Consider the following 56,129-nt stretch of genomic DNA (forward strand, 5'->3'; position numbering starts at 1 on the left):
TGTCGTCGACTCCCAGGCGCGGACCAACTGGCCCGACGTGGTTGCGGCAGGCGACTGCACACGACAATTCCACGGGTTGCTGCAGCGCCCGGTCCGGCTCGAATCCCAGCAGAATGCCACCGAGCAGGCGCGCATCGCGGCACGAACCCTGTGCGGCCTGAACACCGAAACTTTCAACGTTCCGACGTTCTGGTCCGATCAGTACGACCACCGTCTGCAGATGGTCGGCCTCCCGTTACCCGACGACGAGCAGGTAGTACGGGGGGATCCGGCTTCCGGCTCGTTCAGCGTGGTGTTCCTGCGCGACGGCAGCCTGGTTGCAGTCCACGCCGTGGGCCGGCCCCGCGATATCGTCGCGGGACGCAAACTGATCCCCGCGCGGACTCGTCTGGGATCACCACAGGACATCGCCGCCGGCCGGCCGCTGGTTGAGCTGGTCACCTAAAGCACAGAAAGGAGTTCCATGCCCACCGCGCGCTATATCGAATCCAACGGCGTCGAACACGCCATCGATGTGCCTGTCGGAGACAACCTCAAGCAGGCTGCTCTGGATAATCTGGTTCCCGGAATCATCGGCGACTGTGGGGGATACGCGACGTGCGGCACCTGCCACGGGTATATCGAGGATTCCTTCCTGTCGAGGCTGGCTCCCCCCACCGAGGACGAAGAGGTCATGCTGGAGGGGATGCTGGCCCCGGTCACGTCCAACAGTCGATTGACCTGCCAGCTCACCATGACCGCCGCTCTCGACGGCATTACCGTCCATTTCCCAGAGGAGCAGGGATGACCCACGCTGAAGACGCGATTGCCACCGCGCGCCGCGCGGTGGCCGACACCGGACGCCGCTTGATTCGCGAGCGCCTGGTCCAGGGAACAGCCGGAAACGTCAGTGTGCGCGTGGGTGACCTGGTGGCAATCTCCCCGTCCTCGACTCCGTATGAGTCGGTCGCTGACGAGGACATCTGCCTGGTGGACCTCGACGGCGGTATCGTCGAGGTGCGCGACGGCATACGCCCGTCGACAGAAACAGCTTTGCACACCCTGGTTTATCGTGAGACCGACGCTCAAGCTGTCGTCCATCACCATGGCCTGGACTCCGTGGCCGTGTCATGCACCGTCGACGAGTTACCGCCGCTGCATTACTACACGGTTCGGCTGGGCGGCGCTCCGCGCGTGGCCGCCTATCACCGCTTCGGTACCCCGGCGCTGGCCCGGGCAGTCGGAGATGCGCTGCGCGGGCGCACCGCAGCGTTGATGCAGAATCACGGCGCGGTGAGCTACGGGGACACTGTGGACGAAGCCTTCGAGCGGGCCGAATTGTTGGAATGGCTTTGCGCACTACATATTCGGGCGAACGCACACGGAAATCCGCGAGCCTTGTCGGATGAGGAGCTCGCTGAGGTGGCTGGAGCGCGCTATGAGGCGGCGCAGCAATGAGCACAAGGGTGGTCTGCATCGGTCCGCACATCCTGGACGTCGCCATCAGGCCGGTCACCGAAATCCCACCGGGGCAGGGCGGAGCGCTGCTGGAAGAGACCCGGATCTGTGCCGCGGGTACCGCGGCGGGCACCGCGGTCGACTTGGCCAAACTCGGCGCGGCGGTCAGCTCCATCGGCGCGGTCGGTGATGATGCCGCGGGACGCATGCTGGCAATGCTGATGGAAAGCCACGGGGTTGACGTCGGACGGCTTGCAGTCAAGAAGGGCCTAGCGACCTCGACCACGGTACTGCCGATCCGGCCCAACGGAGAGCGCCCGACGCTGCACCTTCCGGGCGCCACCGCCGCTCTGTCAGCCGACGACCTGGATTGGGCGCTGATCGATTCGGCGGCCTACGTTCACATCGGCGGGCCGGACGTGCTCGGTGAGTTCGGCACTGAGGTGGTTCCGAAGATCTTGGGTGCGGCGCGTTCCAATGGTGCGGTCACGACAGTTGACCTGCTGCGCACGGCGTTGCCCCCGCAGTTCGTCGACTCGCTGGCCGCCGCATGGCCGCTCGTGGACTACTTCTTACCCAACGACGATCAATTGCGAGCGCTGACGGGGATCGACGACTTGCCGAAAGCCGGCGAAGCAATGGTCGAGCGAGGGGTCGGGACCGTGGCAGTGACCACCGGTTCCAGCGGTTCATTGCTCATCAGCGCCGCAGGCACCGACAGAGTGCCCGCATTCACGTGTTCGGTGGTCGACACGACAGGTTGCGGCGACGCCTACACCGCGGGTTTCCTCATGGGCCTGCAGCGCGGCTGGGTGCCGAGTGTGGCGGCCAGGTTGGGCACAGCTTCGGCGGCACTGGTGGCAAGCGGTCTAGGGTCTGATGCGGGCATCGTCGATCTGGAGAGCACGCTTGACTTCTGGGCCGCGCGTGCCGGGGAAGTGGGTACCGCGCCGCCACGGTGATGGCCGGTCTTCGGGCGGCGACGACGAAGGGCTGGACGGCAACGTGGAACCTGTACGCGGACAACTCCACGCGCTGGCCGCTGCGCTGCGCAATGAGCGGGGCAACGTCAACGCCAGCTTCACAAGTCGGTTCAGGGAACTCGCGCCGGAGTACTACGCCATCGACGCCAGCGATTTCCAGGACGCCGGCTGGATGTCCCTTCCGGCGGTCGTAGAGGGTGCATTGCGGGCTCTCGACACCGGTGAGACCGACGACAGACTGCCACGCGAGCTCATCGACGAGTCGATGACCGCCTACCGCAGTGGTCTGCCGTGGGAGGTACTGGATCGGTCTTACCGATTGACCCACCAGGTGCTCTGGGAACACATCCTGCGAGTGCTCAATGATTTGAACCTGCGGCGCGACGCCCAGGCCCTGCTATTGCGCAGCGCATCGGATCTGCTGTTCGAGTACTTCGACCTGATCTGCACCGCGGCAGGGCAGATCTACGTTCAGGCCGAGCGGGCGGGGCGCCGCGACGAGCGAATGGCGCACTTAATAGGACAGCTCGTCGCCGGCGTCGCGGTTCCGGACACGGCTCTGGGCTACCGGCTCGCGCAAACCCATGTGGCTGTCGTCGCCTGGGGCGCTGATCCCCGTGCTCAGATCGATGCGGCCGTTCGTGATCTGCGGGTCGAGTCTCTGGTGGTGCCTGCCGGTGAGCGGCAAATCTGGGCCTGGGTGGCGCTGAAGGCTGACCGCAGCATCAAAGACGTGCGATCCACCATAGCCGACCGGTCGGGTAATCAGTTCGCCCTAGGGTCCCCGGCCGACGGGCGAGCAGGCTTCGTCACCAGCCACCAACAGGCGAAGCTCGCGGCGTCACTGTGGGCCCGCAAGCTCGTTGCGCCAACCGGATCCACGGTCACCTACAGTGAAACTGCGCTTCTGAGCGTGGCTTTGGAGAACGAGAGCACTGCACGGCTCTTCACCGAGCACCAACTCGGCGTCATACTGGAAGCTGAGGGGCGTGGCCGGGAGCTTCGCGAGACTCTCGTTGCCTATGCGAGTTCAGGTCTCAATGCGCGTACGACCGGCAGGACGCTCGGCGTAGCGGAGCGTACGGTGCGCTACCGGCTGGGCAAGCTGGAGGGGATATTGGGCAACGACTTTCGGCAGCGATTGACGGAACTGGCTGCCGCAGCCGTCGTCGCAGACGCATTGGAGATACAGCAGCAAGCACGAACTCGAGCACGCGGCTGAACCCGTCTGCGGGTCGCGGCTACTTGAGTCTGCTGAGCAACCTGTCAACGAGGTAGGTCTGATGAGAGGCTGTCATGCGATCAGGATTGATGATTGCTTCGACGGACAACGACTCGACAATCGCAAGAATCTCATCGACGATGATCTCGCTGTCTTCGTCTGCGCGTATATCACCGCTGCGCTGCGCGCCGACAACGAACTGAGCCCATAGCAGACGCGAATTGGCGTTGGATGCAGTGCGAATCTCACGAAGGAAGGGGTTTCCCACCGCCTGGCCCAGGAAGCTGACATCGACCTGGGCTTCAAGCAGTCGCTCCGCGTCCAGTGGAAGAGCCTCGAGAATGGCGAGGCGCAAGGCGGTGATCCCGCCAACGCCTTGAGTTGCTTCGAGGATTCGCTGGTGTGCACGCGCGAAGGCCAACTGGTGCGCGGAGACCAGGATGTCTTCCTTGTTGCGAAAGTAATGGGCCAGCACACCATTCGAGCACTTAGCCTCTTGTGCGATCCGACGCAGCGTCAGCGCATCGAGCCCTTCGCTCCCAATGACTCGCCATGTCGCGTCGAGAACCTGGCGCCGGCGCTCATCGTGGTCGACAACCTTTGGCATCGTTCTCCTGACTCTTGGTCCTCGCACAGTAACCGTGGGCGGGCGCCCGTCAGGACCTGACTGGACTCGCGTTTCCAGTGTGTAACGAGTTTCGTCTTACCCCTTACGTGAACCAGGCCACACAAGGTCTAATGATACAGGGCGCCCGAATTAAAAAAATCGTTTCAATCCCGAGGAGTGACTCGTGACGAGAGCCACCGCCAAACCCACGATCGACAACCGCAACGAGCGCGCGTTGCGCGAGCGCGCGGCCAAGGTCATCCCCGCCGGCATGTATGGCCACATGCGGGCGCACACCCCGCACATGCCGCAGTCGTACCCGCAGTTCTGGTCGCGCGGCGAAGGCGTCTACGCATGGGACGTCGACGACAACCGCTTCATCGACTTCATGTGCTCCTTCGGCCCCATGCTGCTCGGGCACCGCAATCCGGTGGTCGAAGCCGCGGCGCAGCAACAGGCCCAACTCGGCGACGCGCTGTCGGGACCCTCGCCGCGGATGGTGGAGCTCGCAGAACTCTTCACCGAGACGGTGGCTCACGCGGATTGGGCGATGTTCGCGAAGAACGGAACCGACGCTACCTCGGCCGCGGTGCGGATTGCCCGGGTGGCATCAGGACGGCGCAAGCTGCTCAAAGCGACAAAGGCCTACCACGGAGCCAATGAGTGGTTCACCCCTATCACGGCAGGTGTCACCGCCGAAGACCGTGCCAATATCGTCGAGTTCGCCTACAACGACATCACAGACCTGCAGCGTGTCGCCGCTGAACATGCGGGGGACATCGCCGCCATCATAGTGACGCCGTTCCGCCACGACTCCTACGCTCCGCAGGAACATGCTGAGGCTCAATTTGCCCGCACTGCGCGCGAATTGGCGACCAGAGAGGGCGCGGCCCTGATCCTCGACGAGGTGCGGGCCGGCTTCCGGCTGCACGTGAAGGGGTCGTGGGAGCCGCTGGCTGTGCGGCCCGATATGACCGCCTTCTCGAAAGCCATTGCCAATGGATACGCACTGTCCGCCCTGGTTGGCGCCGACAGTCTTCGGGAGGCGGCGTCTCAGGTGTATGTGACCGGATCGTTCTGGTTCTCGGCGGTCGCGATGGCGGCCGGTATCGCCACCGTGACACAAGCGGTCGAACTCGACGCCCCAGCAGTGATGGCCGCTTCCGGGGAGCGTTTCAGGCTGGCTCTTGAGGCCCAAGCGGCCGGCGCCGGGCTGCCGCTGGCGGTGACCGGGCCGCCGCAGATGCCGTTGTTGAACTTCGTGGACGACTCCGATCTGCGGAAGGCGTTGGCATTCACCGACGCTGCGGCCCGCCGTGGTGTGCTGCTACACCCGTGGCACAACATGTTCTTGTCCACAGCTCACACCACGGAAGTCATCGACGATGTGCTGGACCGCACCCAAGACGCATTCGCCGAGATCGCGCAGAAGGAGCTGTAGTGGCAAACGATCCAACCTTGTCAAGGAGATCCCCCATGCCCCACCGATTCATGATCCGGTCCGCAGGTCGACGGACGGTCGCCGTCACGATCAGCGCGTTTCTGATCGCCGGGCTCACCGCGTGCGGCGGAGGCAGCCTCACAGTGCGCGAGGACCTCATCATGGGCCGCGATATGGACGTCACCACACTCGACCCCAACCGGTCGCTCTGTGACACCTGTCAGATCTACAACGGTGCGGTCTACGACACCATGATCAAGGCCGAGAACGATGGCAGTTTGACTCCGCTCCTGGCGGAGAGCTGGGAAGCCAACGCCGACAACACCATCTTCACATTCACGTTGCGGCCCGAGGCCCGGTTCGCGGACGGATCGCCGGTCGAGGCCAAGGACGTCAAGTGGTCGTGGGAACGAATCCAACACCTCAAGGGTTCGCCGAGCTATTTCATGGACGGCATCACGACAGTCGAGGCGCCCGACCCGCAAACCGTGGTGGTGACCTCGGAGCAGCCGAACTCTGCATTCTTCAACATCACGACGGCCGGCTACATGGGGATCCTGAACTCCGATCTGGCCGCGCAACACGGTGCGACAGCCGATCCCGATGCCGCAAACACCGACACCGCGGAACAGTGGTTCATGGGCAACTCCGCGGGCGCAGGACAATACGAGCTGGAGTCCTACCAACAGGGCACACAGATCGTGCTCAAGCGCAACGACAACTACTGGGGCACCCCGGCGGCATTCCCGCGAGTGACGATCAAGCAGGTGAAGGACTCGTCCACGCAGTTGCAACAGTTGCAGCAGGGGGACGTCGACGTCGCTCAGCAGCTGAACTTCGACGCAATCGATCAGATTGAATCGGACGCCAACATCAGCTCGACCACCGTGCCGACTTTCAATTTCGTCTACCTGGGCCTCGGGCCTGGCACCGTGGGCGGCGAAGCGCTCAAGGACCGACGCGTCCGTGATGCAGTGCGGAAAGGTATCGATTACGACTCTGTCATCAATGCCACCGTTGCTGGAAAAGGCAAAGGGCAAGCCACCGGAATCCCGGCCGGCTTCCCAGGCGCAGACGGCCTGCCACTGCCCGGGTACGACCCGGAAGGCGCCCGGAAACTGCTTGCCGATGCGGGAGTCGATGGGCTTCGTTTGGAGGCGGTCTACCCGAACTTCACGATATACGGCGTCAACTTCAACACCATGTTCCAGTCGATCCAGCAGAGCCTCAAGACCGCGGGTATCGATCTGACCCTGACCCCGCTGGAGTTCAGCTCCTGGTCGGAACGACTGAAAAGCACGGGCATGCCTGTCACCGCGGTGTACTTCGCGCCTGACCACCCAGACGCCATTCAGTACCTGCAGTACTTCGCGATGATCGACAACTCGGTATGGATGCAGCGGTCGCGTATGCCGGTCAACCCTGCGCAGAACACCTTAACCAGCGAGGCTCTCCGCGAGACAGGTGCCCAGCGCGATGCGACCTACTCCAAACTCGCCCAGATGATGTGGGACGATGCGATCATTCTCCCAATCGTCAACCCAGATGTGATCCTGGCGAATTCACCTGCAGTGACGGGAAACAATTACCACATCACCCGCAACGTCGATCTCAGCGTCATGGGATTCGAGCAGTGAGGTACCGATGACCCGATACCTGTTGAGACGGATCGCGATGATGCCCCTTCTGCTGTGGGGCATCATCACAATCGCCTTCGCCCTTTCCCGATCGGTGTCGAGCAATCCACTCGCCGCCATTGTCGGAGAACGCAACCTCGGTAACCCTGAGATCGTCGCCGCCGCCACGAGCAGGTGGGGTCTGGACAAGAGCTTTCTGGAGCAGTACGTCCTGTATCTCGGAAACCTTGTACGTGGTGACATGGGTACTTCGTTCCGCACAAAAGCTCCTGTGCTGTCGGATATCTCGGAACGTCTTCCGGCGACACTGGAGTTGGCCTTCTGCGCGCTGCTGATTGCGGTCGTCGTCGGCACCGCCTTGGGTGTGCTGGCTGCCCGCACCCGGGGTCGTCTTGCCGACACTGTTATCCGCGTTTTCGCGCTGGCCGGATCGTCACTGCCGGTGTTCTGGATCGGTTTGGTCTTCCTATTCGTCTTCTATGCCTCGTTGGGAGTCGCTCCAGGACCGGGTCGGCTTTCGCCTCGGGTGCAGGCGCCCGATCACGTCACCGGGTTCTACACCGTCGACGCTCTACTGCAAGGCAACGTGCCATTGTTCGTCGACGCCGTGCAGCACTTGATCATGCCCGCCTTCATCATGAGCCTTGCTCTTCTGGGCACTCTGATCAGGCTGGTACGGGCTCAGATGATCGAACAGCAGTCCTCGGACTACGTTCGAACGGCACGGGCCAAGGGGATGACGGTCACCCAGGTGATGAACCGCCATGTCCTCAAGAATGCGACGACGCCGGTGATCACCATCGTCGGTGTATCGGTCGGCATCGTCATCATGGGCGCGGTCCTCATCGAAACGATCTTCTCCTGGAACGGTATCGGCACTTATGCGGTGGAATCATCACGGACGCTGGATTTCCCGGCGATCACGGGTGTCTGCCTGGTTGGCGGCATCATCTTCCTGCTGTCGAACCTCGTTGCAGATCTTGCATACGCGGTCGTCGATCCACGAGTGAGGCTTGCATGACTATCGCACCTGCGAACCCCGACGCTGCCACGCCGGAGACCGTTCCGGGAACCGCGCGCCTGGCGGCATCCAGGAGTTGGCGCCGACGCCTGCGCCCGTTCCTGCGACCACAAATCGTCATCGGTGCCGCGGTCGTCGTTGTCTGGCTGGTGATCATCGCCATGGCCGGCTTCCTGGCGCCCCACGATCCGTTCGCGGCATCGGGCCCGCGCCTGGAAGCGCCTTCGGCCGCACACTTCTTCGGTACCGATGCGCTGGGCCGCGACGTGTTCTCCAGGGTGCTCTACGGAGCACGGCAGTCACTGCCGGTGGCGATGGCGACCATCGCCATCGCCGTAGTCGTCGGCGGACTTGTGGGTGCCGTTGCGGGCTTCTTCGGTGGATTCGTCGACACCGTCCTGATGCGGCTGGCCGATATCACCATGGCTTTCCCGTCGATCCTGCTGGCGATGGCCGTCACCGCGGCGCTGGGACCCGGGTTGACGCACGCGTTCATCGCCATCGTGGTGGTGTGGTGGCCAATCTATGCGCGACTGATTCGCGGACAGATTCTGACCATCAAGGAACAAGATCACGTCATGGCAGCCCAAGCCATCGGGGTGGGACGCTGGCGGACGCTGTTCAAACACGTTCTTCCACATTCGTTGACTCCCGTGGTTGTTGCCGCGACGATGGACCTCGGCACCATCATCATCCTGATCGCTTCGCTGAGCTTCCTCGGTTTGGGCGCGCTTCCGCCGTCACCGGAGTGGGGGGCCATGATCACCGACGGCGCCGCCAACTTCTACCAATGGTGGATCGCCGCGGGCCCCGGCATTGCCATGGTGTCCGTCGTACTCGCCATCAACTTCTTCGGAGATGGCTTGCGCGAGACGCTCGACCTCAAACTTCGTTCGCGCTAGGTCGACGCCATGACCTCGACCACCCCCGTGAAAGGCCCGTTCATCATGAGTACTGAGTACAGACAGTCAGGCGACAACCAGTCGCAGCCGCTTGTCGAGATCTCGGACCTCGTGGTCCAGTTCCGTACCGAGGGAACGACAGTGGATGCGGTCCGCGGCGCCTCCCTGACGGTGGCAGCCGGTGACACGGTCGCGATCGTCGGCGAGTCCGGGTCTGGCAAATCCACACTCACCGCGGCACTGAATCGACTGTTGCCGGCCAACGGGTCGGTGACGTCCGGCTCGGTGCGCTTTGAGGGCCGCGATCTGTTGGCCCTGACCGAACGTGAAATGAGCGCGGTACGCGGCCGGCAGATCGGGCTGGTACCGCAGGACCCGATGTCCAACCTCAACCCGCTGGTGCGGGTGGGAAAGCAGATCGCGGAGATCTTCAAGATCCACGGTGTCACCAAAGGCAAGGACGCCCGAAACCGGGCCATCGAACTCCTGGAGATGGTCGGTATTCCCGAACCGGCGCGCCGTTATTCGGCATATCCGCACGAACTGTCCGGAGGCATGCGACAACGAGTCCTCATCGCGATGGGACTGGCGTGTCGACCACGACTGCTGATCGCCGACGAGCCCACCTCTGCCCTCGATGTCACCGTGCAGAAGGTGATCCTGGATCAGCTTGCGGCGCTGACTGAATCGATGGGCACCGCGGTGCTGCTGGTTACCCACGATCTGGCTCTGGCAGCCGAGCGTGCCGATCACATTGTTGTGATGAACAAGGGCATCATCGTGGAGACGGGGCCGGCGCGCAGAATCCTGACTTCGCCGTCCGACGAATACACCACACGCTTGATCGCCGCCGCTCCCACGTTGTCGGCGACGCCGATGGTGGACCGACCCGGCGAAGACCTTTCCCCGGACACCAGGTCCGTCATCGACGTCATCGATCTGACGAAGACTTACAAGGTGCGTTCCGGCATCCTGACGTCAACCCCGTTCACCGCGGTCGACGAGATCAACGTGAAGGTCCCGAGAGGCACCACCGTCGGTATCGTCGGTGAGAGTGGTTCCGGGAAATCCACCACGGCCAAGATGGTTCTCAAGTTGCAGTCGATCAGTTCTGGTCAGATCCGTTTCGAGGACAAAGACATCACCGACCTTTCCGGCTCGTCGCTCAAGTCCTTCCGCCGTCGTGTCCAACCGGTGTTTCAGAATCCCTACGCGTCCCTCGATCCGCTGTACACCGTCGGGGAGGCGATCCGCGAACCACTGGATGTTCATGACGTCGGCACCCGACAACAACGCACGGAGCGGGTGACCGAGCTCCTCACGCAGGTCAGCCTTGATCCCGAGCTCGCCGCCCGCTACCCGCACGAACTCTCCGGCGGGCAACGCCAGCGAGTGGCCATTGCCCGAGCACTGGCGCTTGATCCGGAGGTGGTGGTGCTTGACGAAGCAGTCTCTGCCCTCGATGTCGTCGTTCAAGCGCAGATCCTCGAGCTGCTGGTATCGCTGCAGCGGCGTCTCGGGCTGACATATCTGTTCATCAGCCATGACCTGGCCGTTGTTCGGATGATCTGCCACTGTGTGTACGTCATGAAGAGCGGAAAAATCGTCGAAAGTGGCTCTCCTAACGACATTTTCGATAATCCTCAATACGAGTACACCAAGACACTGTTGGCGGCCATCCCACACGGGGTTGAACCGGGCGCTGCCGGCGATGTCGTGGATCGAGGGCAGGCCTAATCGATACAGGCGTGCTGTTGCTGGCGATGTTGTACGGACTGCTGGGTGCATTCAGCCTTCATGTTCCTGGGCCATAGTCGGTCGAGGGCTTATGTGACAACATAGTCCAGCGGCCGCTGTCTATGCCCTAAAACAAGCCGGTCCGCGGCGCGGAGAGATACAGTCGGCCGATGACGCCCGGCGCACCCAGGACCACCACGGTGCCCGGCAGTGTCAGCGTCCGCGACGTCGTCGAGCTCAGGCACCTCCAGGCGACTCTGCTTGCCGGCGAGGCCGGGCTCGACCGCCGGGTGTCCTGGGCGCACGTGACCGACGCTTTCGACCCGTGGAACTGGCTTGAGCCGGGTGACCTCGTCCTGACCTGCGGCTACATCGTCCCGACGGAACCGTCGGCACAGGTGCGATTCGTGGAGAACATGGCCGAGGCCGGGCTGAGTGGCATCGTGATCGGCGAGGACGAGCGCCGTCCGCACCTCTCCGACGAGATGCTCGCGGCTGCCGACCGCGTCGGCTTCCCGGTGATCAACGGCGCGCACGCGGTCGGCTTCGCGCAGTATGTGCGGTTCGTCGCGGCCGCCAACGCCCGGGGCGAGGACCAGTCGTTCACCCAGATCGCCCGGGTGAACGGCGAGGTGATGGCGAGCCTGCGGGAGACGCTGGCCGGCACCGAATTCGTGGACCGCCTCAGCCGGGTGGTCAATTGCCGGCTGCACGTCGTCGACCCGGAGATGTGGGAGCCGCTGATCCGCGGCGGCGATATCCCCGGGCGCGCATGGAAGGTCGCCTACGACGCCGAGGTGGGCCGGACTTCCGGCCGCGCGCCGTTTGTGATGACCCTGACGGTCGACGACCGGACCGCGCTCACCATGCCGATCCCCAGCGAGCGTTCGGCCTGCCTGGTCGCTTTCCCTGAGGGTGATTCGAGGCCCCGGCTCGCGGTCCTGCAGCAGATCGCCGCCGCATGCGCGCTGGAGATCGGGCGCGTCGACGCGGCGGTGGAGCGCGCCCGTCGATCGGGCGCCGGGCTGCTGAACGACGCGTTGAACGCCAGGCTCGAGCCGGCGGTCCTGACCGCGCTTTTCCGCGAGCGCCGTCTGCAGGGCGATCTGCGCGCGCTGGCCGTCGACGGTCATCAGGCCGCGATCGACAGGCTCGCCCGCAGATGGCTGATCCGCGGAATCCCGTTCCTGCTCAGTGAGATCGGGCAGGTCTGCGTCGCGGTGATCCGGGTCGGCGACGTTCCGCAGGAAGACTTCGAGGAGCGCACCACACAGGAACGGTGGCGTGCCGGGCTGAGTGACATATTCACCGGGCCCGCCAACGTCGGCGACGCCGTCCGCCAAGCGCGGTGGGCGTTGGAGACCGTCAGCCCCGACGGCTCGGCGCTCGCCCGCTACGGCGACAGCAGTCCGACGTTCCTGCCGCGAACCCTCGCGGAGTCCAAGCTGGCGTCCGACTACGTGCTGGGCCCGCTCCTGGAGTATGACCGTGAGCAGGGCACCGAGCTGATCAAGACTCTGCAGGCGTATCTGGAGTGCGATCGCTCGCCGAGCCGGGCCAGCGAACTGCTCTTCATCCACACCCAGACCGTCAACTACCGGATCGCCCGGATTCAGGAGCTCACGGGCCGCTCGATGCGGTCCACCGGTGACGTCAGCGAGCTCTGGTTCGCGCTGCGGGCGCTGGCGCTCTCGCAGGCCACCTGAATGCGTCGACGGGCGCTTATCTGTCCGTACAACCGGTGAGGTTCGGGTCATTCCGCAGCACAGTGTGCAGCGGCGAATCGGGTTGGCAGACTGCGGACGACAACCAACGAGGAGATGCAGCGATGGGCACGTTCGAAGGTCGCGGTGTGATCGTCACCGGGGTCGCCTCCGGTCTCGGGAGCGCGCTGGCGCGGGAGTTCGCGGCGGAGGGCGCTCGAGTCCTCGGCTGCGATGTCAATGATGAGGCGGGCGCGGCCGTGATGGACGGCATCGGCGCCTACCACCACACCGACGTCTCCAAGGAGGCCGAGGTCGAGGCGCTCGTCGACGACGCCGTGCGGCGATTCGGCCGGCTCGACGTCATGGTCAACAACGCCGCGGTCCAGGTCGAGCAGGAGCTGGCCGACACGACGGAGGAGCAACTCGACCGCGTCCTCGCGGTCAACCTGAAGGGCCCGTTCTTCGGCTGCAAACACGCGATCCGGGTGATGCGTGGCGCGGGCGGCGGCGCGATCGTCAACGTCTCGTCCGTCCTCGCCGTGACCGGCGACCCGATGCTCGCCGCCTACGGTGCCGCGAAAGGTGGGGTGCTGGCCCTGACCAAATCGGCCGCGGTGAAGTACGGGCGCGACAGGATCCGCTGCAACACCGTCTTGCCCGGCGATATGCAGACCGAAATGGTCGAGGCCTACTTCGCCGCGGCCGAGGACCCCGCCGCCCTGCGCGCGCAGGCCGAGATGGAGTACCCGGTCGGTCGGATCGGCCAGCCGCGTGAGGTCGCCAGGGCCGTGCTCTTCCTCGCATCTGACGACGCGAGCTTCGTCACCGGCGAGGCGCTCGTCGTCGATGGTGGGCTGCTCGCGGAGTGCTACTGATGAAACGGCTCGGCCTCGTCCACACCGTCTCCCAGCTCGCACCGACGTTCGCCGAACTCGCCGGTGAACTGCTCCCCGGCGTCGAGACGGCGGTCATCGCCGATGAGCTCCTGCTCAAGCGGACGGTCCGCGACGGTGCCGTCGACGATATGACGCGTGACCGGCTGCGCGGCCACGTCGCCGCACTCGCCGGCTTCGGGGTCGACGCCGTGCTCGTGACGTGCTCGTCGGTGGGTCCGGTGGTCGACGAGATCGCCTCGGACGCAGCCGTTCCCGTCCATCGGGTAGACCGCGCCATGGCCGAACGCGCCGTCACCCTCGGGACCACCGTCGGCGTGCTCGCCACCCTGCCGACGACGCTCGCCCCGACCACCGCGCTGGTCGAGGCTGCAGCGCGGGAGGCGAACCGAAACGTCACGGTCGTTTCGCGGCTCTGCGATGGCGCGTTCGCCGCGCTGGGCAGCGGCGACGGTCCGCGACACGACGCGATCATCGCCGAGGAGCTGGACCGCCTGACCGCCGAGGTCGACGTGGTCGTGCTCGCACAGGCCTCGATGGCGCGGATCGCCGCTGCGCGGCCTGCGAGTGCCACCCAGGTGCTGTCGAGCCCGCGGCTCGCGATGGAGCGGCTCGCTTGTACCGGGCGATAAGCATCCGGCCCAGGTTGGTGCACCGCGCTAGTGGTGCAGGTCACGGGAGTCCACCACCATGATTGGCGTGCAACGTGAATGGAAGCCTCGAATCCTCGGCCTCGGCGGCACGACCCGCCAGGGGTCGTCGTCCGAACGTGCGCTGCGCGCCGCTCTGGACCTCGCCGAACGTGCCGGAGCGCACACCGACATCCTGCTGGCCGATGACCTGGAGTTGCCCGCGTACGCTCCCGAGCGTGGGTCGCCGGCCCCACGGGCCGGCCGCCTGCTGGACCTCGTCCGCCGGGCGGACGGGGTGATCGTCGCCAGCCCAGGTTTCCACGGCGGGCCGTCGGGCCTGCTCAAGAACGCGCTGGATCACCTGGAGGAACTCCGCGACGACGAACGGCCCTACCTCGACGGTCGCGCGATCGGCTGCATCGTCTGCGCGGCCGGTTGGCAGGCGACGGCCACAACCCTCGCGGCACTGCGGTCGACTGTCCACGCGCTGCGGGGCTGGCCGACGCCGCTGGGCGTCACGATCAACTCGACCCCGACCGGCGATGCGGATCCGATCGTGGCCGCCGCGCCGCAGCTCGGCCTGCTCGTCGAACAGGTTGTCGGACTTGCCCGTTGGCAGCACGCGGCCGTCACCGTCGGGGTCGCGTCGTGACCGGAGCCCACGAAGCACAGACGACCACCGGGGTTCCCGCGTCGGTACTCGGGGCCGGGCTGCGCACCGTGGTCGAGGGTCTGCAGCACCCGGAGGGCGTCTGTTGGTCCCCGGCCGAGCAGATGCTCTACGCGGGCGGTGAGGGCGGCCAGCTCTACCGGTTCGGACTCGGGGGCGGGGCTTTCGAGACGGTCTGCACCGTGCCGGGTGGCTCGATGCTCGGCCTCGCGCTCGACGGCGCGGGCGCCGTGTACGTGTGCGACGTCGGCAACGGGTGCATCCAGAAAATCGCGCCCGACGGCCGCATCCGCCGACACGGTGCTGCGATCGGTTACCCGAACTACCCGGTCTTCGACGGCGACGGTCGGCTGTGGGTGTCGGACTCCGGGGATTGGGGCCAGGCGAACGGGGGGATCGTGCGCATCGACCCCGACGGCGCCACCGAGCGGGTGCTCGACGGGCTGCACTTCGCGAACGGTCTTGCACTGCACGGTGACTGGTTGTACATCGTCGAATCGACGTGGCCGCGGATCGTGCGGATCCCGCTCTCCGGCGGCGAACCGGAGCCGGTCGTCGTACTCGACCGGGTGGTACCGGATGGCATCGCATTCGACGCCGACGGCGGGCTGTGGATCGGCTGCTGGCAGCCCAACCGGGTGTACCGGCTCGCCCCGGACGCCACGCTGGAGACCGTCGTCGACGACTGGTCGGGTGTGTACGCACCGACGCCGACGAACCTCGCGTTCGCCGGGCCCGAACTCGACATACTCGTGCTCGCGTCGCTCGGCACGCTCGTGGTGACCGCCTGCGATCCCGGGGTACGCGGGGCGGGGCTGCACCTGCCCGTCGGCCTGGACTGACCACTGCCACAACGGAAGGACCTTGCAGATGAACGGTGAGACCTACGACGCCCTGGTGATCGGTGCGGGGTTCGCGGGGCTGACGGCCGCGCGCGATCTCGCGAAGGACGGCAAGACGGTGCTGATCGTCGAGGCGCGGGACCGTATCGGTGGTCGCACCTGGTACCGGCCCTTCGCCGACACCGGATTCTCCATCGAGTTGGGTGGCAACTGGGTCGACACGGACGGCAACGTTGCGCTCATGGCCGAGGTTGAGCGCTACGGCGTAGATCTCTCCGAGAGCCCGCACCCCGAGCACCATGTCTCCCTGCTCGACGGCGTCCTCAGCCACGCCGCCTGCCCGATCGACCGTGACGACGAGCGCGCCCTCGCGAAGGTGGTCGAGGAGGTCCTCACCCAGGTGCGGCGGATCGACTCGGGGCTGCCGCTGGACCAGCAGGACGTCGCGGACCTGGATATTCCACTCGACGCCTACCTCGACGGTTTCGGGCTGTCCGCGACGCTGCGTGAGCTGATGGGTGCCTGGATTCGCGAGAACACGGGCTGTCACGAGTCGCAGATCTCCGCGCTGCACCTGATGTCGTGGATCCCGAATCTGGACGACGACGTCCTGGCGCTAGGGCACACCCCGACGCACCGCTTCGCCGCCGGCACCATCGACCTGTTGCAACGGATGCTGGACGATTCCGGCGCCGAGCTGCGACTGTCGACACCGGTGGCGGCCGTGACGCAGTCGGCCGACCATGCCGAGGTCCACACCCACGGCGGCGAGGTGCTGCGGGCCCGCGGGGCGGTGATCGCCCTGCCGCTGAACTGCCTGCCCGATGTCGCATTCACCCCGGAGTTGTCGCCGGAGAAGACCGCCGGTGCGGCGATCGGCCAATCCGGCGCCGCCAAGAAACTGTGGGCACTCGTGACCGGCCTGCCGCCGAAGCTTCTCGGGGTCGGCGATCACGACGAGCCCATCGACGTCTTCTTCACCGACTTCCCGGCGGACGAGACCGACCTGGACGGCGACCTCGTCGTCGGCTTCTCGACCCAGGAGCGCCCGCTGGACATCGTGGACCGCGACGATATGGAGACGGCCTTCCGGCGCTACGTCCCCGACGCGGGCGTCCTGAAAGTGGACGGCCACGACTGGCTCGCCGACCCGTACGCCAAGGGCACCTGGTGCGCGGCGCCCGCCGGCCTGCTGTCGAAGTATGCCTCCGCGCTGGAGGCCACCGAGGGCCGCCTGGTGTTCGCCGGCTCGGACATCGCCCACGCGTTCCGCGGATGGATGGAAGGTGCCGTGCTGACCGGCGCCACCGCGGCGAACCGGCTCTCGGCGATCCTGGCGCAAGACTGAGAAACCCTCCGCGACGACAATTTTCGAATACGACAGGAGAGACATGAGTTCTGTACGCGCGCTACAAGAGTCCGCGTGGGACGCCGAGTGCCGCCATGACCTCGACCGCCTGCTGGAGCACTTCCGGCCCGATGCGACGTTCTATGCCTACGGTCAGCCTCCCCAGCAGGGCCATGATGCCATCCGCAGGCTGACCGAGGACTTCTACCGATCGTTTCCCGAACTGGAGATCGACGTCTTGGGTGACTGGACCAACGGTGAGTCGTCGGCCGCCTTCGAGTTCGTTGCGCGGCTGAAGGATACGGACGGGCAGCGGTTCACCCTGCGCGGTGTGACCTTGGTGGAGGTCGAGGACGGCAAGTTCAAGACGGTGCGGTACTACGAGGAGGCGCCGGTACCGGTGACGGACTGAGCAGACCGGCGACCAGCACCGAGGGCGGGGTCCGACACCGGACCCCGCCCTCAAAGGCGTTCTCAGGGCTCCACATTCCAGATCGTGTACACCTTGCGCACGGTCTCGCGGATATCCCAGGTGCCGCGCCAGCCGTCCGGGGCGACGAGGACGACGCCGGGCCGGATCTCGTGCACGGTGCCGTCGGCGGTGGTGATCGTGCCCGCTCCGGCGAGGAAGTGCATGAGTTCCGTGTCGCCGTTGCGCGCAGAATCGAAGCGCCCAGGGGTGCATTCCCAGACGCCGCTGCGCCCGCCCGCGTCGCGGTGCAGTACCCGGAAGGACTCGACCGGCTCTCCGGCGAGGGCGGGCGTGCGCGGCCCCAGAACCGACAGTTCCAGCGTCTTGGGATCGTCGTCGTAGACGATCGCGGGGATGCCGGTCATGCGGTGGTCACGGCGACCGCGTTGGTGGCCATCCGCGGGCCCAGCGTGGCGATCCGCGGGCCGACCTCGCGCCCGAGGAGCTCAAGGTGGCGGCGGTAAGGCTCGGGGTCTCGGCTGAAGTCGAAGCTGAACGACAGCAGGGCGCCGACGCCGCCGAGATCCTCGTTGAACCGCGTGATCTTCTCCACGACGGTGTCGGGGGACCCGACGATGAAGAAGTGGTCGACCATCCACTCCAGCGTCAGCTCGTCGATGGTCATACCGGGGTCAAGGAGCAGTTCACCGAGCGCGTACGGCTTGCCGCCGCGGTCGCGTACGACGCGGAAGGTCGGGAGTACCAGCTCATCCCAGGTGCGGCCGGCCGGGCCTTCGAGGAACAACCGGCGGGCCTCCTCGTCGGTCTCGGCGACGAAGACGTCTCGCATGACCCGCCAGTTCGCCCGGTCTGGGGTGTGGCCGGCCTCAATTGCTGCGTGCGAGTAGGTCTCCCACTGCTGGCGCAGTGCGGCCAGGCCGACCTGCTGGCTCATCGGGGAGAAGCCGCGCCGCGCGGCGTCGGCGAACGTGGGCGATGTGGGCTGGACGCCGGTCATCACCACCTCGGGCCGGGGCCGCTGGAAGGGCTTGAGGTGCGGGCCGTTCCACTGCTCGGAGTGAGCCGGCATGTCGACGGTCCAGAACTCGCCCTCGATACGGAACGGGCCGCGGCGGGTCCAGATGGCCTCGATGATGTCGATGGCTTCGTCCATCATCTTCGCGTTGTTCTGCAACCCGCCACCGAACAGCTGTGCATCCGTTGGGAACGAGCCAGGTGCGAATCCCGCGATGTAGCGCCCGCCCGTCATGTGGTCGAGGTACATCAGGCGGTCCGCGAGAGCGATGGGGTTGTGGTACGGCAACAGGTGAGCAGCCGCGCCGAGTCGCAGGCGCTGGGTCTCGCGACCGGCCGCCGCGATCATCAGGTCGGGAGCCGGGTTCGGTTCGTGTCCGATCGTGTGGTGCTCGGCGAAGAAGAGTTCGGCCAGGCCGTATTCGTCAGCCCACCGTGCGATTTGGAGATCCCACTCGATCGCCTCCTGCAACGTGCGCCGGCCGGCGACGTACTCCTGCGCGTACGGCGGGCTGAAGAGTCCTAGATCCATGGCTTTCATTTCCTTATCGTTTGTTCGGTGGTCTCCTCCCAAGGTGGGCGCGCAAAGCCGTCCTCACAATTGATGCCGACCTCAAACGTCGGGGCTTTGGCTGTCGACGCGTACAGGGACTTGGATGCCGGACTAACCCGGTTGGCGCGGTTCATGTCCACGTACAGTGGTGTGCTACGGGGGCGGCCGGAAAGCTCTCCGCTATGGTCAATCGGCTGGAAGGCAAAGTAGCGCTGGTCACCGGCGCCGCACAGGGACAGGGCGCCGCGCACACGGATCTGCTTGCCCGGCAGGGCGCGCGCGTGATCGCGACGGACGTCCTCGACGAGCAGGGCGAAGCGCTCGCTGAGCAACTCGACGCCGAGGGACTTGAGGTCGTCTACCGGCACCTCGATGTGGCGTCCGAGAAGGACTGGGCCGCGGTCGTCGGCGGCGTCGACCCCGCCTGGGGCCCGGTCAACGTGCTCGTCAACAACGCGGGTGTCAGCTCGCCGGCCGCCGTCGCCGACGTGTCTCTTGACGAGTGGAATCGTGTCGTGGAGATCAACCAGACCGGGATTCTGCTCGGTATGCAGGCCGTCATCCCGGGGATGACGGCCCTGGGCTCGGGCTCGATCATCAACATCGCGTCGTCCTGGGCTCACCGTGGCGGCACGCAGAACGGGTTCGTCGCCTACGTCGCGACGAAGGCCGCGGTCCTGGGGATTACCCGCAATGCCGCGATGAATCTCGGCCGGCACGGTATCCGGGTGAACTCGGTGTCGCCGGGCTACGTCCGGACCCCGCAGGTCGAATACGCCGAGAAGACTGAACCCGACCGGGTCGCAAGCGATGTGGCGAAGATCCCGATGCGACGCATGGCGCGCCCCGCCGAGATCGCGAAGACGATCGCGTTTCTCGCCTCGGACGAGTCCTCGTACACCACCGGTGTCGACCTGCTGGTCGACGGAGGCCTGAATCTCACATGAGTTCGCCAGATGCGGAACAGCTTTCGGGCTCCACTTCAGGGCAGGTGGGGCTGAGCGGATCGATAGGCACGTTCCGCCTGTTCGCCTTGGTGATGGCTTTCGTGTCGCCACTCGTGACCGTGGCCGGGTGGCTTGTCATCCTCATCGCCTACGGGGGGCCGGCCGCGCCCGCGATGATGCTGGTGGCCGCGATGCTGGTGACCATCTTCTCGCTGGGTTTCGTCGCGATGGGCCATCACATGCCCAATCCCGGCGCCTTCTACTCCTATGTCGCGGCGAGCCTGGGACGGGTGATGGGACTCGGTGCGGGCTTCGTCGCCGTGGCGGTCTATCTGCTCCTCGGCATGTCGTCGTTCATCTTCTTCGGTGTTGCTTCGTCGAACTTCGTCACCGGCGAACTTCACGGTCCTGACGTCGGTTGGTACTGGTACACGCTGATGCTGCTGATCGTCGTGGGGATCTTCGGCTACCTGCAGGTCGAGGTGTCGGCGAAGGTTCTGCTGGTCGCGATGGCACTGGAAGTCGTGGTGATCCTCATCTTCGACGGCGCGATATTCCTGGGTGGCAACGTGTCTCAGGACGGCGGTGTGTCCCTCGAACCGTTCTCGGGGAGTTCGCTGACGGGCGCATCGTGGGGGCTGGGTCTGCTGTTCGCGATCCTGTTCTTCAACGGTTTCGAGGGCACGGCGGCCTTTCGTGAGGAGGTCAGAAATCCTGCCCGCACCATCGGCAGGGCCACCTTGTCGGTGGTCGCCTTCGTGGGCATCTTCTACTGCATCGCCTCGTGGGCCATCGTCTCCTACTTCGGGGCCGATAAAGCGGTCGAGTTGGCCGGTTCCGACCCGGTCAGCATGTTCACCACGGCGCTGGGTGCCTCGGTCGGCGGGTGGCTGGTGGACGTCGCGAGTGTTCTGCTGTTGACCTCGATCTTCGCGGCATCCGTTGCGATTTACAGCATCCTGGCGCGCTACCTCTACTCGCTGGGGGTCGACCGGGTTCTTCCGAGGCAACTCGGTGCCGTCCATCCGAAGCACAACTCACCGCATATCGCAGCGTTCGCCGCGGGTGTGCTGTTCCTTGTCGGCATGCTGCCTCTCGTACTGACGGGTGCGGACCCGGCGCTGATCTACGGCCGGCTCGGAGGTACCGGTGGGTATGGGTATCTGCTGTTGTTCGCCCTGGTCAGCCTCGCCGTCCTGGTCTACTTCCGGCGCCGGCGAGGCTCGCATTCGATCAACATCGGGGTGGCGGTGGTGGCCCCGGCGGTATCCCTGGTGGCCATGAGCGTTCTGTTGGTCGTGGGGATCATGAACTTCTCGACGCTCACCGGTGGGTCGGGCGCGCTCGCCGTCATCCTCCAGGCGGTGGTCTGGGGCAGTGGTTTGATCGGGATCGCGCTCGGCCTCTTCTACCGAGCGAAACGCCCCGACGTCTTCGCTCGGATCGGCCGGCGAGACGTGGCGGACTCATCCGGTGAGGTCGCCGCAGTAAAGGTGTAGGAGCCGCGGCGAGATCTCAGCGGAGACGGATCATTCGAAGATATCGGTGGGCACCATGGCTGACACCAGGACATTGGGCACATCCACGATCTGACTGATTCGCAGATCGACGGCGACACTGCACAGCGCGTAGGCCTGCTGGCGGGTGAGCCCGCGATCCCCGGCCAGATGGTCGACCATTGACCTGAGCGCATTTCGCGTGGCCAGGTTGAGGTTCTCTGGGTGAATCCTCCCGTCGGCGTCGACCGGGGTTCCGGTCACGGCGAAATGCGGACGACTCGCGACGTCCGGCGGGCCTTCGCTGAGCCGTTCGAAACGCAGATGCCGGATATCGCCCGATGCCGCCGCCCCCTTTCGCAGGTCGAACCGCAGGACCACCCTGGCACTGGTTTCGACTGCCGCACCGCATGATTCACCGTCGCCCTGCGCGAAGTGTCCGTCGCCGACTGAGAACAGTGCACCCGGCACCCACACCGGCAGATAGACCCGGCTGCCCGCGGTCAGATGCTTGATGTCGATATTGCCGCCGGCCTCGGTGGGGGCGATGGTGCGTCTGGCCGGATCGCCGGGCCGGTCCGGCGGTACGGCGGAGACAGGGTTGGGCAGTTCGACCAGAGCACCCTCGTCGGCCGCTCGCTGCTCCGAGATCCTGGTGCGATCGAAGAGCTCCCTCGACGGTGCGACACCCATGACACCCATGAAGGGCGCACCCGGCAGCCGGACACCGGGCAGGTCTGCCGAGCGTGCGAACCCGTCGCCGATCTCCCATCGCACGATGTGCGGTTCGGTGAATTCGTCACGCAGGTAACCGAATCCGGGAATGTTCAGGGTAGCGCCGAAGTCCCCGGTCTGCACCGACAGCACATCGACGACCAGGAGGTCGCCTGGTTCGGCACCCTCGATGTGCACCGGTCCCGTGAGCGGATGGATTCGGGCGGTGTCCATCCGAAGCACATCGGCGGCCGTGGAGTGCCGGGTGATCTGGCCGTCGTAGCCGTCGCGGGCTCGCAGGGCCACGGTGTCCCCGGGAGCGCAGCGCAGTGCCGCCGGGATATCCGGATGCCAGCGGTTGTGTCCGGCATGGGGGTCGTCCACCAGCGACTTCGTCAAGTCGAGCTCGATTTCGTGCATAGCGCTCATCGTGCCTGAACCGGGGGAGTGGGGAAGCCGCCGATCGCCTGCTCGTATGCGTGTGCCACACGCAGCACGGTGGCGTCATCGAATTGACGGCCGATGATCATCATGCCGGTTGGTAGGCCATCCACCGTGGCGGCCGGAACACTGCAGGCCGGATGACCCGTCACGTCGAAGGTGGCGGTGTTGGCCATCATCTCCAATGCCCGTGCCAGATATTCGTCGAGCGGGGCGTCCGGCGGCGGGATCGGACTGGCCAGTATGGGGGTGGTGGGCATGACCAGAACGTCGAACCGCGACAGCGCAGCGTCGTATGCGGCCCGCAGGTGAGGCACGAGGTTGCGTGCCATCGCATAGTGCGCGCCGTAGTGACGGTCGATCGCGTGGCGTCCGGCCAGGACAACGAGCTTTACCGTATCCGGGAACGAGGTGCCGTCGGCTCGCCACCGGGCGCCATAGTGCGTGATCAGGGCCGGGTCGTAGCGTCCCCGCCAGTTCATGCCGTAGGCATTGCCGTCGACCATCTGCGCCGTGGCGCCCTCGACGGAAATGACGTCCCAGATCCTCTTCCCGTTCACGTGCCACGCCACCGACACCTCTTCGCACGCCAGCCCCGCGTCGCGTAGCCGATCTGCCGCGGCACGCACGGCAGCATCGACGCCGGGAACCGACTCCGGATGCCCGAACCCCTCGCGCACCAGACCAACTCGCAGCCCGGCGGCTGATCGATCCAGCTCGCCGAGGAAGTCCGGCACGGTGACGTCGCCGTGTTGCCGTGGATCCATACCGTCAGAACCCGCGATGACGCCGAGGACGAGTGCGGCGTCGGCCACGGTTCTCGTCATCGGGCCAAGGTGATCAAGGGTCTGCTCGATCGGGAACGCCCCGGTGTAGGGCACCAGACCGTGGGTCGGCTTGTGGCCGACGATGCCGGTGAACGCGGCGGGCAACCGCACCGACCCGCCCTGGTCGCCACCGATGGCCAGGTCGGCAGCGTTGGAGGACACCAGAGCCGCACTGCCACTGGAGGATCCACCCGCGGTCCGGGTGTGATCCCACGGATTGCGCACCGGCCCGGAGGCCGCCGTGTGTGAGGCGCCGGAGAAGCAGAGATTTTCACACACCGCTTTGCCTGTGATGGTGGCGCCCGCGGCCAGTAAACGTGCTACCACCGTGGCATCCCGGTCCGGGACGTAGCCCTCGACCAGGGCGGACCCGTTCGTCATCGGCACTCCGGCGACCGCGACGTTGTCCTTGATCGCCACCGTTCGGCCCGCCAGAGCTCCCTGGTCGGTCTGCTTCACCTCGCAGGTCACGCTCCAGGCTCCGAGCGGATTGTGTTCGGGCTGCGACCATGCTCTCGTCGGGGCCGGCAGCGCGGTTTCGCCGGTGAGCTTCTCGACGACGTCCCAGGAGTCGAGCAGGTCTTCGACGTGGGTGGAGAACGCCGCGAGTTGGTCATCGGACAAGCCGAGACCATACCGTGTGGCAATGTGTGCGAGGTCGGTCAAACCGGGTGACGGGACAGGCATGGCGTTTCCTTCGATAGTGGTGCGTACTGCGGCGACGGTCAGCCGGCCTGCAGCGCGTCGCGGGCTCTGGTGGCCAACTCGGTGTTGACGTTGTTCTCATATGAGGTGGCATCGGACGGGTACTCGGCGATGTTCTTGGTGAACAGGGAAATGTTCATGTTGTTGTCCCAGGATTCCTTGGTGACCGTGACGTCCTCGGCGTAACCCTTCGCGTCGATCTCACGCTCCACCGCGGCCTGGACCACTTCGCGGGGCAGGTCCGGGAAGTACTGCGCCGCAATGTCGATGGTCGCCTCAGGATCGGAGTAGATGAAGCGCGACGCCTTCGCGATCGCGGTGACGACGCTTTGGGCCGCGGCGGAATTCTCCTGCAGATACCGATCAGTGGTGGTCAGGCTGGAGAACGCGAACGGGTACCAGTCCGGGTTGGCGGGAAAGGAGTAGACGACTTTCAGCCCCTGATCGACCACAGCCTGACTCACGGTGGGCTCGAACGACAGTGCGAGGTCGGCCTGACCCCCTGCGACGGCAGCGAGCTCACTGCCCAGCGCCACGTTGACCAACGTCACGTTCTCCAGGCCTTTTTGATCGATGAGGTACTTCATGAAAGCCCAGCTGGTGTCGGGTTCCGGGCTGACAACCACCTTCTTGCCCTCGAGCACGTCCGGGTCGTCCAAGTCGGGGCTGCCACTGTCCGCCCTGCCGATCACGAACACCGAAGGGGCGTTCTGGATGGCCGCGACCACCACCCCTGGCCCGCCGTTCTCATGTGACTTCGGAACGAATACCGGATCCTGAATCGAGAAGTCCGCCGACCCGCCGACTACAGCGGCCCAGGACTGTGTACCGCCACCGCCGGTGGCGATCTCGACGTTCACGTTCTGTTCGGTGAAGTAGGCGTTCTCCTGCGCGACGTAGAGCGGTAGATACAGCAGGGACTGGAAGGCCTGGTTGATGCGCACTTTGGCGCTGCCGTCGGCGGATTCGTTGGCAGGCCCGCCGCACGCGGTGATGAGCGCGGCGGAGCTCAGCACGATTGTGAAGCGGCGCATAAGCGTTCGAGCATTCATGTTCAGGACCTTTCCCAATGACCGAGGAACCGCTCGATGGTGGTGACGAGGATGTTGAAGACGAGCACCATGACCATGACGATCGCGATGCCCGCGATGACCAGGGAGATGGTGAAGTTGGAGCTGCCCAGCAGGATCATGTGTCCCACACCGGCATCCGAGCTGATGTACTCGCCGACGATGGCACCCACCAGTGCGAAACCGATGTTGAGCTTCAAACCGGACACCACCCAGGTCATCGCTGACGGGACGACGAGCTTGCGGAAGATCTGTGAACGTGTAGCGCCGAACGACCGCATCAGGTTGATCAAGTCGGGGTCGGTGCGGCGCGCGCCGCGGTATGAGGTGGTCAAGGACACCACCACACAGGAGAACGCGACAATCACCACCTTCGAGGTCATTTCGGTGCCGAACCAGATGATCGTCAGCGGTGCGACAGCGAGCACCGGGATCGAGCCGATGGCCGCGATGAACGGACCCGTGAGATCTGCGACGAATCGGGAGTACCAGAGCAGCAGGCCGAGAACCGAACCGCCGACGGCTCCCACCAGGAAGCCGAGCAGGACTTCCGAAGTCGTGATACCGATGTCGGTCCACAGCTCGCCGGTTGCCGCGCGTTTGATCAATACGTTCCACACCGAGCTGGGACTGCCGAACAGGAACGAGCTGGCGGCTCCGCTTCGGGCACCGAATTCCCATGCGGCCAAGGCTGAGACGACGATCAGGGCTTGCAGTGTGTGCAGGCCGATGCGGCGCCGTTGGGCCACCACCACGGAGGGTCTCCGCCTGGCCGGGCGAATCCGCTCAGGTGATTTGGTCAAGACGGCGGTCATGCCACCACCTGCTTCTGGTCCTCTTGCCGGCCGATGCCGCGCCAGATCTTCTCGTAGAACTCGTTGAAGCGAGGTGCCAACCGCCGTTCGTTGATGTCGGTACTCAATGTTCCGAGGTCGACGCGAAGTTCCGAGACGACCTCGCCCGGATGCGCTTTGAGCACATACACCCGGTCGGACATGGTGACCGCTTCTTCGATGTCGTGAGTGACTGCGACAACTGTTTTGCCTGTTGCCCTGGCGGTTTCGAGGAGTTCGCCTTCCAGGGCGATCTTGAGTGGGTAGTCGAGCGCCTTGTAGGCCTCGTCCATCAGGATGATGTCGGGGTCGGTGACCATCGTCCGCATCAGTGCGGCACGCTGCCGCATACCGCCGGAGAGATCGGAGGGGTGCTTGTCCTCGCAGCCCTCCAGTTTGTAAGCGGCGAAAAGGCTGCGAGCGCGCTCGCGGGCTTCCTTTTTGCGTGTCCCGCGTACTTCCAGTCCGAGCACCACATTCTCCAGGACGGTCCGCCACGGAAAGAGGAGATCTTTCTGCAGGACATAGCCGATGTGCCGGGACGTCGTTCCCGTGATCTCCTCGCCATTGACCCGCACCGAGCCGGCGGTGGGGGCGATAAGGCCGGTGATGATGTTGAACAGCGTCGACTTGCCGCAGCCGCTGGGCCCGACGATCGACACAAACTCACCACGGCCCGCGTGCAGGTTCAACCCGCGCAGCACCTGGACAGTGCCGGTCTTTGTGTCGAACTCCTTGTCCACTCCGACGACTTGCAGCCGGGGTGTCATAGCAGCGCCCGGGACGCAGGCATCTCGCCGGCGGGCAGCCGATAGATAACCGATATATCAGTCATGTAGATGTGTCTCCCGTCGAGGTCAGTCAGGTTTTTCCTGCGAGGTAACACATGAACTCGATGTGGACATTCAGCCGTCTGTCCGGTCGCAGTGGAGTAAGCGAAGCACAGGTTCAGCGGCTGAGCAACCGATTGTGCAAAATTGCCTCGAGTCGGCGGGGATGCCGCACGGCGTCAGGTCGACAGGGTTCCCGCCGCACGCGGGAAGCGGGTAGGCCTCAGCTGAGCCCGAGCGGTCCGGCCAGTTCGGCGAGCGCGGGAACCAGCTTGTCGGGTTCGGTCAGGATCTGCACGGGTACGTGGTTGGCGCCGGCGGCAAGATGCTCGTTGAGCCTGGCCGCGATGGCATCGGTGCTGCCATACGCGATGAGGGCGTCGATCAGGGCGTCGCTACCGGGCGCGGCGACGTCGGAATCGCTGAACCCCAATCGCTTCCAGTTGTTCACGTAGTTGGACCCTGCGAGGTAGACGTCGAGATGTTCGCGTCCGACGGCCCTGGCCCGTTCAGGGTTGGTGGTCAGCACCACCTTGTGCTCCGGGGCGATGAACGCATCCGGTCCGAGAAGAGCCCGCGCCCGGGCGGTGTGCTCCTGGGTGGTCAGGTAGGGGTGGGCTCCCGCGCTGCGGCGCGCGGCCAGTTTGAGCACCTGTGGGCCGAGCGCGGCGACGACCCGCCGGTGCTTGGGGACGCCGTACTCGTCGAGCTTGTCGAGGTACTCGGTGAGCGCGTCGTAGGGCTTCGTGTACTGGGCGATCAGTTCCGGGTGCCCGGCCCCGATCCCGAGCAGGAACCGTCCGGGGTAGGCCGCCTCGATACGGTGGAACGACTCCGCAACCCGACCGGCGGCCCACGACCAGATGTTGACGATGCCGGTTGCCACCTGCAGCTTCTCGGTGGGCTCCAGGAGTGACTCGACCCAGTCGAGTTCGGCGGGCGGCGAGCCACCCGCCCAGATGGCTCCGTAGCCGAGCGCCTCGATGTTCCGCAGTTGCGCTGCGGTCACTTGCTTCCACTGTCCGTGCAGGCCGAAAACGCCGAAGGTGCCCAGGTTCGGATTACTCATGGCTCAATCAACCTGCCGCTCGCGCAGGAGTATTCCGGCATGCGTGCGTAGAGCTGGCCGGCATCTGGTGCGTCACAACCGCATTCCCGATAACAGTGCGGTGGTGCGCTTGACGGTATCGGTGTCGCCGAAGGGGAAGCCGACGAACTCGGTCACGCCGGCGTCGGCGAACCGGCGCAACTGCGCGACCACGTGTTCCTCGTCGCCGACGATGCTGACGTCAGCGACGCCGCCGACACCCTCGGCGTCCAGCACCGTCCGGTAGGCGGGTACCTGCCCGGCGATCGCGAACGCCGCCGCGATGGAGTCTCGACCGGCCTGCGGATCGGAGGTAACCATCACCGGCAGGCCGGCGATGACCTGTGGTGCGGGTCGTCCAGCTGCCGAGGCCGCCGCGGAGATTCGAGGAACGATGCTGTGCTCCAGCGTTTTCGGACCGGTCCAGGTGGTGATCGTGCCGTCGGTCATCGAGCCCGCGAGGTCGAGCATCTGTGGCCCGAGCGCGGCGAGAACGACGGCGGGCGCCGGTGCCCCGGGCAGGTCCACCTGGCCGACAGCGGTGAGCCTGGTGCCGTGGTAGTCCACGGCCTCGCCGGCCATCGCGGGGATCAGGATCTCGAGGTACTCGCGCAGGTATTGCGCCGGGCGCTCATAGGAGTAGCCGAGCGCCTCGATCATCGAGGGATGGCTCACACCGAGGCCGAGCGTCAGTCGGCCGTCGACGGCGGCGTTGGTGGTCAAGGCCTGCCGAGCCAGCGTCAGCGGGTGCTGGTGGTAGGCGATGGCGACCCCGGTGCCCAACTGGATCCGGGTGGCAAGTTGTCCGGCCAGTGCGAGCGTGGTGAGCGCATCCCACGGCGCGGTGCCGGCCAGGGCGGGCAGCTGCGGTAACCAGGCCCGGGTGAATCCGGCCTGTTCGGCGTCGCTGACGACGGCGAGCAGACCGGAAAGGTGACCGGGTTCAGGCAGGGCGGTGCCGGTGATTCGCATGGTGTCCTCGGGGGCCTGGGTAGTATTCGGAGGCAGTCTCCGCTCACTATATGGAGACTGTCTCCGATTGTCGAGAGGGGTACTCGTGCGAGCCGATGCCGTGCGCAACCGACGCAAGGTGGTCGACGCGGCATACGTGGCGTTCCTGCGCTCCGGCGTCGGGACGTCCCTGGACGACATCGCCCGCAGCGCCGGCGTCGGGCCAGGAACCCTGTACCGCCATTTCCCTACCCGTGATCAACTGGTTCTCGCGGTCATCGAAGACGGGCTGCGCGAGATCGCCGCGCTGGGCGCCAAACTGTCCGACCACACCGATCCGGTTGCCGCCCTTGGGCAGTGGTTGAGTGTCTACATCGGGCAGGCCGGCGTATTCGACGGGTTGGCGCGGAGCTTGGTGGCCCCACCGGACGATGATGACGACGGCAAGGAGGCCTGCCGGGCGTCGCGGGCCGCCGGCGCCACGCTGCTCGCCCGCGCGGTGGACGCGGGCGCCTTGCGGGCCGACGCCGATATCGACGATGTGCTCGATATGGCGGCGGCTATCGCCTGGGTGGGGGAGCAGCCGGATCGTGATGAGCGCCAGCAGAAGCGGCTGGTGCGGATTCTCATCGACGGCCTCCGCGCATAGGGTGGGCGGTCACTCCGACAGCTGACCGCAGGTGGGTGCGGTGGGCAACCCGTCGAAGCGATCGCCGATCCACGCCATGCTGCGCTCGCCGTCGACGAAAGCCGTCAAGAGCGCATTCGTGTTCATCTTGTTGAGGAAAGGTGGTTGTTCGTTGGTCCACAACGTGACGTCGGCTCCCAGCGCGCACCAATCTCGCGCGGTGGCCACGACCGACTCGTAGGGTGCGAACGAATCCCATCGATTGTGTGAGAGATACACCGGTCCGGTCGGCTTCACGTTTCCAATACGCTGCATCGCCAGGATGGAGCTGAGTGGCTCCTCCCGCACCGATTGATAGAGGTCCTTCTTGAACCATGGCTGCAGATGCCGGAACGCGTAGTCGATGCCGGTTTGGATCATGCATTGCCGACTGGTGTTGGCCAGCATCTCCAGGCCGCGTGGAGTGAGGGAATCCGCGATCGGTTGTGCCATCTCGGGATACGCCTCCTGAATCCCTCGTAGCACCCATCCGAGTGATCCGGCGAGCTGGTTCCCGTCAAGGGGCGGAAGCATGCTCGGCAGATCGGTGGTCGCGCCGTTGGCATAGGTTCCGACAATATTGAGTTCGGGTGCGTATGTGCCGGCCAGTTCGGCTGCCGCCAACGCGGTATGTCCGCCGCCGGCCAGCCAGCCCCAGAACGCGACGGGCCCATGCGGATCCAATGTGGTGTCGGGCAGTCTCATCGCAGCCCGCGCGGCGTCGTTGAGTGCCGTCCCGCCCGCCACCCGGTTGAGGAACTGTGGGGCCATCTGACCGTGCACTCCCAGTCCGACACCGTCGGTGACCACGATGGCGTAACCCCGCGCGAGTAGCGTCGCGATGAATCCCTCCTCGAGATTGAACATCAGATCGAAACCCGTGTCCAAGGAGGCATGGATACCCTGGTTGAACAGGCGAGAAGGTGCGCACTGCTCTCCCATCCCGTACGGGGCCGTGGCGTAGGCGAGCAGCGGGCGGGGCCCACTGCCGGGCCAGGGGACGTCAGGTTCGATATAGGTACCGGTGACCGCCACGGGATGACCCTGAGCATCGGTGCTGCGGTACATGATTCGAGTCCCGGTCCCCACGAATGCGCCCAGTTGTCCGGACGGCTCCAGGACCAGCCTGGAAGGTTCGGTTCGGATGAGGTCACCCGGCGCGCCCGGGGGCAGGGGGTTCGGCGGAGTGTAGAACGCCCAGTACCGCGACTCGTCAGCCCGGGCAACCGGCACGTTCGCCGAAAACGGTGATGACGCAATGACACACAAGGCGATGATCAGCGCCCTCAGCCAGATCCCCGGTGATCGGGGATGGACGTGCGCGCATTCGTCGCCCGGAAGGGGAATCATCGGTGGTTTCCTTTGGTTGGACAGCTTGGCGAGGGGTGGGTGCCACAGTGAGGTCAGGGCAGCATTGGGCGACAGTTCACAACTAGTTGGAACTGCTTTGGGTCGCTAATGTGTTGTGCTGTAAGGTATTAGATCGGCAGATCTAGCCGAGCAAGGCAGCGAGTTCCCTCGCGAATACGGTGATGGCGTGATCGCCGTCGTCGAGTACGCCCGCCAGTAACGGGAAGCTGTGCGGCATGCCGTCGTACTCGTGGGCTCGCACCTCGATTCCTGCCGCAGCGAGCCTTTCACCGTAGCGGTGGGCGTCGTCTGCGACGGGATCCACCGCAGCGCTGATGATCACAGCGGGCGGGGCGCCTCGGAGATTCTGCGTCAGCAACGGTGAGGCAAGGCTCGAACGACTATCGTCGGTCTCGGGTACATACATGTCGTAGGTCCATTCAAGCGCGGCCCGGGTCAGGAACGGGCCGTCCGCGTACCGTTCGACCGAGTCACTGCTCATGGTGGCGTCGAGTGCGGGGCACAGCAGACCTTGGGCCTTAACCGGAGGGCCCTGGTCACGAGAAGCAAGCGCGACGCTGGCCGCCAGTGCGCCCCCGGAGGAGTCACCGGCGACCGCTAGAGCGTCGACGTCGATGCCCAGCCGATCCGCATGTTCACTCACCCAGGAGACCGCATCGGCGGCATCATGGTGAGCCCGGGGAAACCGATCTTCTGGTGCCAGGCGGTACGCAACCGAGATCACGTTGAGGTCGCCCCGCGCGCAGAGCTTTCGGCAGAGCCGATCGTGGCTGTCGAGGCTTCCGCGTACGAACCCCCCGCCGTGCAGGTAGACAACGCCCGGCCGCGCCGGCCCAGCCGCAGCTGGACGGTAGCCCCGCGCCGCGAGCGCCCCCTGCCGCACCGGAATCGTGAAATCGTTTACCGTGCAGCGCGTATCGATGTCGCCGGCCAACGCGATCAATTTCTCGCCGGCCTCCCGGTAGGCCGCGATCGACATCTCCCACGGCGGTACGGCCGGGCGCTGGGCCAGTGACTGCAACAACTGCTGGGCCTGCGTGTGCAGCACACTCATGCGTAGGGCTCCAACTTCACTGGGGGACCTCCATTTTCGAGCGGGTCTTCCGTTCAGGCCCACGGGGTGAATCCGAGCGTGCACTATCCGTTGGTGATAGTCAACACATTGTCGAGTTTCCGGTGACGATGCAGGGGGGTGCCCTGGTCGTTCAAAGTGGACACTATGTTGACTAACTTCGACTGTGAGTCTAATCTCAAATTTGCCAAGGCCGTGGCACCGGACACCGGCGCACGGCGTCGCAACGACGAAAAGAGGGATTGACATGGCCACGAGATCGGACGTCGACCAGATCCAACCGTCAACTTCACGCGATGGCGAGAGCTACGTCTCCCACCGCGAGGACATCCACTTCAACATGACCGGTGATTTCATGACCGGCGTCGATTTCTGGATCCACGCGACCGGTGAGACCACCAACGGCCAGCTGATCGTCATCGAGACGAACTGGGTGCGCGGTACCGAACCGGTCTGGCACATCCACCACCGCGAAGAAGAGGGTTTCTTCGTGATGGACGGCGAGATAAAGATCCACACCGAGGCCGGTTCGTACAACGCCAAGAAGGGCCAGTTCGTCTGGGGCCGCAAGGATCAGCGGCACACCTATGAGGTGGTCGGTGACGAAGCCCGGATACTCGTGGTGTTCGTGCCCGGACCCGACAGCGAGGGTTTCGAGCCCAACGGCGGTATCGACAAGTACTTCTACGAGGCGCGCGACCGCGAGCTCCGGACGCCCGAGCAGCTGCAGGCAGAGGTCGAGAACCTGAAGGTCAACTACGGCCTGGAGATGTTCCCCGAGATTCCTCATCCTCGCAGCAACGCCTGAACGTGATTGTCGTTTCGGATATCTGGCATTACTGAACCATTGGAGTTGCTGTGACCATCGATGTATCTCTTGACACCGTTCCGCATTGGATCGGCGGCGGGGCCATCCTCTCGACGGAGGGGCCGCGAGCCGAGATCCATGATCCCGCTACCGGGCGCGTGACCGGGACCGTTGCGTTGGGCGGTGCCGACGTCGTCGACGACGCTGTTGCCAGTGCGCGAGCCGCGGCGGTGGCCTGGGCCGACACCCCCGGCCCTGCCCGCGCATCGGTGCTGCATCGGTTCCGGGTACTGCTGCACGAGCAGGTGGACGACCTGGCGTCGATCATCACGGCCGAACAAGGCAAGACGCTGGCAGATGCCAGGGGAGAGCTGGCGCGGTCGATTGAGGCCATCGACGTGTCGCTTTCGGTTGTGCAGCAGCTCAAGGGGGAGTACGCCGAGCAGGTTGCCAATGGGGTCGACACGTACTCCTTCCGGCAACCGCTCGGTGTGTGTGCCGGTATCACACCGTTCAACTTTCCGGCCATGGTGCCGGTGTCGATGTTTGCCGCCGCCATCGCGTGCGGGAATGCGTTCGTGCTCAAGCCGAGTGAACAGGTGCCTTCGGCATCGGTGCGGTTGGCGCAGATCGCGAGCGAGGCAGGATTGCCCGACGGCGTGCTCAACGTGGTGCACGGCGGTGTGGAGGCAGCCGAGGCGCTCATCGACCACCCCGATGTCGCCGCAGTGTCGTTCGTCGGCTCCACCCCGGTCGCGCGGGCGATATACCGGCGCGCGGCCGCGGCCGATAAGAAGGTGCAGGCCCTCGGTGGCGCCAAGAACCACATGGTGGTGATGCCCGACGCAGACCTCGATGCCGCGGCCGATGCGCTGGTGTCGGCGGCCTACGGCGCCGCCGGTCAGCGATGCATGGCCGTGACGGTCGCGGTCGCCGTCGGCTCGGCGGCAGATGCGTTGGTGGCCAGGATTGCCGAGCGCGCCAATGCATTCCGAGTGGGCCCGGGCGCCGCGTCGGGTATCGACATGGGGCCGTTGATCTCGGAGGGCGCACTCGATCGGGTCCGTGGCGCGCTGGAACGCTCCGTCGAGCAAGGCGGCCGGCTCGTGGTCGACGGCCGTGAACGGACGGCGCCCGGAGCCGGCTACTTCATCGGTCCCAGTCTCGTCGACCACGTCGACGTCGAAAGCGATCTCTACCGCGACGAGGTGTTCGGGCCGGTGCTGAGCGTGCTGCGCGCCCAAGACCTCGCGCAGGCCCTGCAGATCGTCAACGACAACCCCTACGGGAACGGCGCCATCATCTTCACCGGCAGTGGCACGGCCGCCCGCCGATTCAGCCGGGGTGTATCGGCCGGAAGCGTAGGGATCAACGTGCCTATCCCCGTGCCGATTTCCTGGTTCGGCTTCGGCGGATGGGGAGACTCGCGGTTCGGAGACGACGGGCTCAACTACGACGCCTACCGCTTCTACACGAGGTCCAAGGTCGTCACCCAGCGCTGGACAGAGCCCACGCCGGGGCTTGCTCCGCACTTTGTCGCGGCGGGCAGCCAGTGACCCCGCCCCGACTCGACCACGTCGGCATCCTGGTACGCGACCTGGACTCGGCCCTCACACATTGGTGTGATCGGTTTGGCGTCGACGTGGCCCGCAAGGTTGAGGTTCCGGTCATGAGCATCAGCGCGGCGTTCCTCGACGTGTCCGGAGCAGAGGTCGAGTTGTACACCGTCCACGACCGGGACGTGCTTGATACGGCCCTCGACGGAGCACCGGCAAAACTCGACCACGTAGCACTACGGCTACCCCACGCCGATGGTCCGGAACTGGCGGGTTGCGCCATCCGAGGGCCCGGGCGTCCGGAGCCGATCGCGGCACCGATTCTGATGGGAGACGCCACACATGTCTGGGCCGAGCCGCCAGGAATTGACGTACTTCTCCAACTGATCAGGCCGAGCGGGTGAGGTATCGCCCTACATCCGTTGCACCACAGTCGGTCTCGCCGGAAGGCAAGCCGTAATCGAATCACCCAGTAAAGGAGTAGACATGGGACGCATGGAAGGAAAAGTCGCCCTGGTCACCGGCGCGGCTCGAGGTCAGGGACGCGCACACGCTATCCGCCTCGCCCAGGAAGGTGCGGACATCCTCGCCTTCGACTGCCCGGCGAACGGAGGGGTTCCCTATCCGGTTGGCACGGCCACCGACCTGGAGATCACGGTCAAGGAGGTCGAAGCTCTGGGCCGGCGAATCATCGCCCACCAGGGCGACGTCCGCGAGCAGGCCCCGCTGGACAGGTTGGTCGCCGAGGGGGTGCAGGCCTTCGGCGGACTCGATGTCGCGGTGGCCAACGCCGGAATCTGGACCGTGCACCCGTTCTCGGATATCCCCGAAGATGAGTTCCTGGATGTACTCAACGTCAACATCATGGGACCCTGGCGCACGCTGAAGGCGGTAACTCCCGCCATGAAGGCGCGCGGAGGTGGCTCGGTGATCATCACCTCGTCCGGCAACGGCGTTGAGGGGTCGCCCCATTACGTCCATTACGTGGCATCGAAGCATGGCGTACTCGGGTTGGCGAAGAGCGCAGCACTCGAATTCGGCCAGTTCGGCATCCGGGTCAACTCGCTGCTGCCCGGGCCTACCGATACGCCCGCCCTCGATTGGCAAGGTGGCTACGACCTTTGCGCGGGCAAGGGGCCCGGAAACGGTGTCAAAGAGGATCTACAGGGCGCGAAGTACTGGGCAGTTCTCCGGGACGTCGGCCTGCTGCCGCCGCAGGCCATGAGCGAGGCGGTGCTGTGGCTCGCCTCCGACGAATCACGATGGACGACAGGCCTTGAGATGTTGGTCGAGGGCGGTCACATGGTCATGCCCGGACTCAACATGACGAAAATGGCCTTGGACAACCAATAACGTCCGAGCAAAGCCTCGAAGTCAGTGAGCCCTCTCCGACGACGTCGATCACGTCTTCGGAGAGGGCTTGCGGCGTTTGGTGGGTGACTTACGGGGCTTCCAGTCCAGGCCGTAGACCGTCCGCAGCCAGATGGTGGTGACCGTTTCGGCCATGCTCTCCAACGGAATGGCGTTCTCACTGCGCAGACTCATCAACGACAGGTTGCGTTCACCCATCCACATCAACGCGGCAGCCAACGACCTGGCCGGTGGTCCGTCGACGGCCACGCCTGCGGCTCTGTCTCGTTCGATGCTGGCAGCCGACGCGTCGATGAACCGGCCGAGGATCGAGTCCCACTGCGTCTGCAGGTCCGGCTCGGCCGCAGCGGCGTCACCCACCTCACGAAGTACGTGACCATGGCGTTCCCACACCTGAATGACCTCGTTGACGGCGTGCTCGATGGCGGCCTCCGGCGGCATGCCCGCCGGGCGCTCAAAAATCAGTTGCGAGGCTTGGAACACGTCGGCGGTGACCCTCGAGAGCAGCGCGGAAAGTACCTGCCACTTGGACTCGAAGTAGAAGTAGAACGACGACCGCGAGAGCCCAGCGCGCTTGGTGAGATCGTCGATGGAAATGTTGCGCAGGGGTACCGTGCGCAACAGGTCGTAGGCACCTTCGAGGATGGCTTGTTCGCGTCTGTCACCTTTGATGTTTCGTCGTCCCACCCGCGTCTCCGCGGTGCTCAGGTTGAACGATGAAGTGGACGCCATAAGACACATGATAGGTCAGGTCGACCATGAACCCGGTGTACCGCGTGGGCCTCACGAGCGAATTACTCGACGGTGTGTTGATAATCATAGACGCGGAGTACATACTGTAAGGGGTGCAGACTCGACCGCTGTTCTGCTTGCGCTCTAGCTGTATTCGCCCGCCTGGCCGCGCAATGTTGCGCGAGCCTTCTATTCGAAGCAGGAGTCAACCGTGTCCAACCTCGCAGGCAATCTCGTCGCGACCGCGCACGAACACGGCGACCGGCCGGCGGTGAAGCTCGACGAATACGTCCTGTCCTATGGTCAACTCCATCGCCGCGCCTCGGCCGTGGCCGGGGATCTGCGGGTCCGGGGTGTGCTGCCGGGCGACCGGGTGGGCCTGGTGCTTCCCAACGTCCCCGCATACCCGGTGCTGTTCTACGGTGTGCTCCTGGCCGGCGCGGTGGCAGTCCCGATGAATCCGTTGCTCACTGCGCGCGAGGTCGAGTACTACCTCGCCGACTCGGGCACGTCACTGGTCTACGGGTTGCAGGGGAGCGATTCCGTCGTGCCGGCCGCGGCGGCGAAGGTCGGAATCAGCTCGGTACTGGTGCCTGCTACGGGCCCAACCAACCTGTCCGGCACCCGAATTCATGAAGCGACCGAGCGATCCGACAACGATACTGCCGTGATCCTCTACACATCCGGCACCACCGGGAAACCCAAGGGCGCAGAACTAACCCACCGGAACCTGTCGACCAACGCCGCGACGACGGTGGATGCACTGATCAAAGTGGGCCCCGAAGACGTGATTCTCGGTTGCCTGCCGTTGTTTCACGTCTTCGGCCTCACATGCGGGCTCAACGCGGCGGTCAAAGCCGCTGCCATGCTCACCCTCGTCCCGCGCTTCGAGGCGGCCAAGGCTTTGCAGGTGCTGGCCCGTGATCGAGTGACGGTTCTCGAGGGCGTGCCGACGATGTACGCCGCGATGTTGCATTCCCCCGATGCGGACAGCACAGACATGTCCTCGCTGCGTACGTGTATCACTGGCGGTGCACCGATGCCGGTGGAGATTCTCAAAGCGTTCGAGAAGCAGTTCGACTGCGAGATCTACGAAGGGTACGGGCTTTCCGAGACCGCACCCATCGCCTGTTTCAACCAACCCGGCCACCAACGCAGACCGGGCACCATCGGGATACCCGTACGGGGCTGCGCGCTGCGGATCGTCGACGACGCCGGCGAGGACGTTCCCGACGGCACACCTGGGGAGATCGCCATCCAGGGCGAGAATCTCATGAAAGGGTACTGGAAGCGACCTGAGGCGACGGCCGAGGCTATTCCCGACGGATGGTTTCGTACCGGGGACATCGCCACCCGGGACGGCGACGGGTACTACACCATCGTCGACCGGAAGAAGGATCTGATCATCCGGGGTGGGTACAACGTCTATCCCCGCGAGGTCGAGGAAGTCCTCTACGAACATCCCTGCGTCGCTGAAGCAGCGGTGATCGGCATCAAACATGCCGCCCTCGGGGAGGAGATCGGCGCGGCCGTAGCGCTCAAACATGGGGCGCAAGCCGGGGTCGAAGAATTGAAGACCTTTGTCCGAGATCGACTCGCCGCGTACAAATACCCCCGCGAAGTCTGGTTCGTCGACTCCTTGCCCAAGGGTGCGACCGGCAAGATCCTCCGGCGCGAGGTGCGGCCCCCCAACTGAGCCGAGATCCGCTGAGTCCCTTGGACGCTCTCATCGGTGGCTTGATGGACGTCGGTTATCAGGTGGGTCAGCCGTGATGAGGCCGGCGTCTCGTCGCGGCCTACCGTCAGGTGAGGGTTGACGTCGCTTTCGCTCATGCCGAATTCGATGTCTAGGGTCATCGTTGCCGCCAGGGCGTACCAGTCACGGTGTCCGGTGCGCGGCAGTATGCGGCCTTGGCTCGGGTCAGTTCGTAGAAGGCGATCAACTCCGCCTGGCCGGTCATGTGACGACCAGTTCGAGATGGTCGAGGCGGCGAACGAGGAGGCTGGGCAGCCAGCGCCCCGTCTGGGCAGCCTCGATGAGTGTGGTGCGTTGCAGCAGTTGACCGAGTACGACGGTGGCTTCCAACCGGGCCAGCGCGGCGCCCACGCAGAAGTGCGCGCCCTTTCCGAAGGTGAGGTGGGTCTTGCCGGCGGGCCGGTCGAGCCGGAATTGATTGGGGTCGGTGAAGTGGGCGGGGTCGCGGTTGGCAGCGCCCCACATGAGGAACAGGCGTGAACCGGCCTGCAGGGCAACACCTCCCAATTCGGTGTCGTTGACGACGTGGCGGTAGTGACCCCGAAACGGCGGCTCGAAACGCAGCACTTCTTCCAGGAACGCGCCGAGCAGTTCCGGCCGCTCGCGAATTTGATGTTGGATCGCGGGGCGGGTCGCTAGGATCCAAGCCGCCGAACCGATCAGTGACGCTGTGGACTCACCTCCCGCGCTGAACAGGGTGATCATCATCGCCAGCGCCGTGAACTGGTCCAGTTCGCCGGTGGCGCATGCCGCGGCCAGGTCTCCGAGCAGGTTGTCCTGGGGGTCGCCCGAAGCGTGCTGGAACTGTTCAGTGATGTATTCGCTGAGTTCCATGACTGCGACGCCGGCGGCGGTGAGCTGTTGTTGGGTGACCAGTCCTTCCACGAATTGGGTGGCGGCGTATCCCCATTCAATAAGCTTGTCGGTGTCCTGATCGGGGACGCCGATGATGCGTCCGACGATCATCATCGGCAGCCGGTTGGCCATCGCGCCCATCCATTCGACGCGCCCGCCGTGCACCCGGGTTTCCCAGATGTGGGCCGATGTATCGGTGACGAAGGACTCGATGGCGCGTATCCGTTTGGCCGCCAGTTGCGGGATCAGCGCCCTGCGGTGCACGGCATGAGCGGGATCATCGGCCGTGGCCAGTGCTTGGGTAGGGCCGCCGAGTTCACCCATCGGGAAGGTCCCCACCGTGCCGTCGGGATTGCGCATCATGGTGGCGGTGAGGTTGGAGGAAAAGTCATCACACCGGGCCACTGCTTCGTTGACGGCCTCCCATCCGGTCACGGCATAGAAGTCCGAGTCACCGATCCGGTGAACGCGCCCACGGTCGTGCATACGCGCATAGAGCGGATACGGGTCCTGGATGAACTGATCATCGAATAGCGCAAGCCCGAGCGCCCCATCTCGACGTGTCATCGCTCTAAGTTGCTGGTCTGCGACGACGGGGTCAACCCGCCGCGACGAAGTCGATACCGTGGACACCCCATCGCGCGGGAGGGTTGTCTCAGCTGTGGGCGCTGACCTGCACACAAGAGGGAGACGTTGGTAACTATTCGTCTCAGGGCTGAGAATGTACTTTCGATACGATGCAAGGAGTGCGGCGGGGTGACACGTGAGGATTGGGTCGTCGGCGGGGACCGCCGGGCCGCCGCGACCGAACGCATCTACACCGTCGCAACCGAACTGGTACTCCACGACGGATTAGACGCCTTAGACATCGACGCGTTGGCCAAGCAGGTGCACTGTTCGAGAGCGACCATCTACCGCTACGCCGGCGGCAAGGCACACATCCGCGACGCCGTGCTACTGCGCATCGCCACAGCCATCACCGACACCGTCCGACGCGAAGTCGATGGCCTCAGCGGTCCCGAACGGGTCGTCACGGCCATCGCCGTGGCGCTGCAGCAGATCAGGTCCAACCCGATACGTCAGCTGATGATGACATCCACCAAGGCACCCGCACTCAGCGACCTGCATTCCTCACCAGTGCTCAACGCCTTGGCCGCCGAACTCACCGGGATCACCGATGACGATCCCGTAGCCGCGTTGTGGATCGTTCACGTGGTGCTGTCGATGGCCTACCTGCCCCTCGGCGACGAACACCTCGAAGCCGAGGTGTTACAACGGTTCATCGCTCCGGCATTCGACGTCTAATGGATGACGACTTCCTTCAGGGCAACAATTGTGAAGGAAATCAGTCCGACGAAGGGGGAGCCGCGACCTCGATGATCGACTTTCCCTGAGTGCCGCCGGCGAGCGCCAGGTTGAGGGTCTCCCGAGCATTTTCCAATCCTTCGACGATAGTCTCGTCGTAGGTCAGCGAGCCCTCGCCCAATGCCGCGGCGAGCTTTCCGATGATTTCCGCGTAACGTTCGACGTGGTCGGTAACGATGAAGCCCCGTAGGGTGGCTCGCTGCATCAGCAACTGGTTTGCGTTGCGTAGGCCCGGTTGGTCGCTGTGTTCGTTGTAGTTGTCGTACTCGGAGATCAGACCACACAGCGACACTCGTGCGCCCACGTTCAACCGGCCCAGGACGTGATCCATGATCGGGCCGCCGACGTTCTCGAAGTCGACGTCGATGCCGTCGGGGGTCGCCTCGTCGAGCAGTTCGCGCCAGTTGTCCGCGTGTCGATCCACGCAAGTGTCAAAACTCAGTTTCTCCACCAAGTGTCGGCACTTTTCCACGCCACCGGCGATGCCGACTACGCGGGCACCACGCTGCTTAGCCAGCTGTCCGGCGATCGAACCGACGGCGCCGCCCGCGGCGGAAACAACCACTGTCTCGCCCGACTGAGGGTCGCCCAACTCCACACCGATGAACGCTGATATGCCGGTGTGGCCAAGTACGCCGAGGAATGCCGGAAGCGGTGCGGGCAGTGGGTCGGGAAGAACTGTGAACGGGAATTCCAGGACGGAATCGTCAGCGACACAATAGTCTTGCCAACCGGTGAAGCCGAGTACGAACGCTCCGACCGGCAGATCGTCTCGCCGGCTTTCGACGACCTGTCCGACACCGAGGCCTCGCATCACCGCACCCAACTCAACCGGTGGGATGTAGGAGCGCAACTCACTCATCCAGACGCGGTTCGTCGGGTCGAGCGAGAGGTACAGGGTACGGACCAGCGCCTGCCCTTCGTCAATGTCCGGAATGGACTCCTCGACCCACTCGAGGTCTCTGTCGGTGACCTGGCCGTGCGGCCGGCTCTGCAGACGAAAGAGCCGGTTGATGGGTGTTGTCATAGCGGATCCTCGTTGGACGCAGGTGTCTGGGATGGGTGGTCATCGTGCGGCGCAAGTGCCGCAACCAGGGGATAGGCCGATACCACCAGCGACGTTAGACTAGCCGTCGTTGTTAATCAACACTATGTCGAAACAATGGAACGCTTCAATTCTCGACATAGTGTTGACTATTAACGACGTGTGGTGCACTGTCGGTTTGGACATCGACTGAGACAGCAGTCGACCAGAAGATGGAGGCGGCGCATGAGCGTACAAACGGACAACCGCGCGACGGTTGAGCGATTCTGGGGGGCCCTCGATGACGGTCCGCCTCGCGGCGAGGCACTGGAGGCGTGGAAGGACATCTTCGCCGAGGATGCCGTCTGGGAGATGCCCTTCGCTCCAGAGCCGCTCGCCGATACCGTGCCGGGCCGGCACCTGATCGGTCATTTCGTCGACTGGTTTTTCTACTCCGTGCCCGACCTCCGGATCGATTCGCTGACCGTGCACGACACGACCGACCCGGAACTCTTCATTCTGGAACTGCACGGAAAGGCGACGGTCACGCAGACCGGGAAGATCTACGCCAATACCTATTGCACCCACATGCGGATCCGGGACGGCAAGGTTGCGCTGATCCGCGAGTACTTCAATCCCAATGTTGTCGTGGAGGCCTTTGGGCGCGACGTGATCGCCGAGGGCATGTCAGCCGTGATGGCTGCCGCCGGAGTGGGGGCGGCCCAGTGAAGTTGGAGCCGGAGTTCAGCTACACCGCAGAACTCGCCGAACCCCAGATCGTCGGCCCGGGACCCTACGGACTACGCCAGGTCCTCGCCGTCACCGGAGGTAAAGTCACCGGCAACCGATTCAGCGGAACCGCCGCCCCCGGCGGCGGAGACTGGCTGCTGGCCGGTGAGGACGGCTACGGTCGACTCGACGTACGCGCCCAGTTCTACACCGACGACGGCGCCGTCATCTACATGAGCTACCAAGGCCTGGTCGAAGTCACCGAAGCCGCCGCGGGCGCCCTCGGCGGCGCCGGCACCGGCACCGACTTCGGCGACCACTACTTCGTCACCACCCCACGCCTGGAATCCGGAGACCCCAAATACTCCTGGGTCAACCAGAACATCTTCGTGGGACAAGGACGCATCCAACCCGGACCAGTCGTCGAATTCCAAGTCTTCCGAGTCGTCGCATGATCCCCGAGTGACATCGAGCAGGTAGGGCCGGCCCGCGTTTCGGCGCGGGCGAGTCCGACTTGGCCGAATTCATATGTCACTCCACGACTTTGAGCTCAGATCTACTGGACCGCGACGAACACGCACACCGCCGGCAGGCTGACGTTGACGGCGACGTTGCCCACTCCTTCATCCGTTGCTGGGTGATGGCGAGCTTCGGGTACGCGGCGGCGCCGGTTTGACCGGTGGCTTGCAACCGTTCGCGCGACATCGCCGGCTTGGCTGGCTCAGGATGCCAGAAATATCAGCGCCGGAGCGATCTGGGCCACCCAGACCATTGTGTGCATGATGCGGACATCCACTCGGGTGAGCTTCTGTTACACGGCGGACCCTGACGGTGAGTGCCCGCTATGTCATAGACGCGGCAGCGGTACGGACTGTGACAACCGGCCAGGCGGTATCACGCGGAGTAGCGGGTTTGCGTAGATTGGCACCGTGTTGCGTCCCTGTTCGGTCCTCGCCTCGGAGTCCGCCGGAGCGGTCGCGGAACTGCGGCGGCATTATGGATAGCGGGCTTTCGCGATGACCGGTGCCGATGAGTATCCGCTGACACCGGTTCAGCAGCGCGCCTGGTTGAACTACATGCGGGTGTACCACCGGCTCGAGTACGAGATGAACCATCACCTGCGGACCGAATGCGGGCTCTCGCTCTACGACTACACGGTGCTCAACGCACTCTCGCGGGCACCGGACCATCGCCTCCAGGTGACATCGCTGGCGACGGTGATCGGGTGGGAGCGCAGCAGGCTCTCGCACCACCTGATGCGGATGACGCGTCGTGGCCTGGTCGAACGCGCGGCGTCGGAGACCGACGGGCGCGGCACGGTCGTCATCCTCACCGCCGAGGGCTGGGACCTGCTCATGGGAGCCGTTCCGGTGCATGCCGAGTGGGTGCGGCGGGTCTTCTTCGCCGACCTGGATCCCGAGTGTGAGGATGCCCTCGCCGACATCCTTGCCACGGTGCACGAGGGTCTGTTGCGCGAGGGCACCCTGCCGCGCCCCGACATCGACTAAACCTGTCGCCATCCCTCGTGACATGGGGGCTTGACAGAACACCCGGCCGGCATCCTATGATCCAGACAACAGTTCATTGTTAACAATCTAGGAGAGCGGCGTGGCGATCGACTCGCTTCGGGAGGCCCATCGCCTTCGGCTGAAAGACGATGTGCTGTCGGTGCTGCGCGATGCCATCATTGCTGGAACGTTTGCTCCCGGAGAACGGCTGCACGAGAAGGAGTTAGCCGAACAGTTGGGAACGAGTCGGGGTCCGATTCGGGACTCCCTCGCGACATTGGCTCATGAAGGTTTGGTCATCCACGAACCTCACAAAGGCGCGTATGTCCCGTTGCTCGACAGGACAGACATCGAGGATGTCTACACGCTGAGGGTCTCGCTCGAGGTGCTGGCCGCGCGAACCGCCATAAAACGGGCACAGGACGTCGATTTCACGTCGCTCGAGTCCGCGCTGCAGGAAATCGCCGATGCATTCGACCGGGGAGAACGCCGCGCCATCACCGATGCGGACCTACGCTTTCATGACGCGTTCTACCATGCGGCGCACCATGATCGGCTCACGGCCGCATGGCGCTCAGTGCGGTCTCAAGTCGCGTTGTGCCTATTCTCGCGCAACACGGTATCGGCCACCAGCCGTGAAATCGTCGTCGGCGAACATGCCCACATCCTGGAACTGGTCCGGAGCCGAAGAGAGGCGGACCTCGTCGAAGCTGTTCGGGTTCATATCGAAACCGCCTACGAGCGATTGGCGACGTCCTACGACTGACCCGGTCAGGGGAACTGTGCTCGGCCTCCTGGTCGATCCGGCTCGGGGAAATCTATTATCGAGAGGTTGTTAACAATGAACGGTCGACAATCATCGCGGAAGGCGGGATTGGCCAGCCTGGTGGGCACCACCATCGAGTGGTACGACTTCCAGATCTACGGGCTGAGCGCGGCAGTGGTGTTCAGCACGGTGTTCTTTCCCGAGGTGAGTACCGTCGCGGGCATCCTGGCGTCCTTCGCGGTTTTCGCCCTCGGGTTCCTCGCCCGCCCGTTGGGCGGCGTCATCTTCGGCCATTTCGGCGACCGTGCCGGACGCAAACAGATCCTGCTTATCACCCTGTTGCTCATGGGAGTCAGCACTTTCGCGGTCGGCCTGATTCCGTCGTACGACACCATTGGCATCTGGGCGCCGATTCTCCTGATCCTGATGCGATTGCTGGGCGGGATCGCCCTCGGGGGCGAATGGGGAGGCGCGGTCCTACTCAGTGTGGAACACGCGCCACCAGGCAAGCGCGGTCTGTACGGCGCTCTCCCGCAGATCGGCTCGCCCGCCGGCTTTCTGCTGGCCACCAGTGTGTTTGCGATTGTGACAGCCGCTACCGGAGACGCGTTCGAGACTTGGGGTTGGCGAATCCCGTTCCTGCTCAGTGCGGTCCTCGTCGCGGTCGGCGTGTTCATCCGCCTGGCCGTCCCCGAGACGCCGGTGTTCGCCGAACTACGGGAGAAGGCACGGACAAAACAGACCATGCCCCTGTTAGAGGTGCTGCGTAACCACCCGAAGACGGTCATGTTGGGTATCGGTGCCTTCGCGGTCTCCAGCGGCGGGTACTACGTGTACGCCACCTACATGGTCGCCTACGGCAAGAATGACCTGGGAATTCCTGCCATCACCATGCTCGTCGGCGGAATCGTGTTCGCCTGTTGTGGCATCGTCGGCAACCTCACGGCTGCAACGATCTCGGATAAAGTTGGCCGCAGACCCGTCTTCATCACCATGGCGTTGTTCACCGTCATCTATGCATTCCCTCTGTTCTGGCTGGTGGAGACGAAGACAGCCGTGCTCATCTGGATCGCACAGGGCATCGGCGGCCTGGCCAATGGCTCGTTGTACGGACTGATGGGCTCACTGAGCGCAGAAATGTTCGACCCCCATGTCCGATACACCGGAGCTTCACTGGGGCAACAAGTTTCGGCTGGACTGGTCGGTGGGACCACACCGATGATCGTTACCGCGATGGTTGCATCAGCGGGCCACTCGTGGCCGGCGCCGATGTGGTTGGCCCTTCTGGCCGCGATCAGCCTTGGCTGTGTTCTGGTACTGCCGGAAACTTACAAGAAATCCATCACCGCTACTCACGCCGACGACCATGCCTCGGCCGCGTCACAGGCGGCCGCGACCTAACTGAAACTCAGCCACCCGATTCATCAACAGCGCGTCCCGACAACCCTTTAGAAAGGTGCCCCCGATGGCATTCGACCTCAACCCGAAACCCGAACTGCTGACCTTCGACTGCTACGGCACACTCATCGATTGGGATTCTGCGCTGCGCGGATATGTCGCAGATCTGCTCAAGCGTAAGAACCTGTCCGTCGACCCTGCCGAGTTCTACCACGGGTGGTACTACCGACATGCGTTGCGGCTACTCCAAGGCCCCTTCATCATCTACCGAGACCTGCTGAAAGAGAGCATGCAGGCTGCACTGCGGGAATATGGAGCCACCGTCACCGACGCGGACGGGGCAGACTGCGGCGACGCCATGGCCGAAGCCGAGCCGTTCCCCGACACCGTAGACGTCCTTCACGAACTCGCCGGCAGGTACCGTCTCGCGATCATCAGCAACAGCCAAGACGACATCGTCAGCCACGCCGTCAAGCGCATGGACAATCTCTTCAGTGTCGTGATCACAGCCGAGACAACCCGTGCGTACAAACCTGATTCGGCCTTGTTTGAACTCGTCCTGCAACGATCCGCCGTTCCCGTCGAGCGCACTGTACACATCGCCCAGTCTCAGTACGTCGATCTTCCCCGGAGCGTACCCATGGGATTCCGCACCATCTGGATCAATCGGAACGGCCAGAAACTCAACGAAGGCACCCCGGAACCCGATGAGACCCTGGCTGATCTGCGCGCGCTGCCTGCACTGCTCACGGCCTGAAAAACACTCATCCCAGGCAATCTTCGCAACGACACAAGGAGACCACATGCATCCGGCGGCTGACAGTCGTGGGGTAGTGAATCCACTCGATATCCTGGACATCAGTTCCTCACCGGGTCAGGAGAAGTCCCTCGAGGGCACGCCGCGCGGCACACCCGCGGACGACATCGATTTCTCGCACGGTGATGTCGGAGCCTTTCCGCCGATACCGGGTGCGATTGACCTCTATGAGCAGGCATGCGCTGACGGGCGTCGCTTCGCATACTCGCGCTATCGCGGCCATCTGGACGTTCGTGAGTATCTGGCACAGCGGGTCGGTCACTTCACCGGACGCACGGTGGACCCCTCACGCGAAGTCATCGTGACTCCCGGCACCCAGGGAGCCCTCTTCTTGGCGTTGTCCTCTCTGGTAGCGCCCGGCGACCAGGTCGCTGTCGTCGCCCCTGACTACTTCGCCAACAGCCGTATCGTGTCCTACCTACGGGCGCAGCCCATCGCGGTGAGGCTGCACTACGAGGACCCCACCAGGGAGGGCGAACTCGATCTGGACGCGTTGGCAACCGCCTTCGGTGCCGGTGCGAAACTTGTCGTCCTATCGAACCCCAACAATCCGACGGGGGTCGTCTACTCGCCGGCACAGATCGGCGAGATCGCAGCACTGGCACAAAGATACGGCGCGTTCATCGTTGTCGATCAGCTGTACTCCCGACTCATGTACCCGGGTCGGTCATTCACCCACCTCTGCGCTGCAGATATTGAAGCGGACCGCTGCATCACATTGCTGGGCCCTTCGAAAACCGAGTCGCTCAGCGGGTTTCGGGTAGGGGTGGCGATCGGCGCCTCAGATGTCATCGACAGGATGGAGAAGCTGCAAGCGTTGGTCTCGCTGCGTGCGTCGGGTTACAGCCAAGCCGTGCTCCGCTGCTGGTTCTCCGAACCGGAGGGGTGGATGGACCGGCGCATCAGCGAGCACCTGTCCATCCGCGACGACCTGCATGCGCGGTTTGAAGCAACGCCCGGTGTTTCGGTGCGACGCACGGAAGGCGGCAGCTATATGTTTCCGCAGCTGCCGCCGATGCGCGTCTCGGTGGCCGAGTTCAGGGCCCGGCTACGAACCGGCCACGGAATAACCGTCACACCAGGCGATGAATTCGGCGCCGGTTACGGCCGCAGCATCCGGCTGAACTTCTCACAGCAGCGTGACAAGGCGAACCACGCGGTCGCGGCAATCTGCGAGCTCGCATCGGAGTTCGCCGTATGAGCAGGGACATGCCGCCACACCCGATACCGAACGGTGACTACCTGACCGCCACCCGACACGATGCGGTCATCTACACCGCAGGCATGACTCCACGGAGAGACGGCCGGCTGATCGAGGTCGAGCTCACCGCGGCAGTGCGAGTGGATGACGAGCCCGCCCTCAGCTGATGGATCAGACCGCGGATCCCATCGAACGCGCACTGGCGACTGCCACACTCGACCGCTTCAATGCCTGGACCACGGTCAACCGGAACGTGCTGGCCCAGTACGAGCAATCGGCCCGGGAAAACCCAGGCGCCGAGCGTGCTCTGGCAGGCCTGCCCTGCGGCATCAAAGACAACATCGACGTCGCGGGCTTACCGACCGGGGCCGGCTCCGCATACCCGCCGGTGACCCCGACCCACGATGCCGGGGTGGTCAACGCCCTGCGCCGGGCAGGGGCGGCGATCATCGGCAAGAACGCGATGCACGAAATTGCCTACGGTTCCACCGGAATGGTGTCGGCCAACGAACCCGCGAACAATCCCCGGGCAACGACAAGAATCCCCGGGGGATCGAGCAGCGGCTCCGCTGCCGCGGTCGCGGCGGGAGACGTGCCCGTCGCGCTCGGCACCGATACCGGCGGTTCTGTGCGAGTTCCTGCCGCGCTGTGTGGGGTAGTCGGTCTGAGACCAACCACGAAAAGCCTGGACTCCTCGGGTGCAAGCCCATTATCGTCCACCCTCGACACCGTAGGGATTCTTGCCGCAACGGTTGAACTCGCCAAAACGGTCTGGCACACCGTGAGTGGCGGTGGACCCACGCCGCAGCGGGATGCCGGTGAGCCGCTCAGGGTCGGTGTGATCGTCGACGAGTACATCGCTGACACCTGCCAAGCCACTCGGGAGGCGGTTGTCAAGGCGACTGAGCTGCTTGCGAACTACGGCTATCCGGTTTCGCCGGTACATCTCGGATGGCTGAGCACCGCCCTGCCCGTCTACTCCGACATTGTCGGCACCGAAGCAGCCTGGGTTCACCGTCTACGGCTATCTGCACCGTCACACCTCTTTCAGCCCGCGACCTACCAACGGTTGCTCGCGGGCAGACATGTGCCTGGTTGGAGGTACTTCGAAGCGATGCGTCAGCGGGAACGGATGAGAGACGCATTGCTCGGTGTCTTCGACGAGCACGATGTACTCGTCTGCCCGACCACCCCTGTCACCGCGCCCAGATTGAACCAATCCACCGTGGAGCAGAGAGGGCGGTGCCTCGATGTCGGCCGCGCACTGATCAGCTACACCGTCCCCTGGAGTCTCACGGACGCACCATCATTGGCTCTGCCCATATCCCGTGATCCGGACAGCTTGCCCACCTCGATCCAGATTGTGGGAAGGCCCGGAGACGAAACGAGCGTTCTCAACGCGGGAGCCGTCATCGAAGCCCAACTCGCGCCGCGGTGAACGAAGGTCTGTCGGGCCAGGGCACCCTGCCGCGCCCCGACATCGACTAAACCTGGTTCGTGCCACCGTCGACGAAGACCTCGGAACCGGTCATGAAGCTGCTGGCGTCCGACGCGAGGAACACCACGGCGGCGGCCAACTCGGCGGGATCGCCGATGCGTCCCATCGGGTTCGCCGCCAGGCCGTCGAGCAGGGCCTGGCGCTGGTCGCCATCGGGCGCCAGTTCCTGCAGGCCGGGCGTCATGATCGGGCCAGGAACGATGGTGTTGACCCGGACCCCGCGGTCGGCCAACTCGGTGGCCCAGGTGCGGCCGAAGGACCGGATGGCGGCCTTGGCCGCGGCGTAGGCGCCGAACGCCGGGGTGCCCCGGGTGGCCGCCGTCGAGCCGGCGAGCACGATCGAGGCGCCGGGTTTGAGCAGCGGCAGGGTCTTCTGCACGGTGAACACCGTTCCGCCGACGTTGCGGTTGAACGTGTCGATGAGATGTTCGGGCGTCTCCTCCTCCAGGGTCGCGAACTCGCCGCTGCCCGCGTTGGCGAAGACGATGTCGAGCCCGGCACCCGCGGCGCGAATGAAGTCGACCAGCCGGTCCAGGTCCTCGGTCCTGGTGACGTCGCCGGCGACGCCGACCACGCCGGCACCGAGAGTCGCTGCGGCGTCGTCGACGCGCTGTTGGGTGCGGCCGGTGATGAACACCTTCGCGCCCGCGTCGGCGAATGCCCGCGCCGTCGCATGGCCGATGCCGGACGTACCGCCGGTTACCAGTGCTGTCTTGCCTTCGAGTTGAGGCATCTCGCCCTCCTGTTGTCGGGGAACGCCCGTCGCGTTCCACCCAGGACAACTAGGTGATATGTCACCTTATTCCTTCCCGACGTACGCAATTGGGATCTCAGGTCGGCATCCACTGGATCGCTCGTCGCTCCAATGTCCCGAGCAACAGGTCGATGGCGATCGCGAGCGCCGCCGCGACGAACAGCACGGCGATGATCTGATCCGACTTGAACGAGACCTGGCCCGATGAAATCAGACCGCCCAGTCCGGAGTGCGCACCGAGCAACTCCGATCCGATGGCAGCCTGCAGCGCGTATCCGACGGTCACCCGCGCGCTGCTGGTCACCCATAGGGCGACGGCAGGAAGGTACCCGTGCCGCAGCACGTCGAGTTTGCCCGCACCGTGCATTCGCATGTTGTCGACGAGCAAGCCCTCCACCTCGCGAACCCCGGCTGCCACGTTCAGGGCAACGAAGACGACCATCACTGCCACGACGAGCAGGACCTTCGGGGTGTATCCGAATCCGTACCAGACCACAAAGATCGGTAAGAGCAGGATGCGCGGAACCGCGTTGGCGAACACGACGATGGGACCAAGGATCGCGTTCAGCGTCGGTGAGAGACCCAGCATGACACCCAGCGTCAGGCCCAAGAGCTCCCCGATGATCCAGCCGACCGCCAGGACGATGACGGTGCTTTGCAAGGCTTGCCACAGTTCGCCGTTCGACGACAACGACGTCATCGACTTCCACACGTCCAGCGGTGCGGAGAAGAAGTTGTCGTTGATCCACTGGTGTTCTGCCGCAACGAACCACAACAGGACGAGCACTACGACGAGTCCTATGCGCGCGAGCAGTAAAGCGATCTCGGTGCGGAGCCTTCCGCTGCGGACAGTCATGCGGGCCTCCATGCCTTCATCCGCTTCTCCACCAACACGAGCGCTGAGTCGACGCATACCGCGACGAGGGCGATGATTACCAACGCCCCGATCACGGTGGACGCGGCCAAGCTCTCTTGGCCGGCCTGGACGATGTAGCCCATGCCCTCGTTGGAGCTGAGGTATTCGACGAACACGGCAGCCGCGAGTGACCACGACCAACTCAGCCGCAGGCTGGTGACTAGCCAGCCGATGATCGCTGGGACGTAGACTTCACGGACAGTCCAGTGCCAATTGGCACCGAGGACCCGGACTTGGTCCAGGTACTTCGAGCTGATGGACCGCAGACCGTTGAACACCGCGAAGAAGCTGATGAACAGCACCAGGCTGGAGACGAAGTAGGCCCTGCCGGAGACCGTGGTGCCGAAGGCGAGTACGAACAACGGCGCCATGGCGATCTTCGGAACGGCGTTGGCCGCCGCGATGAATGGCATCAGTAACCGATTGAGGATGCCGACCGCTGCGAGCAGCACAGCAAGGGAGACACCGATGACGGTGCCGAGCAGGTAACCGAGCAGTGCCTCCTGCAACGTGATCCACAGGTCCGACCAACCGGCGGTGTACTGCCCGCCGGCCCAGTCGACGATCCACGCGAAGACGTCGGTGGGGGTGCCGACCGTCAGTTCATTGGTGACGCTGGCCCGTCCGACGATCTCCCAAATGACCAGGAACGCCGAGACCAGAAGCAGCGTGATAGCCCGGTTCCGCCATAGGTCTGGTGCTGAGTTTCCCCTACCTCGCCAGCGGCCGCGCGAGTCCGGTTTGGATGCCGGCCGTGGGTTCGACTCGAGATTGACACCAACCATCAGCGCGCCAAGCCTGGGATCCGCAGTTTGTTGGCTGCGAGCACTTCACCCTCGAGGTCTTTCCAAATGGCGCGGTACAGGTCCAAGAATTCTGTCGTCATCTTCACTTCCAGGAGATCCCGCGGACGCGGCAGGTCGATTTCGTAGTCACCTCGGACGCGTCCTGGACTGGCAGTCATCACCACGATGCGATCAGAGAGCCCGATTGCTTCTTCCAGGTCGTGCGTCACAAACACCACCGTGTTCTTGCCTGCCTCCTCCCATACACGGAGCAGGTCGTTCTCCATCAACGTTCGCGTTTGGATGTCGAGGGCACTGAAAGGCTCGTCCATGAGCAGGATGTCGGGCTCGTAGACCAACGTCGAGGCAACGGCGACTCGTTTGCGCATGCCCCCGGACAGCTGGTGGGGATATCGGTCCTCGAAATCCAATAGACCGACGCGGGCCAGCCAGTCACGCGCGCGTTCACGCGACTCGGCCCTTGGCGTTCCGCGGAACCGCAGGCTCAACTCGACGTTCTCGAGTGCGGTGCGCCACGGAAGCAGCGCGTCCTGCTGAAAGATGAACCCGACGTCCTTTCGGATGCTGCCGACCACGCTCGGCCCTATTCGTACCTGGCCTTCCGAGGCTGGCCGCAGTCCCGATATCGCCGAGAGCATCGTCGACTTCCCACACCCGGTGGGTCCCACGACAGACACGAACTGGCCGGCCGGAATTTCGATCGAGACATCTTGTATGGCAACGAATTCAGCTTCATCACGTGCCGAAGATGGGTAGCGCTGTGTCACTCGGTCAAGGCTCAGCGAACGGTCGCCGCCACCTGCATCACTTAGGGGCGTCATCTGTCATCTCCTGTTCAGCTCGATATGTGGCGTCGGCGAGTGCGTCGCACAGCCCTGGCTTTCGGGTCGTTCGGGGGGATCGTGGCGCTCAGCGCTGGTCGTCCGGCTGGGCCGGGGGACGGTTAACCGCGGGTCCAGCCTCGACCGCCGCCACATCGATGCCATGCCGCGCCGCATCGATCTGGAAGAGTCCGTTCGACTGTCGAACGGACCCGGTCTCGGCATCGCCATAGAGCCGCATGCTCCGTAGTCCCAGCTGTTCACCGAGTTCTTGGTTGGCGAGCATCGCAGTCGGAGGGGGCGGGCTCGCCGCCTCCATGGTCAAACATGGCTGGCTGCTTCGGTTCCACGACCAATGGATTGCGTTGCGGGGCACCCGGTGGAAGTCACCAGCCTTGAGGTGGTACGCCTGTTCGCCCACGAATGTCCACATCTCGCCTTCGACGATGTAACTGATCTGCTCGTAGTCGTGGGCATGGGGTTTCGTGTGATAACCCGCTTCCCGGCTGATTGCGTAGATCGCGCATTCGTTTCCAACGGCGAGACGGAAGTTCGTTCCGTGGGACCGAACGTCGCTCTTCGAGTCGTTCCAGTACGTCGGCATGGGAGTCCTTTCCTAGATTTTCGTGGGGACGCGGTGATTTGATCGATCGTCATTATCCGTGCAGTGCGCGCGACAGAACCGCAACTTCCTCAGCCAACTCGCGTTGTGACACCTCGGCCGCGGCGATGATGTACGACGCGTGAAACGTGGCGGGATACAGGTGTAACTCGACTATGACATTGGCATCGAGAAGTCGCTGTGCATAACTGATTCCCTCGTCCCGCAACGGGTCGAATTGCATTACCGAGATGTAGGCAGGGGGGAGACCGGCGAAGTTCGTCTCCCGGGCCGGCGCCGCATAAACCGGAACGTTCGCAGACCCCGGATCGGCGAGATCGCCCAGGTAGTACTTCCAGCTGAGAATTGCCTTGGGCCGGTTCCATCGAGGAGTGTCCACGAACCGGCTCATACTCGGCGTGTCCAGTCGGTCGTCGAGTTCTGGAACACTGAGGAACTGGTAGCAGATCGCGGGCCCGCCGCGATCTCGGGCCAGCAACGTCAGGGCCGCGGCGAGCCCGCCCCCGGCCGACCTGCCATGGACGGCGACTCTGTTTGCGTCCGCGCCGATTTCGTCTGCGTGCTGAGCAAGCCAGACAAGACCTGCGTAGCAGTCTTCCAACGCGGCGGGGTAGGGATGTTCGGGAGCCAGGCGGTAGGCAATTGTGGCCACGATCGCGCCCACTTCCTTGGCCAGCTCGACGTCTCTGCCGTGCTCGGCCTGTATGGTTCCGCAGCAAAACCCGCCGCCATGCAGGTTGTAGACGATGGGCATCGGCCGGTCGGCGTCGGACGGAATGGTGAGCCGAAGCGTTACGGTGGTGCCGCGTTGGCCGACGGGAAGGTCGATGGTGCGCACCGAAACCCCGGCGGTGTCCGGCGGCGGCGTGAGCGCCATTATCTCGGTTTCCAGTGCACGGGCGGCTGGTATGTCGTTGAAGTCGAGATCAGCTATATAGCTCAGCCCGGCCGCAAGTTCCGCATCGAGCTGGTAAGCCAGTGCGGCCGCCAGAGCACTGTCAAAACGCTGATTCATCGAGATCCCTTCAGAGAAGTAGTCGAATAAGTGTCAACGTCAATGCCGTGGAGGGGGACCCGACGCCCGTCGGCGATCTGAAGTGAAACGTCCGACGAGCGAGCACCTCACCGGGTACGCACCGTTCGGTGCAGTCATTCCGCCACCCCGTCCGTCGACGGCCGCGCCTGCTCTGACCTAACCGGCGCGTAGGCGGTGAACTGGGCGAGGGCATCGAAGTCGTCGACCGAGTCCGGGCTGGCGATGTCCGTCAGCGCGTGTCCTTGGATAAGCCGCTTGACCGGCACTTCGAGCTTCTTGCCGGTGCGGGTGTGGGGAAGCGCGCCAACCGCGATGATGTCGTCAGGGACATGGCGCGGCGAGGCCGACGTACGCAACGTCTCGTTTATGCGGGCAACGAGCCGCTCGTCGAGCGTGACGCCGTCGGCAAGCACGACGAACAACACCAGCCAGTACTCGGCATTGTCGATTTCGGCTCCGACAATCAGAACGTCGTTCAACTCCGGCATCGGATCTAGCGCGCGGTACACGTCAGCGCTGCCCAGACGGACGCCCGAGCGATTCAGCGTTGCGTCCGAGCGGCCCGAGATGACAATGCTGTGCCGATCGGTGACCTGTACCCAGTCGCCGTGGCGCCAGGCGCCCGGATACGTCTGAAAGTAGGAGTCGCGGTAACGGGCGCCATCCGGGTCGTTCCATATCCGCAGGGGCATCGATGGCATCGGTTTCGTCACGACAAGTTCGCCGACCTGTCCAACCAGCTTGCGACCGTGAATGTCCCACGCCTCCAGCGCGACTCCGAGACATGGCACGGATAGTTCCCCCGGCCACACGGGCGTGTTGGGAGCGCTGGCCGCAAATGCGCTGGCCACGTCCGTGCCGCCGCTGGAGGAGACGACCTGGACCTTCGGCCCGACCGCGTCACGGACCCAGTAGTAAGAATCGGCGGGAAGCGGCGCACCGGTCACCCCCAGCACTTCGAGAGCGGACAGGTCACGCTCCCGTCCGGGCTCCAAGCCGGCCTTTTGGCACGCGGCGAGATATCCCGGGCTGACTCCGAGTACGGTCACCCGATGCTGAGCCGCGACGTCCCAAAGCCGTTGCGGATCTGGGTAGGTCGGGCTGCCATCGTAGAGGACGATCGGAGCGCCGAGGAGCAGCCCCGACACGACGACGTTCCACATCATCCAGTTGGTGCTGGTGTACCAGAACAACGGGCGTCCCGGCCCGGCACCGAGTTGTAGGCCGACATACTTGAGGTGCTCGAGCAGGACCCCGCCATGGCCGTGGACGAGGCCTTTCGGCGCCCCGGTCGTTCCCGACGAGAACAGGACCCAAAGAGGGTCGGCGAACTTCATCGCCTCGTACCGGGGAGTCTGATCGCCGCACTGGATGTCGTCCCACGCTACGGTTTGCGAGCGGGACTGGCCGGCGGGGATACCGAGACAGCTGATTTGCACAGTGACTCTCACGCTGGGCAGCAACGCTCGCAGCTCTGCGCATTCACGTCTCTTGTCGAGTGGCTTTCCACCCCACGAGTAGCCGTCCGCGGTGAACAGAACTACTGGTTCGAGCTGGCTGAACCGCGCCGCTGCGCCCGCCGCGGAGTAGTCTTGGGCGCAGGCCGCCCAGACCGCTCCGACAGACGCTGCGGCAAGGAACGCAATGACAGCGTGCGTTGTATTGGCCAGGTAGCCGACGACGCAATCGCCGGGACGGACA

57 protein-coding genes (2 of these 57 only partly in view) are annotated in these 56,129 nt (G+C 64.6%); 35 read left to right on the top strand and 22 right to left on the bottom strand.

Annotated elements, in window-relative coordinates; all coding sequences use genetic code 11:
* The 5 genes in view from ACWDTP_RS01830 to ACWDTP_RS01850 are tightly spaced (at most 43 nt apart) and all read left to right on the top strand, a layout consistent with a single transcriptional unit that may run on beyond the window.
* A protein-coding gene (locus ACWDTP_RS01830) for an NAD(P)/FAD-dependent oxidoreductase (protein WP_450015980.1) crosses the window boundary here: on the top strand, positions 1 to 445 show its 3' end. Its footprint begins 776 nt before the window's first position; only the last 445 of its 1,221 coding nucleotides appear in the window; its start codon lies off the left edge, out of view; the stop codon is at positions 443 to 445.
* Positions 446 to 463: 18 nt separating this feature from the next.
* Positions 464 to 787, top strand: coding sequence for a 2Fe-2S iron-sulfur cluster-binding protein (locus tag ACWDTP_RS01835; RefSeq protein ID WP_450015982.1), 324 nt, complete (start codon positions 464 to 466; stop codon positions 785 to 787).
* Positions 784 to 1,437: a class II aldolase/adducin family protein gene (locus ACWDTP_RS01840; protein WP_450015984.1), complete on the top strand. Its 654-nt coding sequence runs from the start codon at positions 784 to 786 to the stop codon at positions 1,435 to 1,437. Before ACWDTP_RS01835 ends, ACWDTP_RS01840 begins: the two co-directional genes overlap by 4 nt.
* A complete protein-coding gene (locus ACWDTP_RS01845) occupies positions 1,434 to 2,399 on the top strand; it encodes a carbohydrate kinase family protein (protein ID WP_450015986.1) in 966 nt (321 codons plus the stop codon). The genes ACWDTP_RS01840 and ACWDTP_RS01845 overlap by 4 nt, the downstream gene beginning before the upstream one ends.
* A 43-nt stretch (positions 2,400 to 2,442) precedes the next feature.
* A complete protein-coding gene (locus ACWDTP_RS01850) occupies positions 2,443 to 3,642 on the top strand; it encodes a PucR family transcriptional regulator (RefSeq protein WP_450015988.1) in 1,200 nt (399 codons plus the stop codon).
* Between the two features lie 19 nt (positions 3,643 to 3,661).
* On the opposite strand, the gene ACWDTP_RS01855 is transcribed toward ACWDTP_RS01850, so the two are convergent.
* On the bottom strand, positions 3,662 to 4,249 hold the full coding sequence (locus ACWDTP_RS01855) for a TetR/AcrR family transcriptional regulator (protein WP_450015990.1): 588 nt from the start codon (positions 4,247 to 4,249) through the stop codon (positions 3,662 to 3,664).
* Between the two features lie 235 nt (positions 4,250 to 4,484).
* Between ACWDTP_RS01855 and ACWDTP_RS01860 the strand changes: the two genes are divergently transcribed.
* The 12 genes from ACWDTP_RS01860 to ACWDTP_RS01915 all read left to right on the top strand — a co-directional run bounded on the left by ACWDTP_RS01860 (position 4,485) and on the right by ACWDTP_RS01915 (position 17,490).
* On the top strand, positions 4,485 to 5,690 hold the full coding sequence (locus tag ACWDTP_RS01860) for an aminotransferase class III-fold pyridoxal phosphate-dependent enzyme (RefSeq protein WP_450015992.1): 1,206 nt from the start codon (positions 4,485 to 4,487) through the stop codon (positions 5,688 to 5,690).
* A gap of 35 nt (positions 5,691 to 5,725) precedes the next feature.
* The gene (locus ACWDTP_RS01865; protein WP_450015994.1) at positions 5,726 to 7,327 is read left to right on the top strand and encodes an ABC transporter substrate-binding protein; all 1,602 of its coding nucleotides are present in this window, start codon (positions 5,726 to 5,728) and stop codon (positions 7,325 to 7,327) included.
* 7 nt (positions 7,328 to 7,334) lie between these two features.
* The gene (locus ACWDTP_RS01870) at positions 7,335 to 8,348 is read left to right on the top strand and encodes an ABC transporter permease (protein WP_450015996.1); all 1,014 of its coding nucleotides are present in this window, start codon (positions 7,335 to 7,337) and stop codon (positions 8,346 to 8,348) included.
* Positions 8,345 to 9,250 (top strand): ABC transporter permease, encoded by a 906-nt coding sequence (locus tag ACWDTP_RS01875; protein WP_450015998.1) that lies wholly within the window; start codon positions 8,345 to 8,347, stop codon positions 9,248 to 9,250. Before ACWDTP_RS01870 ends, ACWDTP_RS01875 begins: the two co-directional genes overlap by 4 nt.
* Positions 9,251 to 9,295: 45 nt before the next feature.
* Positions 9,296 to 10,987 carry an ABC transporter ATP-binding protein gene (locus tag ACWDTP_RS01880; RefSeq protein WP_450016097.1) on the top strand — a complete coding sequence of 564 codons (1,692 nt, stop codon included), beginning with the start codon at positions 9,296 to 9,298 and terminating at the stop codon, positions 10,985 to 10,987.
* Between the two features lie 170 nt (positions 10,988 to 11,157).
* The gene (locus ACWDTP_RS01885) at positions 11,158 to 12,693 is read left to right on the top strand and encodes a PucR family transcriptional regulator (RefSeq protein WP_450016000.1); all 1,536 of its coding nucleotides are present in this window, start codon (positions 11,158 to 11,160) and stop codon (positions 12,691 to 12,693) included.
* A 122-nt stretch (positions 12,694 to 12,815) separates the two neighbouring features.
* Entirely contained in the window at positions 12,816 to 13,568 is a 753-nt protein-coding gene (locus ACWDTP_RS01890; RefSeq protein WP_450016002.1) for an SDR family NAD(P)-dependent oxidoreductase, read from the top strand.
* A complete protein-coding gene (locus ACWDTP_RS01895; RefSeq protein WP_450016004.1) occupies positions 13,568 to 14,218 on the top strand; it encodes an aspartate/glutamate racemase family protein in 651 nt (216 codons plus the stop codon). Before ACWDTP_RS01890 ends, ACWDTP_RS01895 begins: the two co-directional genes overlap by 1 nt.
* A 67-nt stretch (positions 14,219 to 14,285) precedes the next feature.
* Positions 14,286 to 14,870, top strand: a complete 585-nt coding sequence (locus ACWDTP_RS01900; protein WP_450016006.1) for an NADPH-dependent FMN reductase — start codon at positions 14,286 to 14,288, stop codon at positions 14,868 to 14,870.
* Entirely contained in the window at positions 14,867 to 15,730 is an 864-nt protein-coding gene (locus ACWDTP_RS01905; RefSeq protein ID WP_450016008.1) for an SMP-30/gluconolactonase/LRE family protein, read from the top strand. Before ACWDTP_RS01900 ends, ACWDTP_RS01905 begins: the two co-directional genes overlap by 4 nt.
* 28 nt (positions 15,731 to 15,758) lie before the next feature.
* Entirely contained in the window at positions 15,759 to 17,078 is a 1,320-nt protein-coding gene (locus ACWDTP_RS01910; RefSeq protein WP_450016010.1) for a flavin monoamine oxidase family protein, read from the top strand.
* A 43-nt stretch (positions 17,079 to 17,121) separates the two neighbouring features.
* Positions 17,122 to 17,490: a nuclear transport factor 2 family protein gene (locus ACWDTP_RS01915; protein ID WP_450016012.1), complete on the top strand. Its 369-nt coding sequence runs from the start codon at positions 17,122 to 17,124 to the stop codon at positions 17,488 to 17,490.
* 62 nt (positions 17,491 to 17,552) lie between these two features.
* On the opposite strand, the gene ACWDTP_RS01920 is transcribed toward ACWDTP_RS01915, so the two are convergent.
* Positions 17,553 to 17,915 (bottom strand): cupin domain-containing protein, encoded by a 363-nt coding sequence (locus tag ACWDTP_RS01920; RefSeq protein WP_450016014.1) that lies wholly within the window; start codon positions 17,913 to 17,915, stop codon positions 17,553 to 17,555.
* Entirely contained in the window at positions 17,912 to 19,057 is a 1,146-nt protein-coding gene (locus tag ACWDTP_RS01925) for an LLM class flavin-dependent oxidoreductase (RefSeq protein WP_450016016.1), read from the bottom strand. Before ACWDTP_RS01925 ends, ACWDTP_RS01920 begins: the two co-directional genes overlap by 4 nt.
* Before the next feature lie 203 nt (positions 19,058 to 19,260).
* On the opposite strand from ACWDTP_RS01925, the gene ACWDTP_RS01930 reads away from it, so the two are divergent.
* Positions 19,261 to 20,025 (top strand): SDR family NAD(P)-dependent oxidoreductase, encoded by a 765-nt coding sequence (locus ACWDTP_RS01930; protein ID WP_450016018.1) that lies wholly within the window; start codon positions 19,261 to 19,263, stop codon positions 20,023 to 20,025.
* Positions 20,022 to 21,524, top strand: coding sequence for an APC family permease (locus tag ACWDTP_RS01935; RefSeq protein WP_450016020.1), 1,503 nt, complete (start codon positions 20,022 to 20,024; stop codon positions 21,522 to 21,524). Before ACWDTP_RS01930 ends, ACWDTP_RS01935 begins: the two co-directional genes overlap by 4 nt.
* A gap of 30 nt (positions 21,525 to 21,554) precedes the next feature.
* Here ACWDTP_RS01935 and ACWDTP_RS01940 read toward each other — a convergent pair whose 3' ends face one another.
* The 7 genes from ACWDTP_RS01940 to ACWDTP_RS01970 all read right to left on the bottom strand — a co-directional run bounded on the left by ACWDTP_RS01940 (position 21,555) and on the right by ACWDTP_RS01970 (position 29,000).
* Entirely contained in the window at positions 21,555 to 22,655 is a 1,101-nt protein-coding gene (locus ACWDTP_RS01940; protein ID WP_450016022.1) for an acetamidase/formamidase family protein, read from the bottom strand.
* 5 nt (positions 22,656 to 22,660) lie between these two features.
* The gene (locus tag ACWDTP_RS01945; RefSeq protein ID WP_450016023.1) at positions 22,661 to 24,190 is read right to left on the bottom strand and encodes an amidase; all 1,530 of its coding nucleotides are present in this window, start codon (positions 24,188 to 24,190) and stop codon (positions 22,661 to 22,663) included.
* Between the two features lie 38 nt (positions 24,191 to 24,228).
* The gene (locus ACWDTP_RS01950) at positions 24,229 to 25,242 is read right to left on the bottom strand and encodes an ABC transporter substrate-binding protein (RefSeq protein WP_450016025.1); all 1,014 of its coding nucleotides are present in this window, start codon (positions 25,240 to 25,242) and stop codon (positions 24,229 to 24,231) included.
* Positions 25,243 to 25,262: 20 nt separating this feature from the next.
* Entirely contained in the window at positions 25,263 to 26,093 is an 831-nt protein-coding gene (locus ACWDTP_RS01955) for an ABC transporter permease (protein ID WP_450016026.1), read from the bottom strand.
* Positions 26,090 to 26,881 (bottom strand): ABC transporter ATP-binding protein, encoded by a 792-nt coding sequence (locus ACWDTP_RS01960; protein WP_450016028.1) that lies wholly within the window; start codon positions 26,879 to 26,881, stop codon positions 26,090 to 26,092. The genes ACWDTP_RS01955 and ACWDTP_RS01960 overlap by 4 nt, the downstream gene beginning before the upstream one ends.
* A gap of 283 nt (positions 26,882 to 27,164) precedes the next feature.
* Entirely contained in the window at positions 27,165 to 28,010 is an 846-nt protein-coding gene (locus tag ACWDTP_RS01965; protein WP_450016030.1) for an LLM class F420-dependent oxidoreductase, read from the bottom strand.
* 72 nt (positions 28,011 to 28,082) lie between these two features.
* On the bottom strand, positions 28,083 to 29,000 hold the full coding sequence (locus ACWDTP_RS01970; protein WP_450016032.1) for a TIGR03564 family F420-dependent LLM class oxidoreductase: 918 nt from the start codon (positions 28,998 to 29,000) through the stop codon (positions 28,083 to 28,085).
* 85 nt (positions 29,001 to 29,085) lie between these two features.
* Between ACWDTP_RS01970 and ACWDTP_RS01975 the strand changes: the two genes are divergently transcribed.
* Positions 29,086 to 29,628 carry a TetR/AcrR family transcriptional regulator gene (locus ACWDTP_RS01975; protein WP_450016034.1) on the top strand — a complete coding sequence of 181 codons (543 nt, stop codon included), beginning with the start codon at positions 29,086 to 29,088 and terminating at the stop codon, positions 29,626 to 29,628.
* Between the two features lie 9 nt (positions 29,629 to 29,637).
* Here the strand turns inward: ACWDTP_RS01975 and ACWDTP_RS01980 are convergent, their stop codons facing one another.
* Together ACWDTP_RS01980 and ACWDTP_RS01985 are read right to left on the bottom strand one after the other, a co-directional pair.
* On the bottom strand, positions 29,638 to 30,996 hold the full coding sequence (locus tag ACWDTP_RS01980; RefSeq protein WP_450016036.1) for a lipase family protein: 1,359 nt from the start codon (positions 30,994 to 30,996) through the stop codon (positions 29,638 to 29,640).
* Between the two features lie 142 nt (positions 30,997 to 31,138).
* A complete protein-coding gene (locus tag ACWDTP_RS01985) occupies positions 31,139 to 32,071 on the bottom strand; it encodes an alpha/beta hydrolase (protein ID WP_450016038.1) in 933 nt (310 codons plus the stop codon).
* 265 nt (positions 32,072 to 32,336) lie between these two features.
* Between ACWDTP_RS01985 and ACWDTP_RS01990 the strand changes: the two genes are divergently transcribed.
* The 4 genes from ACWDTP_RS01990 (at position 32,337) to ACWDTP_RS02005 (ending at position 35,806) form a co-directional block, all read left to right on the top strand.
* A complete protein-coding gene (locus ACWDTP_RS01990; protein ID WP_450016040.1) occupies positions 32,337 to 32,897 on the top strand; it encodes a cupin domain-containing protein in 561 nt (186 codons plus the stop codon).
* Between the two features lie 50 nt (positions 32,898 to 32,947).
* Positions 32,948 to 34,453 (top strand): CoA-acylating methylmalonate-semialdehyde dehydrogenase, encoded by a 1,506-nt coding sequence (gene mmsA, locus ACWDTP_RS01995; RefSeq protein ID WP_450016042.1) that lies wholly within the window; start codon positions 32,948 to 32,950, stop codon positions 34,451 to 34,453.
* On the top strand, positions 34,450 to 34,857 hold the full coding sequence (locus ACWDTP_RS02000; RefSeq protein ID WP_450016044.1) for a VOC family protein: 408 nt from the start codon (positions 34,450 to 34,452) through the stop codon (positions 34,855 to 34,857). Before mmsA ends, ACWDTP_RS02000 begins: the two co-directional genes overlap by 4 nt.
* A gap of 82 nt (positions 34,858 to 34,939) precedes the next feature.
* Positions 34,940 to 35,806 carry a mycofactocin-coupled SDR family oxidoreductase gene (locus tag ACWDTP_RS02005; protein ID WP_450016046.1) on the top strand — a complete coding sequence of 289 codons (867 nt, stop codon included), beginning with the start codon at positions 34,940 to 34,942 and terminating at the stop codon, positions 35,804 to 35,806.
* A 48-nt stretch (positions 35,807 to 35,854) separates the two neighbouring features.
* Here ACWDTP_RS02005 and ACWDTP_RS02010 read toward each other — a convergent pair whose 3' ends face one another.
* Entirely contained in the window at positions 35,855 to 36,565 is a 711-nt protein-coding gene (locus tag ACWDTP_RS02010) for a TetR/AcrR family transcriptional regulator (protein WP_450016047.1), read from the bottom strand.
* Between the two features lie 202 nt (positions 36,566 to 36,767).
* On the opposite strand from ACWDTP_RS02010, the gene ACWDTP_RS02015 reads away from it, so the two are divergent.
* Positions 36,768 to 38,252 (top strand): long-chain-fatty-acid--CoA ligase, encoded by a 1,485-nt coding sequence (locus ACWDTP_RS02015; RefSeq protein WP_450016049.1) that lies wholly within the window; start codon positions 36,768 to 36,770, stop codon positions 38,250 to 38,252.
* Between the two features lie 261 nt (positions 38,253 to 38,513).
* Here the strand turns inward: ACWDTP_RS02015 and ACWDTP_RS02020 are convergent, their stop codons facing one another.
* Complete coding sequence (locus ACWDTP_RS02020) at positions 38,514 to 39,734, bottom strand: cytochrome P450 (RefSeq protein ID WP_450016099.1); 1,221 nt, start codon at positions 39,732 to 39,734, stop codon at positions 38,514 to 38,516.
* A 189-nt stretch (positions 39,735 to 39,923) separates the two neighbouring features.
* Between ACWDTP_RS02020 and ACWDTP_RS02025 the strand changes: the two genes are divergently transcribed.
* Entirely contained in the window at positions 39,924 to 40,472 is a 549-nt protein-coding gene (locus tag ACWDTP_RS02025; RefSeq protein ID WP_450016051.1) for a TetR/AcrR family transcriptional regulator, read from the top strand.
* A 40-nt stretch (positions 40,473 to 40,512) separates the two neighbouring features.
* Here ACWDTP_RS02025 and ACWDTP_RS02030 read toward each other — a convergent pair whose 3' ends face one another.
* Entirely contained in the window at positions 40,513 to 41,559 is a 1,047-nt protein-coding gene (locus ACWDTP_RS02030) for an NADP-dependent oxidoreductase (RefSeq protein WP_450016053.1), read from the bottom strand.
* Positions 41,560 to 41,742: 183 nt separating this feature from the next.
* Here ACWDTP_RS02030 and ACWDTP_RS02035 point away from each other — a divergent pair, with 183 nt between their 5' ends.
* The 9 genes from ACWDTP_RS02035 to ACWDTP_RS02075 all read left to right on the top strand — a co-directional run bounded on the left by ACWDTP_RS02035 (position 41,743) and on the right by ACWDTP_RS02075 (position 49,413).
* Positions 41,743 to 42,285: a nuclear transport factor 2 family protein gene (locus tag ACWDTP_RS02035; protein WP_450016101.1), complete on the top strand. Its 543-nt coding sequence runs from the start codon at positions 41,743 to 41,745 to the stop codon at positions 42,283 to 42,285.
* Positions 42,282 to 42,740, top strand: coding sequence for a DUF3237 domain-containing protein (locus ACWDTP_RS02040; RefSeq protein WP_450016055.1), 459 nt, complete (start codon positions 42,282 to 42,284; stop codon positions 42,738 to 42,740). Before ACWDTP_RS02035 ends, ACWDTP_RS02040 begins: the two co-directional genes overlap by 4 nt.
* A 561-nt stretch (positions 42,741 to 43,301) precedes the next feature.
* Entirely contained in the window at positions 43,302 to 43,793 is a 492-nt protein-coding gene (locus tag ACWDTP_RS02045) for a MarR family winged helix-turn-helix transcriptional regulator (RefSeq protein ID WP_450016056.1), read from the top strand.
* Positions 43,794 to 43,893: 100 nt separating this feature from the next.
* Positions 43,894 to 44,559, top strand: a complete 666-nt coding sequence (locus ACWDTP_RS02050; RefSeq protein ID WP_450016057.1) for a GntR family transcriptional regulator — start codon at positions 43,894 to 43,896, stop codon at positions 44,557 to 44,559.
* A 120-nt stretch (positions 44,560 to 44,679) separates the two neighbouring features.
* Entirely contained in the window at positions 44,680 to 45,960 is a 1,281-nt protein-coding gene (locus ACWDTP_RS02055; protein WP_450016059.1) for an MFS transporter, read from the top strand.
* A gap of 64 nt (positions 45,961 to 46,024) precedes the next feature.
* Entirely contained in the window at positions 46,025 to 46,714 is a 690-nt protein-coding gene (locus ACWDTP_RS02060; protein WP_450016061.1) for an HAD family hydrolase, read from the top strand.
* A gap of 46 nt (positions 46,715 to 46,760) precedes the next feature.
* Positions 46,761 to 47,975 (top strand): pyridoxal phosphate-dependent aminotransferase, encoded by a 1,215-nt coding sequence (locus tag ACWDTP_RS02065; protein ID WP_450016063.1) that lies wholly within the window; start codon positions 46,761 to 46,763, stop codon positions 47,973 to 47,975.
* The gene (locus ACWDTP_RS02070) at positions 47,972 to 48,142 is read left to right on the top strand and encodes a hypothetical protein (RefSeq protein WP_450016065.1); all 171 of its coding nucleotides are present in this window, start codon (positions 47,972 to 47,974) and stop codon (positions 48,140 to 48,142) included. Before ACWDTP_RS02065 ends, ACWDTP_RS02070 begins: the two co-directional genes overlap by 4 nt.
* Positions 48,142 to 49,413, top strand: coding sequence for an amidase (locus ACWDTP_RS02075; RefSeq protein WP_450016067.1), 1,272 nt, complete (start codon positions 48,142 to 48,144; stop codon positions 49,411 to 49,413). The genes ACWDTP_RS02070 and ACWDTP_RS02075 overlap by 1 nt, the downstream gene beginning before the upstream one ends.
* 46 nt (positions 49,414 to 49,459) lie before the next feature.
* On the opposite strand, the gene ACWDTP_RS02080 is transcribed toward ACWDTP_RS02075, so the two are convergent.
* The 7 genes from ACWDTP_RS02080 to ACWDTP_RS02110 form a co-directional block, all read right to left on the bottom strand.
* Positions 49,460 to 50,206: an SDR family NAD(P)-dependent oxidoreductase gene (locus tag ACWDTP_RS02080; RefSeq protein WP_450016069.1), complete on the bottom strand. Its 747-nt coding sequence runs from the start codon at positions 50,204 to 50,206 to the stop codon at positions 49,460 to 49,462.
* A 97-nt stretch (positions 50,207 to 50,303) separates the two neighbouring features.
* Positions 50,304 to 51,083, bottom strand: a complete 780-nt coding sequence (locus ACWDTP_RS02085) for an ABC transporter permease (protein ID WP_450016071.1) — start codon at positions 51,081 to 51,083, stop codon at positions 50,304 to 50,306.
* Entirely contained in the window at positions 51,080 to 51,928 is an 849-nt protein-coding gene (locus ACWDTP_RS02090) for an ABC transporter permease (protein ID WP_450016073.1), read from the bottom strand. The genes ACWDTP_RS02085 and ACWDTP_RS02090 overlap by 4 nt, the downstream gene beginning before the upstream one ends.
* Positions 51,928 to 52,770 (bottom strand): ABC transporter ATP-binding protein, encoded by an 843-nt coding sequence (locus ACWDTP_RS02095; RefSeq protein WP_450016075.1) that lies wholly within the window; start codon positions 52,768 to 52,770, stop codon positions 51,928 to 51,930. The genes ACWDTP_RS02090 and ACWDTP_RS02095 overlap by 1 nt, the downstream gene beginning before the upstream one ends.
* An 88-nt stretch (positions 52,771 to 52,858) precedes the next feature.
* On the bottom strand, positions 52,859 to 53,374 hold the full coding sequence (locus ACWDTP_RS02100; protein ID WP_450016077.1) for a cupin domain-containing protein: 516 nt from the start codon (positions 53,372 to 53,374) through the stop codon (positions 52,859 to 52,861).
* Positions 53,375 to 53,426: 52 nt separating this feature from the next.
* Positions 53,427 to 54,407 (bottom strand): alpha/beta hydrolase, encoded by a 981-nt coding sequence (locus ACWDTP_RS02105; protein ID WP_450016079.1) that lies wholly within the window; start codon positions 54,405 to 54,407, stop codon positions 53,427 to 53,429.
* Between the two features lie 134 nt (positions 54,408 to 54,541).
* Positions 54,542 to 56,129, bottom strand: partial view of an acetoacetate--CoA ligase gene (locus tag ACWDTP_RS02110; protein WP_450016081.1) — the 3' portion only. Its footprint extends 440 nt past the window's final position; only the last 1,588 of its 2,028 coding nucleotides appear in the window; its start codon lies beyond the right edge, outside the window; it ends in the stop codon at positions 54,542 to 54,544.

The organism is Mycobacterium sp. NPDC003449 (assembly GCF_053588415.1).

What these genes read in the sequence shown, in the direction of transcription:
- ACWDTP_RS01835 (WP_450015982.1), top strand. Translation starts at nt 464, where the DNA reads ATGCCCACCGCGCGCTATATCGAATCCAACGGCGTCGAACACGCCATC.
- ACWDTP_RS01840 (WP_450015984.1), top strand. Translation starts at nt 784, where the DNA reads ATGACCCACGCTGAAGACGCGATTGCCACCGCGCGCCGCGCGGTGGCC.
- ACWDTP_RS01845 (WP_450015986.1), top strand. Translation starts at nt 1,434, where the DNA reads ATGAGCACAAGGGTGGTCTGCATCGGTCCGCACATCCTGGACGTCGCC.
- ACWDTP_RS01855 (WP_450015990.1), bottom strand. Translation starts at nt 4,249, where the DNA reads ATGCCAAAGGTTGTCGACCACGATGAGCGCCGGCGCCAGGTTCTCGAC.
- ACWDTP_RS01865 (WP_450015994.1), top strand. Translation starts at nt 5,726, where the DNA reads ATGCCCCACCGATTCATGATCCGGTCCGCAGGTCGACGGACGGTCGCC.
- ACWDTP_RS01870 (WP_450015996.1), top strand. Translation starts at nt 7,335, where the DNA reads ATGACCCGATACCTGTTGAGACGGATCGCGATGATGCCCCTTCTGCTG.
- ACWDTP_RS01875 (WP_450015998.1), top strand. Translation starts at nt 8,345, where the DNA reads ATGACTATCGCACCTGCGAACCCCGACGCTGCCACGCCGGAGACCGTT.
- ACWDTP_RS01880 (WP_450016097.1), top strand. Translation starts at nt 9,296, where the DNA reads ATGAGTACTGAGTACAGACAGTCAGGCGACAACCAGTCGCAGCCGCTT.
- ACWDTP_RS01885 (WP_450016000.1), top strand. Translation starts at nt 11,158, where the DNA reads ATGACGCCCGGCGCACCCAGGACCACCACGGTGCCCGGCAGTGTCAGC.
- ACWDTP_RS01890 (WP_450016002.1), top strand. Translation starts at nt 12,816, where the DNA reads ATGGGCACGTTCGAAGGTCGCGGTGTGATCGTCACCGGGGTCGCCTCC.
- ACWDTP_RS01895 (WP_450016004.1), top strand. Translation starts at nt 13,568, where the DNA reads ATGAAACGGCTCGGCCTCGTCCACACCGTCTCCCAGCTCGCACCGACG.
- ACWDTP_RS01910 (WP_450016010.1), top strand. Translation starts at nt 15,759, where the DNA reads ATGAACGGTGAGACCTACGACGCCCTGGTGATCGGTGCGGGGTTCGCG.
- ACWDTP_RS01915 (WP_450016012.1), top strand. Translation starts at nt 17,122, where the DNA reads ATGAGTTCTGTACGCGCGCTACAAGAGTCCGCGTGGGACGCCGAGTGC.
- ACWDTP_RS01920 (WP_450016014.1), bottom strand. Translation starts at nt 17,915, where the DNA reads ATGACCGGCATCCCCGCGATCGTCTACGACGACGATCCCAAGACGCTG.
- ACWDTP_RS01925 (WP_450016016.1), bottom strand. Translation starts at nt 19,057, where the DNA reads ATGGATCTAGGACTCTTCAGCCCGCCGTACGCGCAGGAGTACGTCGCC.
- ACWDTP_RS01930 (WP_450016018.1), top strand. Translation starts at nt 19,261, where the DNA reads ATGGTCAATCGGCTGGAAGGCAAAGTAGCGCTGGTCACCGGCGCCGCA.
- ACWDTP_RS01935 (WP_450016020.1), top strand. Translation starts at nt 20,022, where the DNA reads ATGAGTTCGCCAGATGCGGAACAGCTTTCGGGCTCCACTTCAGGGCAG.
- ACWDTP_RS01940 (WP_450016022.1), bottom strand. Translation starts at nt 22,655, where the DNA reads ATGCACGAAATCGAGCTCGACTTGACGAAGTCGCTGGTGGACGACCCC.
- ACWDTP_RS01945 (WP_450016023.1), bottom strand. Translation starts at nt 24,190, where the DNA reads ATGCCTGTCCCGTCACCCGGTTTGACCGACCTCGCACACATTGCCACA.
- ACWDTP_RS01950 (WP_450016025.1), bottom strand. Translation starts at nt 25,242, where the DNA reads ATGCGCCGCTTCACAATCGTGCTGAGCTCCGCCGCGCTCATCACCGCG.
- ACWDTP_RS01955 (WP_450016026.1), bottom strand. Translation starts at nt 26,093, where the DNA reads ATGACCGCCGTCTTGACCAAATCACCTGAGCGGATTCGCCCGGCCAGG.
- ACWDTP_RS01960 (WP_450016028.1), bottom strand. Translation starts at nt 26,881, where the DNA reads ATGACACCCCGGCTGCAAGTCGTCGGAGTGGACAAGGAGTTCGACACA.
- ACWDTP_RS01965 (WP_450016030.1), bottom strand. Translation starts at nt 28,010, where the DNA reads ATGAGTAATCCGAACCTGGGCACCTTCGGCGTTTTCGGCCTGCACGGA.
- ACWDTP_RS01970 (WP_450016032.1), bottom strand. Translation starts at nt 29,000, where the DNA reads ATGCGAATCACCGGCACCGCCCTGCCTGAACCCGGTCACCTTTCCGGT.
- ACWDTP_RS01980 (WP_450016036.1), bottom strand. Translation starts at nt 30,996, where the DNA reads ATGATTCCCCTTCCGGGCGACGAATGCGCGCACGTCCATCCCCGATCA.
- ACWDTP_RS01985 (WP_450016038.1), bottom strand. Translation starts at nt 32,071, where the DNA reads ATGAGTGTGCTGCACACGCAGGCCCAGCAGTTGTTGCAGTCACTGGCC.
- ACWDTP_RS01990 (WP_450016040.1), top strand. Translation starts at nt 32,337, where the DNA reads ATGGCCACGAGATCGGACGTCGACCAGATCCAACCGTCAACTTCACGC.
- ACWDTP_RS02005 (WP_450016046.1), top strand. Translation starts at nt 34,940, where the DNA reads ATGGGACGCATGGAAGGAAAAGTCGCCCTGGTCACCGGCGCGGCTCGA.
- ACWDTP_RS02010 (WP_450016047.1), bottom strand. Translation starts at nt 36,565, where the DNA reads ATGTGTCTTATGGCGTCCACTTCATCGTTCAACCTGAGCACCGCGGAG.
- ACWDTP_RS02020 (WP_450016099.1), bottom strand. Translation starts at nt 39,734, where the DNA reads ATGACACGTCGAGATGGGGCGCTCGGGCTTGCGCTATTCGATGATCAG.
- ACWDTP_RS02030 (WP_450016053.1), bottom strand. Translation starts at nt 41,559, where the DNA reads ATGACAACACCCATCAACCGGCTCTTTCGTCTGCAGAGCCGGCCGCAC.
- ACWDTP_RS02045 (WP_450016056.1), top strand. Translation starts at nt 43,302, where the DNA reads ATGACCGGTGCCGATGAGTATCCGCTGACACCGGTTCAGCAGCGCGCC.
- ACWDTP_RS02060 (WP_450016061.1), top strand. Translation starts at nt 46,025, where the DNA reads ATGGCATTCGACCTCAACCCGAAACCCGAACTGCTGACCTTCGACTGC.
- ACWDTP_RS02065 (WP_450016063.1), top strand. Translation starts at nt 46,761, where the DNA reads ATGCATCCGGCGGCTGACAGTCGTGGGGTAGTGAATCCACTCGATATC.
- ACWDTP_RS02070 (WP_450016065.1), top strand. Translation starts at nt 47,972, where the DNA reads ATGAGCAGGGACATGCCGCCACACCCGATACCGAACGGTGACTACCTG.
- ACWDTP_RS02075 (WP_450016067.1), top strand. Translation starts at nt 48,142, where the DNA reads ATGGATCAGACCGCGGATCCCATCGAACGCGCACTGGCGACTGCCACA.
- ACWDTP_RS02080 (WP_450016069.1), bottom strand. Translation starts at nt 50,206, where the DNA reads ATGCCTCAACTCGAAGGCAAGACAGCACTGGTAACCGGCGGTACGTCC.
- ACWDTP_RS02085 (WP_450016071.1), bottom strand. Translation starts at nt 51,083, where the DNA reads ATGACTGTCCGCAGCGGAAGGCTCCGCACCGAGATCGCTTTACTGCTC.
- ACWDTP_RS02090 (WP_450016073.1), bottom strand. Translation starts at nt 51,928, where the DNA reads ATGGTTGGTGTCAATCTCGAGTCGAACCCACGGCCGGCATCCAAACCG.
- ACWDTP_RS02095 (WP_450016075.1), bottom strand. Translation starts at nt 52,770, where the DNA reads ATGACGCCCCTAAGTGATGCAGGTGGCGGCGACCGTTCGCTGAGCCTT.
- ACWDTP_RS02100 (WP_450016077.1), bottom strand. Translation starts at nt 53,374, where the DNA reads ATGCCGACGTACTGGAACGACTCGAAGAGCGACGTTCGGTCCCACGGA.
- ACWDTP_RS02105 (WP_450016079.1), bottom strand. Translation starts at nt 54,407, where the DNA reads ATGAATCAGCGTTTTGACAGTGCTCTGGCGGCCGCACTGGCTTACCAG.